Annotated in this window: 51 protein-coding genes and 1 pseudogene (2 of these 52 only partly in view); 28 read left to right on the forward strand and 24 right to left on the reverse strand. The window is 63.8% G+C overall.

All coding sequences use genetic code 11. The annotated features are described in order from the left end of the window. A protein-coding gene (locus PDM28_RS02785; protein WP_311183749.1) for a TonB-dependent hemoglobin/transferrin/lactoferrin family receptor crosses the window boundary here: on the forward strand, positions 1–1543 show its 3' portion. The gene continues 761 nt to the left of window position 1, outside the view; only the last 1543 of its 2304 coding nucleotides appear in the window; its start codon lies off the left edge, out of view; the stop codon is at positions 1541–1543. Positions 1544–1670: 127 nt separating this feature from the next. Here the strand turns inward: PDM28_RS02785 and PDM28_RS02790 are convergent, their stop codons facing one another. Further along, positions 1671–3080 carry a DEAD/DEAH box helicase gene (locus PDM28_RS02790; protein WP_102946517.1) on the reverse strand — a complete coding sequence of 470 codons (1410 nt, stop codon included), beginning with the start codon at positions 3078–3080 and terminating at the stop codon, positions 1671–1673. A 406-nt stretch (positions 3081–3486) separates the two neighbouring features. On the opposite strand from PDM28_RS02790, the gene PDM28_RS02795 reads away from it, so the two are divergent. Both PDM28_RS02795 and maiA read left to right on the forward strand, forming a co-directional pair. After that, positions 3487–4476, forward strand: coding sequence for a fumarylacetoacetate hydrolase family protein (locus tag PDM28_RS02795; protein ID WP_311183750.1), 990 nt, complete (start codon positions 3487–3489; stop codon positions 4474–4476). Then, entirely contained in the window at positions 4473–5141 is a 669-nt protein-coding gene (maiA, locus tag PDM28_RS02800; protein ID WP_311184630.1) for a maleylacetoacetate isomerase, read from the forward strand. The genes PDM28_RS02795 and maiA overlap by 4 nt, the downstream gene beginning before the upstream one ends. A 99-nt stretch (positions 5142–5240) precedes the next feature. Here maiA and PDM28_RS02805 read toward each other — a convergent pair whose 3' ends face one another. Next, positions 5241–6368, reverse strand: coding sequence for a PilT/PilU family type 4a pilus ATPase (locus PDM28_RS02805; protein WP_102946514.1), 1128 nt, complete (start codon positions 6366–6368; stop codon positions 5241–5243). Positions 6369–6466: 98 nt separating this feature from the next. On the opposite strand from PDM28_RS02805, the gene PDM28_RS02810 reads away from it, so the two are divergent. From PDM28_RS02810 to PDM28_RS02860, 11 genes are all read left to right on the forward strand, one after another. Continuing rightward, the gene (locus PDM28_RS02810) at positions 6467–6853 is read left to right on the forward strand and encodes a DUF4398 domain-containing protein (protein WP_311183751.1); all 387 of its coding nucleotides are present in this window, start codon (positions 6467–6469) and stop codon (positions 6851–6853) included. After that, positions 6850–7743: an OmpA family protein gene (locus tag PDM28_RS02815; RefSeq protein WP_311183752.1), complete on the forward strand. Its 894-nt coding sequence runs from the start codon at positions 6850–6852 to the stop codon at positions 7741–7743. Before PDM28_RS02810 ends, PDM28_RS02815 begins: the two co-directional genes overlap by 4 nt. Positions 7744–8085: 342 nt before the next feature. Beyond that, the gene (locus PDM28_RS02820; protein ID WP_070207049.1) at positions 8086–8310 is read left to right on the forward strand and encodes an HP1242/YdcH family protein; all 225 of its coding nucleotides are present in this window, start codon (positions 8086–8088) and stop codon (positions 8308–8310) included. Positions 8311–8528: 218 nt separating this feature from the next. Beyond that, positions 8529–9899: a pyridoxal-phosphate dependent enzyme gene (locus PDM28_RS02825; RefSeq protein WP_311183753.1), complete on the forward strand. Its 1371-nt coding sequence runs from the start codon at positions 8529–8531 to the stop codon at positions 9897–9899. 130 nt (positions 9900–10029) lie between these two features. Further along, on the forward strand, positions 10030–11220 hold the full coding sequence (locus PDM28_RS02830; protein WP_311183754.1) for a cystathionine gamma-synthase: 1191 nt from the start codon (positions 10030–10032) through the stop codon (positions 11218–11220). Continuing rightward, entirely contained in the window at positions 11220–12050 is an 831-nt protein-coding gene (locus tag PDM28_RS02835; RefSeq protein ID WP_311183755.1) for an ABC transporter permease, read from the forward strand. Before PDM28_RS02830 ends, PDM28_RS02835 begins: the two co-directional genes overlap by 1 nt. Next, a complete protein-coding gene (locus PDM28_RS02840; protein WP_311183756.1) occupies positions 12040–13395 on the forward strand; it encodes an ABC transporter ATP-binding protein in 1356 nt (451 codons plus the stop codon). The genes PDM28_RS02835 and PDM28_RS02840 overlap by 11 nt, the downstream gene beginning before the upstream one ends. Beyond that, on the forward strand, positions 13392–13973 hold the full coding sequence (locus PDM28_RS02845; RefSeq protein ID WP_311183757.1) for a CatB-related O-acetyltransferase: 582 nt from the start codon (positions 13392–13394) through the stop codon (positions 13971–13973). Before PDM28_RS02840 ends, PDM28_RS02845 begins: the two co-directional genes overlap by 4 nt. Before the next feature lie 11 nt (positions 13974–13984). Beyond that, on the forward strand, positions 13985–15184 hold the full coding sequence (locus PDM28_RS02850; protein WP_311183758.1) for a class I SAM-dependent methyltransferase: 1200 nt from the start codon (positions 13985–13987) through the stop codon (positions 15182–15184). 25 nt (positions 15185–15209) lie between these two features. Then, positions 15210–17969 carry a glycosyltransferase gene (locus PDM28_RS02855; RefSeq protein WP_311183759.1) on the forward strand — a complete coding sequence of 920 codons (2760 nt, stop codon included), beginning with the start codon at positions 15210–15212 and terminating at the stop codon, positions 17967–17969. Positions 17970–18181: 212 nt separating this feature from the next. Further along, positions 18182–19033 (forward strand): glycosyltransferase family protein, encoded by an 852-nt coding sequence (locus PDM28_RS02860; RefSeq protein ID WP_311183760.1) that lies wholly within the window; start codon positions 18182–18184, stop codon positions 19031–19033. A gap of 88 nt (positions 19034–19121) precedes the next feature. Here PDM28_RS02860 and PDM28_RS02865 read toward each other — a convergent pair whose 3' ends face one another. The 11 genes from PDM28_RS02865 to PDM28_RS02915 form a co-directional block, all read right to left on the reverse strand. Continuing rightward, on the reverse strand, positions 19122–20876 hold the full coding sequence (locus PDM28_RS02865) for a hypothetical protein (RefSeq protein WP_311183761.1): 1755 nt from the start codon (positions 20874–20876) through the stop codon (positions 19122–19124). Between the two features lie 65 nt (positions 20877–20941). After that, a complete protein-coding gene (locus PDM28_RS02870) occupies positions 20942–21337 on the reverse strand; it encodes a GtrA family protein (protein WP_311183762.1) in 396 nt (131 codons plus the stop codon). A 4-nt stretch (positions 21338–21341) separates the two neighbouring features. Then, positions 21342–22649 carry an NAD(P)/FAD-dependent oxidoreductase gene (locus tag PDM28_RS02875; RefSeq protein WP_311183763.1) on the reverse strand — a complete coding sequence of 436 codons (1308 nt, stop codon included), beginning with the start codon at positions 22647–22649 and terminating at the stop codon, positions 21342–21344. Positions 22650–22676: 27 nt separating this feature from the next. Continuing rightward, positions 22677–23621 carry an NAD-dependent epimerase/dehydratase family protein gene (locus PDM28_RS02880; protein WP_311183764.1) on the reverse strand — a complete coding sequence of 315 codons (945 nt, stop codon included), beginning with the start codon at positions 23619–23621 and terminating at the stop codon, positions 22677–22679. 27 nt (positions 23622–23648) lie between these two features. Beyond that, entirely contained in the window at positions 23649–24320 is a 672-nt protein-coding gene (locus PDM28_RS02885; RefSeq protein ID WP_311183765.1) for a class I SAM-dependent methyltransferase, read from the reverse strand. 27 nt (positions 24321–24347) lie between these two features. Further along, positions 24348–25079 (reverse strand): SDR family oxidoreductase, encoded by a 732-nt coding sequence (locus PDM28_RS02890; protein WP_311183766.1) that lies wholly within the window; start codon positions 25077–25079, stop codon positions 24348–24350. A gap of 2 nt (positions 25080–25081) precedes the next feature. Continuing rightward, on the reverse strand, positions 25082–26389 hold the full coding sequence (locus PDM28_RS02895) for an FAD-binding oxidoreductase (protein WP_311183767.1): 1308 nt from the start codon (positions 26387–26389) through the stop codon (positions 25082–25084). Further along, complete coding sequence (locus tag PDM28_RS02900; RefSeq protein WP_311183768.1) at positions 26386–27804, reverse strand: UbiA family prenyltransferase; 1419 nt, start codon at positions 27802–27804, stop codon at positions 26386–26388. Before PDM28_RS02900 ends, PDM28_RS02895 begins: the two co-directional genes overlap by 4 nt. Before the next feature lie 121 nt (positions 27805–27925). After that, positions 27926–28894, reverse strand: a complete 969-nt coding sequence (locus tag PDM28_RS02905; protein ID WP_311183769.1) for a lysylphosphatidylglycerol synthase transmembrane domain-containing protein — start codon at positions 28892–28894, stop codon at positions 27926–27928. 2 nt (positions 28895–28896) lie between these two features. After that, positions 28897–29835, reverse strand: coding sequence for an electron transfer flavoprotein subunit alpha/FixB family protein (locus tag PDM28_RS02910; RefSeq protein ID WP_311183770.1), 939 nt, complete (start codon positions 29833–29835; stop codon positions 28897–28899). Beyond that, entirely contained in the window at positions 29835–30581 is a 747-nt protein-coding gene (locus tag PDM28_RS02915) for an electron transfer flavoprotein subunit beta/FixA family protein (protein ID WP_102946496.1), read from the reverse strand. Before PDM28_RS02915 ends, PDM28_RS02910 begins: the two co-directional genes overlap by 1 nt. A gap of 261 nt (positions 30582–30842) precedes the next feature. On the opposite strand from PDM28_RS02915, the gene rfbB reads away from it, so the two are divergent. The 5 genes from rfbB to glmS all read left to right on the forward strand — a co-directional run bounded on the left by rfbB (position 30843) and on the right by glmS (position 36205). Beyond that, the gene (gene rfbB, locus PDM28_RS02920) at positions 30843–31898 is read left to right on the forward strand and encodes a dTDP-glucose 4,6-dehydratase (protein WP_311183771.1); all 1056 of its coding nucleotides are present in this window, start codon (positions 30843–30845) and stop codon (positions 31896–31898) included. A gap of 14 nt (positions 31899–31912) precedes the next feature. Further along, on the forward strand, positions 31913–32800 hold the full coding sequence (rfbA, locus tag PDM28_RS02925) for a glucose-1-phosphate thymidylyltransferase RfbA (RefSeq protein WP_070207023.1): 888 nt from the start codon (positions 31913–31915) through the stop codon (positions 32798–32800). Further along, positions 32797–33369 (forward strand): dTDP-4-dehydrorhamnose 3,5-epimerase, encoded by a 573-nt coding sequence (gene rfbC / locus PDM28_RS02930; RefSeq protein WP_311183772.1) that lies wholly within the window; start codon positions 32797–32799, stop codon positions 33367–33369. The genes rfbA and rfbC overlap by 4 nt, the downstream gene beginning before the upstream one ends. Continuing rightward, entirely contained in the window at positions 33366–34271 is a 906-nt protein-coding gene (gene rfbD / locus PDM28_RS02935; protein WP_311183773.1) for a dTDP-4-dehydrorhamnose reductase, read from the forward strand. The genes rfbC and rfbD overlap by 4 nt, the downstream gene beginning before the upstream one ends. Positions 34272–34363: 92 nt before the next feature. Next, positions 34364–36205, forward strand: a complete 1842-nt coding sequence (glmS, locus tag PDM28_RS02940; RefSeq protein WP_311183774.1) for a glutamine--fructose-6-phosphate transaminase (isomerizing) — start codon at positions 34364–34366, stop codon at positions 36203–36205. A 34-nt stretch (positions 36206–36239) separates the two neighbouring features. Here the strand turns inward: glmS and PDM28_RS02945 are convergent, their stop codons facing one another. Then, on the reverse strand, positions 36240–37643 hold the full coding sequence (locus PDM28_RS02945) for a mannose-1-phosphate guanylyltransferase/mannose-6-phosphate isomerase (RefSeq protein ID WP_311183775.1): 1404 nt from the start codon (positions 37641–37643) through the stop codon (positions 36240–36242). An 11-nt stretch (positions 37644–37654) separates the two neighbouring features. Then, positions 37655–39004, reverse strand: a complete 1350-nt coding sequence (locus PDM28_RS02950; RefSeq protein WP_311183776.1) for a phosphohexomutase domain-containing protein — start codon at positions 39002–39004, stop codon at positions 37655–37657. Between the two features lie 141 nt (positions 39005–39145). Between PDM28_RS02950 and PDM28_RS02955 the strand changes: the two genes are divergently transcribed. Both PDM28_RS02955 and PDM28_RS02960 read left to right on the forward strand, forming a co-directional pair. Continuing rightward, positions 39146–39877, forward strand: coding sequence for a CoA transferase subunit A (locus PDM28_RS02955; protein ID WP_070207018.1), 732 nt, complete (start codon positions 39146–39148; stop codon positions 39875–39877). A gap of 1 nt (position 39878) precedes the next feature. After that, positions 39879–40505: a CoA transferase subunit B gene (locus PDM28_RS02960; RefSeq protein ID WP_311183777.1), complete on the forward strand. Its 627-nt coding sequence runs from the start codon at positions 39879–39881 to the stop codon at positions 40503–40505. 13 nt (positions 40506–40518) lie between these two features. Here the strand turns inward: PDM28_RS02960 and PDM28_RS02965 are convergent, their stop codons facing one another. The 3 genes from PDM28_RS02965 to PDM28_RS02975 form a co-directional block, all read right to left on the reverse strand. Next, on the reverse strand, positions 40519–42588 hold the full coding sequence (locus PDM28_RS02965) for a glycoside hydrolase family 99-like domain-containing protein (protein WP_311183778.1): 2070 nt from the start codon (positions 42586–42588) through the stop codon (positions 40519–40521). A gap of 204 nt (positions 42589–42792) precedes the next feature. Beyond that, a complete protein-coding gene (locus tag PDM28_RS02970) occupies positions 42793–45624 on the reverse strand; it encodes a rhamnan synthesis F family protein (protein ID WP_311183779.1) in 2832 nt (943 codons plus the stop codon). Between the two features lie 325 nt (positions 45625–45949). Next, positions 45950–46258, reverse strand: coding sequence for a SymE family type I addiction module toxin (locus PDM28_RS02975; RefSeq protein ID WP_311183780.1), 309 nt, complete (start codon positions 46256–46258; stop codon positions 45950–45952). Positions 46259–46828: 570 nt separating this feature from the next. Here PDM28_RS02975 and PDM28_RS02980 point away from each other — a divergent pair. The 5 genes from PDM28_RS02980 to PDM28_RS03000 are packed head-to-tail and all read left to right on the forward strand — an operon-like array spanning position 46829 to position 50361. Further along, positions 46829–47245 (forward strand): hypothetical protein, encoded by a 417-nt coding sequence (locus PDM28_RS02980; RefSeq protein ID WP_311183781.1) that lies wholly within the window; start codon positions 46829–46831, stop codon positions 47243–47245. After that, positions 47223–48437, forward strand: a complete 1215-nt coding sequence (locus PDM28_RS02985; RefSeq protein ID WP_311183782.1) for a hypothetical protein — start codon at positions 47223–47225, stop codon at positions 48435–48437. The genes PDM28_RS02980 and PDM28_RS02985 overlap by 23 nt, the downstream gene beginning before the upstream one ends. Further along, on the forward strand, positions 48430–49392 hold the full coding sequence (locus PDM28_RS02990; RefSeq protein ID WP_311183783.1) for a glycosyltransferase: 963 nt from the start codon (positions 48430–48432) through the stop codon (positions 49390–49392). The genes PDM28_RS02985 and PDM28_RS02990 overlap by 8 nt, the downstream gene beginning before the upstream one ends. Then, on the forward strand, positions 49376–49768 hold the full coding sequence (locus PDM28_RS02995) for a GtrA family protein (RefSeq protein WP_311183784.1): 393 nt from the start codon (positions 49376–49378) through the stop codon (positions 49766–49768). The genes PDM28_RS02990 and PDM28_RS02995 overlap by 17 nt, the downstream gene beginning before the upstream one ends. Continuing rightward, positions 49765–50361, forward strand: a complete 597-nt coding sequence (locus tag PDM28_RS03000; RefSeq protein ID WP_311183785.1) for a hypothetical protein — start codon at positions 49765–49767, stop codon at positions 50359–50361. Before PDM28_RS02995 ends, PDM28_RS03000 begins: the two co-directional genes overlap by 4 nt. Positions 50362–50468: 107 nt before the next feature. Here PDM28_RS03000 and PDM28_RS03005 read toward each other — a convergent pair whose 3' ends face one another. Beyond that, complete coding sequence (locus PDM28_RS03005) at positions 50469–51428, reverse strand: UDP-glucuronic acid decarboxylase family protein (RefSeq protein WP_102946332.1); 960 nt, start codon at positions 51426–51428, stop codon at positions 50469–50471. Positions 51429–51669: 241 nt separating this feature from the next. Here PDM28_RS03005 and PDM28_RS03010 point away from each other — a divergent pair, with 241 nt between their 5' ends. Continuing rightward, complete coding sequence (locus PDM28_RS03010) at positions 51670–52248, forward strand: alpha-ketoglutarate-dependent dioxygenase AlkB family protein (protein WP_311183786.1); 579 nt, start codon at positions 51670–51672, stop codon at positions 52246–52248. Positions 52249–52433: 185 nt separating this feature from the next. Here PDM28_RS03010 and PDM28_RS03015 read toward each other — a convergent pair whose 3' ends face one another. Genes PDM28_RS03015 through PDM28_RS03030 form a run of 4 tightly spaced genes read right to left on the reverse strand, consistent with a single transcriptional unit; the run spans position 52434 to position 55980 of the window. Next, the gene (locus PDM28_RS03015; protein WP_102946334.1) at positions 52434–53111 is read right to left on the reverse strand and encodes an ABC-type transport auxiliary lipoprotein family protein; all 678 of its coding nucleotides are present in this window, start codon (positions 53109–53111) and stop codon (positions 52434–52436) included. Continuing rightward, positions 53108–54034, reverse strand: coding sequence for an MlaD family protein (locus PDM28_RS03020; protein WP_102946335.1), 927 nt, complete (start codon positions 54032–54034; stop codon positions 53108–53110). The genes PDM28_RS03015 and PDM28_RS03020 overlap by 4 nt, the downstream gene beginning before the upstream one ends. Before the next feature lie 3 nt (positions 54035–54037). Continuing rightward, positions 54038–54868 (reverse strand): ABC transporter ATP-binding protein, encoded by an 831-nt coding sequence (locus PDM28_RS03025; protein ID WP_311183787.1) that lies wholly within the window; start codon positions 54866–54868, stop codon positions 54038–54040. Then, entirely contained in the window at positions 54868–55980 is a 1113-nt protein-coding gene (locus tag PDM28_RS03030) for an ABC transporter permease (protein WP_311183788.1), read from the reverse strand. The genes PDM28_RS03025 and PDM28_RS03030 overlap by 1 nt, the downstream gene beginning before the upstream one ends. Before the next feature lie 90 nt (positions 55981–56070). Here PDM28_RS03030 and PDM28_RS03035 point away from each other — a divergent pair, with 90 nt between their 5' ends. Next, a complete protein-coding gene (locus PDM28_RS03035) occupies positions 56071–57330 on the forward strand; it encodes a threonine/serine exporter family protein (RefSeq protein ID WP_311183789.1) in 1260 nt (419 codons plus the stop codon). A 70-nt stretch (positions 57331–57400) separates the two neighbouring features. On the opposite strand, the pseudogene PDM28_RS03040 reads toward PDM28_RS03035, so the two are convergent. Next, positions 57401–57671: pseudogene (locus PDM28_RS03040) on the reverse strand (H-NS histone family protein) (its annotated part continues 101 nt past the right edge of the window); the annotation flags it as partial.

A 57671-nucleotide genomic window follows, 5' to 3' on the forward strand; every position in this document is an offset into this window, starting at 1 on the left:
CGAAGCCCATACCCTCGGTTTCATGTACGAACGCGGCCGTGCCACCAACGACGTGGACAACCTCTCGCGCGTGTACGCCCCCGGCTACCTGACCCGCCAGGGCCACGACACCAATGACCGCGACCGGTACGGCGCGCACTACCAGTGGCTGGCCGAAAACGCCGTGTTCGATACCCTCGAAGCGCAGCTGGACCGCCAGGTCACCGAGAGCCGGGGCATCACCACCATCACCGCCGGCAGTGGCTGCCCGGGCGGCGCGATCCCGTGCCTGCGCAGCGAGAACCGCTCCACCGAGCAGACCCTGGACCGCGCCGCATTGGACTTCACCAAGGCCTTCAGCACCGGCGGCGCGCAGCACGACCTGGTGTACGGCATGGCGTGGCAGCAGCGCGACGTGGACTTCACCGCGGTGGACACGCGCTGGAACGCCGCCGGCGATGTTGCCTCGGTGGACGTGGACCCGCGCCAGGTGCCCAAGACCGACGTGGACAACTGGAACGTGTACCTGCGCGACAGCGTGCGCCTGTTCGACGAGCGCCTGACCCTCAGCGCCGGGGCGCGTTACGACCGCTACGACTACTCGCCGCAGGTGGACAGCACCTTCGTCGACCGCACCGGCACCGTGCGCGATGTCTCGTTCGCGTCGCCCAGCTGGCAGGTCGGCGCCGAGTTCCGCTTCCTGCCCGCGCACTCGCTGTGGGCGCAGGTCGGCCGTGGCTTCCGTGCCCCCTCGGTGGCCGACATGTATTCGCCGACCAGCACCACCACCCTGATCAACGCGCAGACCGGCCAGCCGCTGGTGTTCAACGACACCGTGTCCAACCCGGACCTGTCCTCGGAGAAGAGCCTGAACGTCGAGCTTGGCTACCGCTGGAGCACTGACACTGCGCAGTTCGGCCTCTCGGTATTCCGCGACCGCTACGACAACTTCATCGAGTACAGCACGCTCACCCAGCAGATCCCCGGCGGCTTCCGCACCACCGCGCGCGGTCCGATCCTGTACGAGCGCGCCTACACCATGCCGGCCAACGCAGGGCAGGTGACGGTGAAGGGCGTGGAGATGGAAGGGCGCGTGCAGTTCAACGATGCGTGGTCCGCGCGGTTGGCGGCCTCGTACAGCGAAGGCAAAAAGCAGAACGGCGACCCGCTGGAAAGCATCGTGCCGGCCAGCGCGGTGCTGGGCGTGCGCTATGCGCCGTCGGCGGTGTGGAACGTGACCGCGGCTGTGACCCACGCAGCGGCCAAACATGCCGATGATGCCTACAACACCGCCGCCAACGGCACGGTCAGCACCCCGGCGTGGCTGGACAAGGCCGACGGCTACACCGTGCTGGACCTGTTCGGCAGCTGGAACATCAGCGAGCAGTGGAAGATCAGCGCGGGCATCTACAACCTGACCAACCGCGAGTATTACCTGTGGCAGCGCGTGCGCGGCGTGTACCAGGGCAGCAATACCCTGTACGGATACGTCAACGATGAAGGTATCGGGCGTTACAGCGAGCCGGGTCGGAATGCGCGCATCACCGTAGCGTTTAATTGGTAACGCGTAGTGCCGGCCGCCGGCCGGCTCCTCGTACTGCCGGCATCGTGCGGATCCGGCCAGCGGCCGGCACTACGAAAAAGGGCGACGCAATGCGTCGCCCTTTTTTCATGTTCGCTACCGGCAAGGATCAACCAGCGCGATGACCACCACCGCCCGGACCACGCCCGCCGCCGCCACGGCGCTGGCCCGACGGCGCACCGCCACGCGGCGCACCGTTACCGGCGCCACGGCTTGCACCGCGACCGGCACCGTCACGCTGCCCACCGCCGCTCTTCGCGCCGGCATGCGCATGACGCGGCGCTTCACCGTGCGGACGACGCGCGTGCTTGCGCGGCGAACGATCGCCACCCGGCACTTCGGCCTTGCCCGGCGCGCTGTTGCCCCAGCGGATCGGGGTCTGCGGCTCGAAGCCCGGCACGTCGCGGATGTCCATGTCCTTGTCGAGCAGGCGCACGATCTGGCGCAGCAGCTTGGCTTCGTCCTGCGCCACCAGCGAAATCGCCTGGCCGGTCGAACCATTGCGGCCGGTACGGCCGATACGGTGCACGTAGTCTTCCGGCACCATCGGCAGGTCGTAGTTGATGACCTTCGGCAGCTCGTTGATGTCGATACCGCGCGCGGCGATGTCGGTGGCCACCAGCACGGTCACGCGGCCGGCCTTGAAGTCGCCCAGCGCACGCAGGCGCTGGCCCTGGCTCTTGTTGCCGTGGATCGCGGCGGTCTTGATGCCGGCCTTGTCCAGGAACATCGCCAGCTTGTCGCAGCCGTGCTTGGTACGGCCGAACACCAGGGTCTGCTCGCGGCTGTCCTGCGCCAGCAGGTGCAGCAGCAGCTCGCGCTTGCGCGCGCCATCGACCGGGTGCACGCGGTGGGTGATGGTCTCGGCCACGGTGTTCTTCGGAGTCACCTGGATCTGCGCCGGGTCGCGCATGAATTCCAGTGCCAGCTGCTTGATGCTCTCTTCGAAGGTCGCCGAGAACAGCAGGGTCTGGCGGTTCTGGCGCGGCAGCTTGGCCAGGATCTTCTTGATCGACGGCAGGAAGCCCATGTCCAGCATGCGGTCGGCTTCGTCCAGCACCAGGATCTCGATGCCGGAGAGGTCGACGCTGCGACGCTCCAGGTGGTCGATCAGGCGGCCCGGGCAGGCCACCAGCAGGTCCACGCCACGCCGCAGCACGTCGAACTGGTTGCCCATGCCGACGCCGCCGTAGATGCAGGCGCTCGGAATGCGCAGGTACTTGCTGTAGCTGCGCAGGCTGTCATGCACCTGGGTGGCCAGCTCGCGGGTCGGGGCCAGCACCAGCGCACGCGGCTTGCGCGGGCCGTTCACGGCCTGCGGATTGGTGCCCAGGTGCTGCAGCAGCGGCAGGCCGAAGGCAGCGGTCTTGCCGGTACCGGTCTGTGCGCCGGCCAGCAGGTCGCGCCCTTCCAGGGCCAGCGGGATCGCCTGCTCCTGGATCGGGGTCGGGTTTTCATAGCCCTGCTCGGACAACGCGCGCAGCAGGAACGGGGCAAGGCCCAGGTTTTCAAAAGACATCGGGTGGAAGCTCCAAAGACAAAGTAACGCCAGGCCGAATGGCCAAGCGCAAGGCAGATCGAGTTGATCGGCTTACTCGGAGCGTTCCCGTGAACCGCGCTGCGAGAATTGTGTTCAGCCGGCGCGGTGCGCAGACTGGAATGCATGACGAATGGCGTCGGAGTGGGGGCGGGCGAGGGATCAAGGATCCGGATCGCCGGCGATCCCGAAGGGAAACGGACGGCCGCTGCAGACCCACCAATTGTAAAGGAACTGGGACGGCCATACCAAATGCCCCGTTCAGGTTGGGCGACCACGCCCCGCTTCATCCGGATGGTTTATCGTCATTTGACGCAATGCGTCTTGGCACCACCGCGCATTTGGTTACACTCGAAACCTTATTTCTGCGATTCCCGGATACCCACCCATGAAGCTTGGTTCTTTGAAGGAAGGCGGCCGCGACGGCACCCTGATCGTGGTTTCGCGCGACCTGCGCCAGGGCGTGCGCGCCACCGGGATCGCCGCCACCCTGCAGCAGGCGCTGGAAGACTGGAGCCACCTGGCGCCGCGCCTGAACGCCCTGTACGAGTCGCTCAACGACGGCAGTGCCGACGGCGTGTTCGACATCGACCTGCAGGCGCTGGCCGCGCCGCTGCCGCGTTCCTATGAATTCGTCGACGGCAGCGCCTACCTGCCGCACGTGGAGCGCGTCCGCCGCGCCCGTGGCGCCGAGGTCCCGGAGAGCTTCTACACCGACCCGCTGATGTACCAGGCCACCAGCGCCGGCTTCTACGGCCCGCGCGACGCGGTGAAGGTCGTCAGCGAGGAGTACGGCATCGACCTGGAAGCCGAGCTGGTGGTCATCACCGACGACGTGCCGATGGCGGTCACCCCCGAACAGGCGGCCGGGCACATCCAGCTGGTCGGCCTGGTCAATGACGTCTCGCTGCGCAACCTGATCCCGGGCGAACTGGCCAAGGGCTTCGGCTTCCTGCAGTCCAAGCCGCGTTCGGCGCTGTCGCCGGTGTTCGTCACCCCCGACGAACTGGGCGAGGCCTGGCAGGACAGCAAGGTCCACCTGCCGCTGGTGACCCACGTCAACGGCGCCTGGTTCGGCGCGCCGGAAGCCGGCGTGGACATGCAGTTCAACTTCGCCCAGCTGGTCGCGCATGCGGCCAAGACCCGCCCGCTGGGCGCCGGCGCCATCGTCGGCTCGGGCACCATCGCCAACGAAGACACCAGCAAGGGCGCCTCCTGCTTCGCCGAGCAGCGCACCGTGGAAACCCTGCGCGACGGCAAGCCGAGCACCCCCTTCATGTCGTTCGGCGACGTGGTCCGCATCGAGATGTTCGACGCCGCCGGCGAGAGCATCTTCGGTGCCATCGAGCAGCGCATCGAACAGGCGACACGGCCCTGAACATCCCCGCCGACCGCATCGAGCTGTTCAGCTACTGGCGCTCCAGCGCGGCCTACCGCGTGCGCATCGGCCTGAACCTGAAGGGCTTGGCGCACCAGATCACGCCGGTACACCTGGTTCGCGACGGTGGCCAGCAGCACAGCGAGGGCTATGCCGCGCTCAACCCGCAGGAACTGGTGCCGACCCTGGTACATGGCGACTGCGTGGTGCGGCAGTCGATGGCGATCCTGGAGTATCTCGACGAGGTGTTCCCGGACCCGTCACTGCTGCCGGACGACGCACTGGGCCGGGCCCGGGTGCGCGCGCTGGCCCAGCTGGTGGCGTGCGACATCCACCCGCTCAACAACCTGCGGGTGATGCAGTTCTTCAGCGACACCTGGAACGTGCCGCAGCCCGAGCGCGACGACTGGACCAAACACTGGATGCAGGTGGGGTTCGACGCGATGGAGCGCATGCTGGTCGAGTCGGTGGAAACCGGGCGCTTCTGCCACGGCGACACCCCGACCCTGGCCGACTGCTGCCTGGTGCCGCAGCTGTTCAACGCGCGGCGGTTCAACGTGGACCTGACTTCGTATCCGACGCTGGTGCGGATCGAAGAGGCGTGCCTGGCGCTGGAAGCCTTTGACGCCGCGCGGCCTGAAAACCAAGCCGACGCCGCAACATAACGGTTCGCCTGTCCGCGTAGTGCCGGCCGCCGGCCGGCGCCAGGCGGTCCAAACGTGTGCGAGGAGCCGGCCAGCGGCCGGCACTACGCTTGCTGCAACTTAGAACCCGTGCGTGATCGCCGCCGGCGTGGCCGCCGAATAATCCGCGTACGGATCATGCTCCGCGCCGCCTTCGGACAGGCGGAACTTCAACGCCAGGCCATCGCGTGAATCGGCTGCGCGCAGCGCCTCTTCCTGCTCGATGATGCCGTTCTTGGCCATCCGGAACAGGCACTGGTCGAAGCTTTCCATGCCTTCTTCCAGCGAGGCTTCCATCGCCGCCTTGATCTCGTGCACCTGGCCGCGGCGCAGCAGGTCGCGGATCATCGGCGTGTTGATCAACACTTCCGTCGCCGGCAGGCGGCGCCCGTCCTGGCCCTTGACCAGGCGCTGGGAAATCACCGCGCGCAGGTTCAGCGAGAGGTTCATCAGCACGTTGCGGTGCGCGCTCTCGGGGAAGAAGTTGAGGATGCGCTCGATGGTCTGGTCGGCGTTGTTGGAATGCAGCGTGGCCAGGCACAGGTGACCGGTCTCGGCGAACGCAATGGCCGCCTCCATGGTCTCGGCATCCAGGATTTCGCCGATCAGGATCACGTCCGGTGCTTCACGCATCGCGTTCTTCAGCGCGTTGTGGAAGGCGTGCGTGTCCAGCCCCACCTCGCGCTGGTTGACGATCGACATCTTGTGCTTGTGCAGGTACTCGATCGGGTCCTCGATGGTGAGGATGTGCCCGGTCGTGGTGCTGTTGCGGTGGTCGATCATCGACGCCAGCGAGGTCGACTTGCCCGAACCGGTCGAACCCACCACCAGCACCAGCCCGCGCGGGGTCATGATGACGTCCTTCAGGACCTGCGGCAGGTTGAGCTCTTCAATGCTCGGGATCTTGCTGCGGATGGCACGGATCACCATGCCCACCTCACCGCGCTGCTTGAACACGTTGACGCGGAAGCGCCCCGCGTCGGGCAGGGCGATGGCCATGTTGAGCTCCAGGTCGCGCTCGAACTGCGGCACCTGGCCCTCGTCCATCAGCGAATAGGCGATCTTCTTGACCATGCCCGGCGGCAACCCGGTGTTCCCCAGCGGGTACAGCTTGCCTTCGATCTTGATGTACACCGGCGCTCCGGTGGTCAAGAACATGTCCGAAGCGTTCTTTTCGGTCATCAGCTTCAGGAAATAGCCGATATCCATGCGAAATGTTTCCCCAACAATCAGCCGCGTGCCCTTGCAGGCACGCCGCAGGCTTCCGACAATGGCCGCGCACCTACTTCAGGCGAACGGCACCCCCAATGAATCCTAGCTTCGCACAATTACGACGTACTCTGTATGTGATGGCGTGCGCATTCGCGCTCTCTGGTGCCGCCCAGGCGCAGGAAGGCGCCCTGGAACTGATGCAGGCCCGGCAGGCCGTGGACAAGGCCACCCAGGCCGACGCCGACCAGTACGCCCCGGACCTGATCGCCATGGCCCGCCAGGGCCTGGAGCAGGCCCAGGCCGCCGCCAGCGACCGCCGCGAGCGCAAGAACGCCCCGGCCATGGCCGTGCGTGCCACCGCCGACGCCGACCTGGCCCGCGCCCGCAGCGAAGAAGCCACCGCCACCGCCCAGCTGCAGCTGCGCCGCAACGAGGTCACCCAGCTCGAACGCCAGCTCGCCGACGGGGAGGGCCGCCGATGAAGACTGCCCTGCGCCTTTCGCCCCTGCTGCTCGCCGCCGGCCTGGCCCTGTCGCCGCTGGCCTTCGCCGCCGAAGACCCGGCCGTGGCCCAGCTGACCCAGCGCCTGATGGCGATCCAGGCCAACCCGGACACCAACGAGCTGGCCGCCTTCGAGCGCCTGCAGGCCCAGCAGGCCATCGCCACCCTGGCCAATGCCAAGCGCCGTGACCTCGACCAGGCCCGCTACCTGGCCGATCGCCGGGTCGACATCGCCGAAACCAGCGTGCGTGCCGCCCTGGCCAAGCGCGAACTGGCCCAGCTCGAGCGCACCCGCAGCGACCTGCTGATCGAAGCCAGCCGCCGCGACGCCCAGCGCGCCCGCCAGGAAAGCGAACGCCTGCGCGTGCAGGCCCAGATCCAGGCCGAGGAGTCCGAACGCCTGCGCCTGGCCGCCGAATCCGAAGCGCTGGCCCGCCAGGACGCCGAAACCGCGCTGACCAGCGTGGCCGGCAAGCAGACCGCCCGCCTCAGTGCCGCGCAGCAGAACGCCGCCAAGCTGGCCCGCGAGGAAGCCGAGCTGGTCTCGGGCAACAAGCTGCCGGGCTCCAAGTTCGACAGCCGCGGCGAAGTCTTCACCTTCCCGGGCGACGCCTTCGCAAGCGGCAAGGGCGCACTGTCCGGGGGGGCCAAGGGCCAGGCCCAGGCACTGGCCGAGTACCTGAACATCGGCAAGAAGGGCCGGGTCCGGATCGAGGCCTACGACGCTGCCGCCGGGGTAGGGCAGCAGCGCGCCGAAGCCCTGCGCGACGCACTGGTCGGGGCCGGCGTCAGCGCCAGCCGCTTCCAGGTGGCGGGCAAGAAGGCCGCGGCAACCAAGGCCCGCTCGGCCGAGGTCATCATCGCCCCCTGACGGTTTCAACCCGTTGTTTTCGTTACTTTTTCGTTGATCCGCGTGTTCAGCCTGAACCCCGACTGGGCACCGCCAGCGATTTCAAACGAAACCCTTGAACCTGCCCTTGGGCAGGCGTAGGGTCGATTGTCCGGGTGGCCTTCCGCGACCCGGACGATTGGAGGGCCGGGCCGATGTACCGAGGGCACGAACCAGAGCAGTCTGCAGTCCGGAATGGCCGGGCTGGGCGCATGGGTTCGCCTGCGGTCGCGGTTGACGCCGGTGCTCCTCCCGAAGACACGCCCCGTGCCTCACCGGCCGGGGCGTTCTTGTTTGTGCTGTAGACGCGATAGGAGGTTCATCATGTTTGAAGATCAGCCCCAGAGTGAAATCGACGCCCGCCTCAGTGCGGACCCGCAGTTCAAGAAGCTCTACGACCAGCATCGAAAGTTGAACAAGAAGTGTATGGATGCCTCGTTGGGCGTACTTGGGGTCGACGATGTCACCCTGGGACAGATGAAGCGTGAGAAGCTGCTGGCCAAGCAACAACTGCTTCGAATGTACGAGTCTTCCTCCCCTGTGCATTGATGTTTCCCCGCGCCGACCCCGGGTCGGCGCCAGCAGGTGACCGGCCGGCCCACGGCCGGCACCTGACACCCAACCGCCGCGGGCGGTGTCCGTCTCCTCGTCGACGGGCACCGTCCGCGTCGCTCTTTTGGGGGTGAACAAACACGCATGGCGTGTCCTTACCTTCTATCGGATAATCGGAGGTCCGGCCGCCCTGCGGCGCGAATCGATGTGACCCGATGGCAATCCACTCCTCCGTGCTCGAACTCATTGGCAAGACCCCGATCGTCAAGGCCCAGCGCCTGGATACCGGTGTCTGCGAGCTGTACCTGAAGCTCGAAAGCGCCAATCCCGGAGGCTCCATCAAGGACCGCATCGGCCTGTCCATGATCGAGGCCGCTGAAAAGCGCGGCGATCTCAAGCCGGGCGCGACACTGGTGGAAGGCACCGCCGGCAATACCGGCCTCGGCCTGGCCCTGGTCGCCCAGCAGAAGGGCTATAAGCTCATCCTGGTGGTGCCGGACAAGATGAGCCGCGAGAAGATCTTCAACCTCAAGGCGATGGGCGCCGAAGTGCGCCTGACCCGTTCGGACGTGGCCAAGGGCCACCCCGAGTACTACCAGGACATGGCCCAGCGCGTGGCCGAGGAAACCCCCGGCGCGTACTTCATCAACCAGTTCGGCAACCCGGACAACCCGGACGCGCACGAGTTCGGCACCGGCCCGGAGATCCTGGCGCAGATGGACGGCGACCTGGACGCCATCGTGTTCGGCTGCGGCAGCTCCGGCACCATGACCGGCCTCTCCCGCGCCTTCGCCAAGCTCTCGCCGAAGACCGAGCTGGTCCTGGCCGACCCGGTTGGCTCGATCCTGGCCGAGTACATCAACGAGGGCAATCTGAACGACAAGTCGGGCAGCTGGCTCGTCGAAGGCATTGGCGAGGACTTCCTGCCGTCGATTGCCGACTTCACCCGGGTCACCAAGGCCTACGCCATCACCGACGCCGAAAGCTTCCACACCGCGCGCGAGCTGCTGGGCAAGGAAGGCGTGCTCGGCGGTTCCTCCACCGGCACCCTGCTGGCGGCCGCGCTGAAGTACTGCAAAGAGCAGACCACCCCGAAGAAGGTGCTGGTGCTGGTGCCCGACACCGGTAACAAGTACCTGTCCAAGATGTACAACGACTACTGGATGCTGGACAACGGCTTCCTGGAGCGCCCGCAGACCGGCGACCTGCGCGACCTGATCCTGCGCCCGTACGGCCAGCGCGACACCGTGGTGATCGGCCCGAACGACCTGCTGACCACCGCTTACCAGCGCATGAAGCTGTACGACGTCTCGCAGCTGCCGGTAATGGACGGCGACCAGCTGGTCGGCATCGTGGATGAAAGCGACGTCCTGCTGCATGTGTATGGCGACGAATCGCGCTTCCGCGACAAGGTCGCCACCGCCATGGTCAGCAAGCTGGACCGGCTGGACGTGAAGTCGCCGATCGAGGCCCTGCTGCCGGTGTTCGACAGGGGGCAGGTGGCCATCATCATGGATGGCGCCACCTTCCTGGGCCTGATTACCCGGATCGACCTGCTGAATTATCTGCGTCGTCGGGTGCAATAACGGCCTGATAGCCGATTATCCAAGCACAAAGCGCGTTTATCACAGTCAACGATCGATTAAGCTTGCGCTGATAGACTTTCGCTCCTTTTAGTGGAGGCCCCATAGGGGCTTTCAATCCCTGGGAACCACAATGTCCGACCCTGCATCCTCCGGGCACAGCACCCGCTCGCTTGCTCTGGCCACCCTGGCCATCCACGGTGGGCAGTCGCCCGACCCGAGCACCGGCGCGGTGATGCCGCCGATCTACGCGACCTCCACCTACGCCCAGTCCAGCCCGGGCGAACACCAGGGCTTCGAGTACTCGCGTACGCACAACCCCACCCGCTTCGCCTACGAGCGCTGCGTGGCCTCGCTGGAAGGCGGCACCCGCGGTTACGCGTTCGCCTCCGGCATGGCCGCCACCTCCACCGTGATGGAGCTGCTGGACGCCGGCAGCCACGTGGTGGCGATGGACGACATCTATGGCGGCACCTTCCGCCTGTTCGAACGCGTGCGCAAGCGCACCGCCGGCCTGCAGTTCGGCTTCGTCGACCTGACCGACCTGGCGGCGTTCGAAGCGGCGATCACCCCGCAGACGAAGATGGTCTGGATCGAAACCCCGACCAACCCGATGCTGAAGATCGTGGACATCGCCGCGGTCGCTGCCATCGCCAAGCGCCATGGCCTGATCGTGGTGGTGGACAACACCTTCGCTTCGCCGATGCTGCAGCGTCCGCTGGAGCTGGGTGCGGACCTGGTGCTGCACTCGGCCACCAAGTACCTCAATGGCCACTCGGACATGGTCGGTGGCATGGTTGTGGTCGGCGACAACGCCGAGCTGGCCGAGCAGATGGCCTTCCTGCAGAACTCCATTGGTGGCGTGCAGGGCCCGTTCGACAGCTTCCTGGCCCTGCGTGGCCTGAAGACCCTGCCGCTGCGCATGAAGGCCCACTGCGCCAACGCGCTGGCCCTGGCCCAGTGGCTGGAGAAGCATCCGGCGGTTGAGAAGGTGATCTACCCCGGCCTGCCGAGCCACCCGCAGCATGAGCTGGCCACGCGCCAGATGAATGGCTACGGCGGCATCGTCTCAATCGTGCTGAAGGGCGGGTTCGAAGCGGCGAAGCGGTTCTGTGAGAAGACTGAGTTGTTCACCCTGGCTGAGTCGCTGGGCGGGGTGGAGAGCCTGGTGAACCATCCTGCGGTGATGACGCATGCGTCCATTCCGGTGGAACGCCGCGAGCAGCTGGGCATCAGTGATGCGCTGGTGCGGTTGAGCGTGGGGGTGGAGGAGCTGGGGGATCTGCAGGTGGATCTTGAAAAGGCATTGGGGGACTACGCCTGATGAGCACAATTCAAGCCGAATTTGGAAGCTCACCGACAGCGATGGTCCGCAGCCTGTCTGCAAATCGACTTCTTATATGGGAACTTACCAAACGCGAGGTGATCAGCCGTTACCGGGGGTCGGTACTGGGACTGGCGTGGTCCTTCTTCAACCCTCTTTTGATGCTTGCCGTCTACACATTCGTATTCTCGGTGGTGTTCAAGGCTCGATGGGGCCAGGAAACCAGTAGTCATGGCGACTTTGCCGTGATCCTGTTCGTAGGAATCATCGTGCATGGGGTCTTCGCAGAGTGCGTCAACCGAGCGCCGGGGCTGATCCTGAACAATTCAAGCTACGTCAAGCGGGTAATTTTTCCGCTTGAAACACTGCCTTGGGTAGCCATGGGAGCAACCATCTTCCATTCTGCCGTCTCGCTGGTCGTCCTGCTGATCGCACAGTTGCTTCTGCGCGGCTCCATACCTCTGACTGCGTTGTGGTTGCCGGTGGTCATTCTGCCGCTCGTGCTGGGCACCATGGGCGTATCCTGGCTGCTTGCATCGCTGGGCGTCTATCTGCGGGATATCGGTCAGGTCACTGGAATTCTCACGACCGTAATGCTGTTCATGGCCCCCGTGCTTTATCCGGTACAGGCATTGCCCGAATCGTTGCGCTCGTACATCTATCTCAATCCGCTTACCCTCATCATCGAACAGTCGCGAGCCGTACTCCTCTGGGGCGTTCAGCCAAATTTCGTTGACTTGGGTAAGTACTCCATAGGCGCACTTCTTGTGGCGTGGCTTGGCTTTGCTACATTCCAGAAGATGCGTAGGGGCTTTGCCGATGTCCTCTGAAACCTCACGCGATGTAGCTATCCGGGTAACCGGCGTAACCAAGTGCTTCCAGATCTACGAGCAGCCCCACCTGCGATTGAAGCAGGCCGTCATGCCGCGCGTGCTCCGCGCTGCGGGCTTGGAGCCTCGTAACTACTTTCAGGAATTCTGGGCGCTGAAGGGCGTCGACTTCGAAGTCCGTCGTGGCGATACCGTAGGTATTATCGGGCGCAACGGATCTGGAAAATCCACCTTACTTCAAATCATATGCGGGACCCTGCAAGCTACTTCAGGGTCGGTGGAAGTCAACGGCCGTGTAGCCGCACTGCTTGAGCTCGGTGCGGGATTCAATCCGGAGTTCAGCGGGCGCGAGAACGTTTATTTGAGCGCTTCGATTCTTGGCCTGACTCGGGACCAGATTGACGCGCGATTCGATGACATCGTTGCCTTCGCGGATATCGGCGACTTCGTCGAACGGCCGGTAAAGACCTACTCCAGCGGCATGTATGTGCGACTTGCGTTCGCAGTCATCGCGCATGTCGATGCAGATATCCTCATCATCGATGAGGCGCTCGCGGTGGGTGACGCAATATTCGTGCAGAAGTGCATGCGATTTCTTCGCAAGTTCCGTGAGAACGGAACCCTGCTTTTCGTCAGTCACGATACTGGTTCGGTCCTGAACTTTTGCAAGAGTGCCGTGTGGCTGAATCGCGGCGATATGGTCATGCATGCCTCTGCCGAGGATGCCTGCAACGCTTACATTGAATACTGTTCCCAGGAAGTCTACGGCGACGCTGTGAAGCTCAAGTCGCGTCAGGCAGCGCGCGAAGAGGGCGCGGTCATCAAGCCAAAGGCGCGTGTCGAAGCAGATACACGTCTTGAAATGTTTGACAACGTGGCCAACTCGGCGGGCTGGCACTCGGGTAGCGCTGCAATAGATTCCGTCGAGCTCGGCAACCCAGAAGGTGAGGTGCTTACGTCCTTCGCGGGTGGCGAGGAGGTGCTGCTCCGCGTGCGTGCGACAGCTCACGTGGCGCTATCCAGTCCCTTGATTGGTTTCTTCGTCAAGGATCGGCTTGGCCAGTCGCTCTTTGGTGAGCACACCTACACCTATATCCAGCCGCCGATGGAAGTGGAGGCTGGAACCAGGCTGGAGGCCAGCTTCCGATTCACTCTGCCGATGCTTCCCAATGGCGACTATTCCATGACGGTGTCCATCGCTGAAGGTGACCCCTTTGCTAACACTCAGCATGCCTGGTTGCACGACGCAGTGTTGATCAAGGTGGCGTCGCCAAAGCTGCGCTACGGACTGGTGGGAATACCCTTTGAAGAGGTAAGCATGCGTCGGATAGGGGGTGGGGAGTGAACCACGGCTTTATTCCGCCACTGACGAGCGACGATCCCCGGATCAGCATCGGCCGATTCACGTATGGGGGTGCCGGCTTTCGACTGTGGAGTGAAGGCGAGCGCGTCGAAATTGGCGCGTTTTGCTCATTTGCTGAGGACGTGCTGATTTTTGGCGGTGGCGAGCATCGCGTTGATTGGGTTACGACTCATCCATTGCGAATTGCCTTCAATTCGCCTGGTGCAGGTCAGGACGGCCACCCTCACAGCAAAGGCCCTACGCGGATTGGCAATGACGTCTGGATTGGGCATGGGGCAATGGTGTTGTCCGGCGTGACCGTCGGTGATGGGGCGTGCATCGGTGCCGGCGCGGTGGTAAGCAAAGATGTGCCGCCCTATTCGATAGTTGCCGGAAACCCAGCTCGTGTGCTGCGTCTTCGATTCAGCGAGGAACAGATCGCCCGGTTGCTGGATATCGCATGGTGGAACTGGCCGGTAGATAGCATCAGGCAATTTGAATCGTTGCTCTGTGCCAATGATATCGACGCATTCATCATGGCCGCTCAAGCTGGCCCGAACGCTTTTGCGACAATTCCGTAAGGGAGACTTCGATGATCGATTTTTCGTTTTCGCCTGCCATGTTGATGATGCCCCGTAAGCTGCCGCACAGCGCTTGGCTTGGGCATATTCCGTTCGCAAGTTGGCTGCTTGAGGTCCAGCGCCCCGAGCTGATCGTTGAACTCGGAACACATAATGGCGCGTCTTTCCTCGCGCTCTGCCAAGCCGTCGAAGCGCAGCAGCTGAGTGCTCGGGTTTTCGCCATCGACACTTGGGAAGGTGACGAGCATGCCGGGTTCTATGGAAATGAGATCTACGCTGAGCTGCGCGACTACCAGCAACGGCATTACGCAGGCATCTCCGAGATGATGCGAATGCGCTTCGACCAAGCGCTGGAATACTTTGCGGACGGTTCTGTGGACCTGCTCCATGTCGACGGTCTGCATACCTATGAGGCAGTCCGAGAGGACTTCGAGAGCTGGCGCGCCAAGCTCTCGCCACGCGCGGTGGTGATCTTCCACGACAGTTGCGTGCGAGAGCGCGGGTTTGGTGTTTGGCAGTACTGGAGCGAGATATCCAAGCAGTTCCCATCCTTTGAGTTCACGCACACGCATGGGTTGGGAGTGCTGCTCGTAGGCGAACAGCAGCCGGAGAAGCTTCTCCATTTGGCCGGTGCCGCCGCTCGCGGTGAGTTTGCAGCAATCAACCAGCTGTTCGATTCACTCGGCCGCAACATCAAGAATGTCGAGGAGATCGAGCGAGTGAACGGTGGCCTGGTGGCCGCGCACAATGAAATCGGCAGATTGAACCAGGAAGAAGCAAGGCTCCGCGCGGCGCTGGACAAGAATATCGAGGATTCTCACGAGCAGATCGCGCGTCTCAACGCCGAGGAAGCGCAGCTGCGCGCGCTTCTGGACAAGAGTGGCGAGGAAGCGCGTGAACAGATGGCACGTTCGAGCCTGGAAGAAGCCAGGCTCCGCGGGCTCCTGGAGAGGAACGCCGAGGAAACAAATGAACGTTATGCCGCGGTAGAATCACAGCTCCCGGCTCTCGCGCAGGCGTTGTCGCTACTTGAACGTCGCGTGCTTGACGGTTTGGAGGGGTCGCGAGGGCTTCTGAATGAGGCTATGCACACCGAGCGTGAAGCATCGGTTGCAAGCGTTATCGAATCCGTGATTCCACGTCTGGAAGAGCAGGACCGCAAGTTGAACCACCTGATGCGCCCGTGGTGGCGCCGCCTCTCCGGGCGTTGATCAGTAAGGACACAAAGGTAAGAGTATGTTCAACGGCAATAGTGGCCTTAAGCGTGGTCTCAAAAGGGTCGCGGCGAAAGTCCTTTCCATCAACTGGTTCCGTCCTGTTCCCAGCCGGCTGAAGTTGTACCTGGTGCGCCGCGCCGGAGTGTGCGACTGGCACTGGTATGCGCGACACGCCCTGGGTCGGCGCTCTGCTTTCTCGGAAGGCCCTAGCCACTTCATATCCTTTGGTAACGCTGAGGGGCGCTCTCCCAGCCCGCTGTTCGATCCCGCCTGGTACTGTGGTCGATTCGGGCTGCGTGCAAGCCCACTCGATGCACTTACCCAGTATGTCCTCATCGGTGATTGGATCGGCCTCTCCCCAAGTCCTTGGTTCGACACTCGTTATTCGCGAGCGGGCGCCAAGACTGCGACTGGCATGGCAGCCATCCGGCCGCAGCTTGGGCGTTATCTTGCTGACTATCGGGAGACTGCAGGCCCGCATCCTCTGTTTGACCAGGATTGGTATCTGGACGAGTATCCAGATGTGCGCGCGAGCGGTGCCAATCCCCTGGTGCACTTCCTCTACGACGGGCTCTCGGAGGGGCGACTTCCCAATCCATACTTTGAGCCTGAGTGGTACCGCGAGGCGCACCCGGATATTGGTGATGGGAATGCTTTCTCGCACTTTGTGCTGTACGGTGCGGCCGAGGGTCGGAGTCCAGGCCCAGAGTTCAATTCACGCCAGTACCTAGATGCAAATCCGGACGTGGCTGCCACGGGGATGAATGCCCTCGCGCACTACTTGGCGATCGGTCGCCAGGACGGACGGGAGCTCGGCAAGCGTCCGCTCGCTCTGAACGACCTCGTAGCCAAGCGAAACTCAGAAGTGCTGCCGCTTCCGTCTGGAGTGGTTGACATCGTCCTGCCGGTCTATCGGGACTTGATGGTCACCCGCAACTGCGTCGAGTCGGTGTTGCGTTCGAAGAACCGGGTGGCAACCCGTCTCCACATCTATAACGATCGCTCGCCTGAGCCGGAGGTCACTGCATACCTGCGTGAGGTGGCAGAGGCCAATCCATCGGTCCATCTGGTTGAGAACGTAGAGAACCTCGGATTCGTACGTACTGTCAACGCCGGCATGGCGCATGCCATGGAGCATGGTGACAGCTTGGGCGCGCTCTTGCTCAATAGTGACACCATCGTCAGCGCCGACTGGGTTGATCGTATGGTTGCGCATATGAGCCCAACCGTGGGGTCGATCACGGCGCTATCCAATAATGCGACGATCTGCAGCTACCCCAAGCTGGGTGCCAATCCACTGCCTGATGGTGTCAATGCCGGCACCTTGGATGCGTTGGCGCGTGCCACCAACGCAGGCGTATCCGTGGAAATTCCCACTGGTGTCGGTTTCTGCATGCTGATCTCGCGCTCGGCACTTGAAATTGCTGGGCTCTTTGACGCAGAGGCCTTCGGCAAGGGCTATGGTGAAGAGAACGACTTCTGCATGCGCTCTGCAAAACTCGGCTTCCGTCACCGGCTCGCGATGGATGTCTTCGTGGAGCACGTGGGTGAGGTCAGCTTCGCGGACGACAGCAAGCCGGGCAAGGTCATTGCGCAGCGTGTCATAGATGAGCGCTACCCTGACTACGGCGCTCAGGTGGCGCGCTTCTGTTCAATGGATCCCGGCTTCGCTGCTAGGATGAGGTTGACCCTGGCCGTCTGGAAAGAACGGGCCAGACCAACAGTAGTGTTGTTGACCCACTCGTGGGGCGGTGGGACGGAGCGGGCCGTGCAGGCCATGGCGATGTCAATGGGACAGACCCATGAGGTCGTTGTGATCCGGCCTATCGAAGACCTGGGTGGGTCTGGCGAAGTCCGGGTGAGTCGTCTGTCGGAGTTCGACGGCTTCGACTTCCTCTTCCGCTACCACTCACCTGATGAACTTGCATCGTTGCTGCACGTTTTGGGTGCAACCACTTTGCAGATCCACCACTTGGTTGGCTTCGGTGCATCTGTGCGCCGTGCCATTTCGCTATCAAAAATTCCGTTTAGTTTTCATGTGCATGACAACTATGCAATCTGTCCCCAGATCATGCTGACGGACGCGGAAGGCAACTACTGCGGTGAGCCAGATGCGTCGGGTTGCGATGCTTGTATCGCACAGCGCCCGTCCAATGGCGCTTCGGACATCCGTAACTGGCGGGTGCAGCACGAGTGGGCGCTCCTCGGCGCGCAAGAGGTCATTGCGCCCAGCAAGGACGCCGCAGCGCGGATGCAGCGCTACGCAGGCGTGCCGGTGCGTGCCCAGTATCACGAAGAAGACATTGGCAGTAACCCGGTCACGCTTGGCGCCGGTATCAGGCCGTACCGCGTGCTGCTGTTGGGGGTGATGGCAGCGCACAAGGGCTTGAATCAGCTCAAAGCTATCGCCGAGGAATCGCGGAGACTGGGGAATCCGCTGCAGATCCATCTCATTGGATATCCCCAGGCCGACGGCATGAAAGATCTTGGATTCACTTGGAGCGGTGCCTACGAGGAAGATGAGTTGGACGATCTGATTGCCCGCCACAATCCGGATGCCTTCCTGTTCATCTCGCAGGCGCCTGAAACCTATTCGTACACATTGTCCCACGCGTTGCGAACGGGACGACCGATCGCGGCTAACCGGCTAGGTGCCTTCACTGAACGCCTTGTTGGCGTGCCCAATTCGTTGTTGCTCGCCCATGATGCGCCCGCAAGCGAAGTAGTCCGCTCGCTGTTGACCTGGCTCGACGGCGTGTACTCCCGGGAGCTCGTATGAGCCGGTCGGGCCTACTGCGGGAGCCTGGCCAGAGAGCTGGGTACGCGACTCGAGTGGCTGTGATTCCGGAGCGATACGGCTCCGTCATGTCGCCATGCGCGAGCATTCGGCTGCATACGTTTGCCGAGCAATTCCCTGCAGATGTTCGATACTTGATCCCGGAAGAGTTGGAGGCATTCTCGCCGCATGTCGTAATCTGGAACCGCGGCGCCGTGACCGAAGACCAGCACTTCGAGTTGATCGCGGACGCGGGTCAGCGGGGGGCGCGTCTCATCTACGACCTAGACGATAACCTGCTTGCCATGGAAGATCACCCCGAACGTCAGGCATACGCGACGATCATCGCAGCTGTTCGTCGGTCGATCTCACTCGCTGAGGTTACGTGGTGCTCGACGCCGCTGCTAGCATCCGCAATAGAAGCGGAAGGGGGCGTCGTGCAGTGGATGCCTAACGCACTGGATGATGCGCTCTGGAAGGCCGCTGAACCTGTCGCTGCCGAGACGACTCGCGTGGGCCAGCTTCGTCTCCTGTACATGGGGACACGCACACATGACGAGGATTTCCGCCTCTTGGACCAGGCGCTGGAAGTCGCGTGGTCAGAGCGGGAGGGCAAGTTCTCGTTGACCCTGATAGGAGTCAACGCGAACGTGTCCCGGCCCAGGCCTTGGCTCAGCGTCGAGAGTCCCCCGGCTCACGTTGGAGCATCATATCCTGCATTCGTGCACTGGTACTCACGTTTGCGTGGGTTCCATATTGGGATGGCGCCGCTTCTCGACTCTACGTTCAACCGATGCAAGAGCTCGATCAAAGTCCTGGATTACGCACAGCTAGGGCTTGTCACGGTCGCATCGAACGTAGCCGCGTATCGAGACGATGCAATGGAGGACCGTATCCTCGTGGACAACACGCCGCAGGACTGGGCACGTTGCATAGTTCAGCTTGTCGATCAAACTTTGCCGCTGGAGTTGTTGGCCATGAATGCACGTCAGCGGGTGAGCGCCGCGGCTTTCGAAGCCGCCGTCGCACGTCGTTGGTCAAGCTGCATGGAGCGGACGGCGGAGTAATGTCGTAACTGCTTTCCAAGCGAGGAAGGAGCCGGCATTGGCCGGCTCCGATTCCATGCTGTATCTATAGTATTCCAGCAGCGGCGCCTCAATCCTCAATCTTTACGCTGAACTGGAGGTTGCAAGCCTTGTCTGCCTCATCGATGCCTGTCGCGAGCCAGAGTACGTAGTCACCTGCGGCGACCTTGGAGATGTCCACCACGGTGGTAAACCCCGCGTTGGCCTGCTCTGGTCCGAATGCACTCGCAACGTCCGGCCGCGCTGCGCCACCATTCACCTTCGCGAGATAAGACCCGCCGGTGCCCTGGAGCACGAGCTGGGTGCCGGCCAGAGTAGCTTTGCCCGGTTCGAACGCCCATCCTTCAAACGAGGCACCTTCACCGCGGCGGATAACCACGTTTTCAGTCGCTGGTAAACCTGAGGCAAGGTCAAGGCGGCACTTGAGGGCATCACGATTGGCTGCCTTGAAGTCTCCATCCAGCTTTTGGGCGAAGTTGTCGGAACTCGCCGGCATCGGTGCAACGGATTGCGTTGGCGTCGGCTCAATCGCCTCCGCTCCGGTGACGCCGTTCTCGGAAGCCTTTGAGTCAATGATGACCCCCCAGCCCTGGGGGTTCAGCGGGACGGTGTAAGACCCTGGGGTCTCCAACAGCGCTGCGTGATGTCGCCAGTCGAAATCGACGAACGTTGGGCGGCGCAGGTACTGCTGGTTGGTAACGGCCACCAGGGACAAAAGTGCAGTGGTCGCGATCGTTGCGTTGCGTCGGCTCCGACGAGAGGTATTCGTCAACGACAACCATACCGCCCACCACAGGACAACCTTGATCAGATAGAAGTAACGGTCAGCCAGCATAAACTGGTACAGCGGGGCGAAGTCCCTCAGCCTAACCGGCGCGAACGTCTCCGCCGCTGCGAAGGCAAAGAAGCCCAGCACGATCAGACGTGAACGCCCTTCGATCCTGGTGGAGAAGGTCAAAGTGCCGACGATCACAGCGAACATCAGGATCCACAGCGTAGGGCTAAGGAAGCTGCTGCCGAATGCGTGGATTGGCACCAGCTCGCCGAAGGTGATCTTGAGAAGGGTGAAGAGGTGCTTCTGTCCCTCCACTTCGGCTGAAGGGTGAGCAATAACAACGACAGCCTGCACGATCGCACCTACGCAAAGCGCTGCCAATGCAGTCCAGTCGCGCGTTGCGGCGAAGCCGCCCAGGGCTCCGTTGAATGGATCCCTTTTGATTGCTCGCGACACGTAGGATGCGGAAAGCATCCCCACGATGATCAAGGCCAGTACGACAGAAAACGGCCCAGTAAGTGAGATCGCCAGGACCACCAATGGGCGCAGCCAGATCATCCAGCCGCGTGCCGGCTGATACGGGGTCAGGCAGATGGCAGCAAGCGAAAACTGAAGGAACCACTGCGCATTGGTGATCGTGCCTAGGATCTCACCACTGGTGGGAACCGCAAGAAACGAGAGCGCTACGATCCACACTGGCACGAATGGCTTCATGCGTCTGCAGGTCACTACGATCGCGGCCGTCGTCAGCAGGATCGCAGAAGCGTTGTAGAGGAGTGGCGCTTTCACCACCGGAAGCCATGAAGCAATCCATGCAACCAGCCTGGGAATGAAGTGCAGGTAACCCGCATAGGGGGTGAACAGTTGAGGAATCGACGTGCCGAACTGTTCCTTGAAGAAGACCGTTGCATCTTCAGCCCAGAACTGCGGGTTGCTCAATGCATCGTTGCTCTTGTAGGCGATCGCTAGCAGGATGACAAGGAAGAACGCTACCCTTTCTCCTAGGTTCCAGCTGTTCCTACTGGTTGGCGTAGTGGGTTGGATGTTCATTTATTTGACTTTCCGTAGTTCTTTGCGGAGTCGACTATTGTGGGTGGAGTGGGGCGGCAGAGAGGCTACTTGGTCGAGAACGACAGGTACTTATGCCCGAAGTAGCTCGTGACCACGGGCACGGCGACGCCGATACCATGGGCAATCGTCTCTGCGTACTGTTCAATAACCAAACCGGGCAGGACCCAGCGAGCAAGTACGAGGCTCACCAATACCGTTTGAATCATCGCCAGCCCGTTGATCGCAACGAACCATGCTGCCTGGTGGTGGATGGCATTGCTGGCAGACTTGAACACGAGTGCGCGGTTGAGCACAAATGCAGTCACCATTCCGAGGCAGAACGCGACGACGATTGACGGTACGTAGTTGAGCACCGTTCCTAGCGCAATTCGGGATCCAAAATTGACGGCGGCGGCCAGGCCGCCGACCAGAAGAAACATTGCGAACTGTCGGGTCAACATGTGCTCAAGCTCTCGATCCCTGGGAAGCCGCTACAGCAGCCAGCTTTGCACCCACATCAATGCTCTCGTTGATGGAGCGGTCTTCCGGGTAGTAGTACGCCGTGTCCGCCATGAAGAAGCCTGGCAGCGGCGTCTTCATCGATGGCAACATGTCCTGGAATCCTGGCGGGCAGATGGTTTGGGCGTACTCGTAGCGATGGCAATGCGTGGCGCGGATCCACTCAGGCTTGAATGCCGGGTTGATCATTGGCAGGTAGCTGATCACCTCATCGATCAGCTGTTGATTGCTCCACTGCCATTTGGGGTGCGTCTTGGGCATGTAGTAAGGGGCATACACGATGTGCTCACCCGGACCCTTGCCGGGATTGAGATTGCTGTACTCGATCAGCCCGGGAATGGAAATTCGTTCATCGCTGATGTTCATCCAGAAGTTCTCGCTGACAGGCTGCGAAAGCTTGAGGATGACGCAGGCAACGGGAATATTTTCGATGGCCGCGACCTGGCGGGAAAAGGCCTCCGGCAGCGCCGGGACCATGGCCGGCACGTACTGGATCGGTGCGGTGGAGACCACCCCATCGTAGGGCTGGTCGCCAGCAGATGTGCGCACGCCGGTGGCGCGTGTGCCATCAGAGGTCACCTGATCGATCGGCTGCGCGAGCAGGATCCGGCCGCCACGGCGACGAACCTCGGCAGCCATCTTCTCAAGCAGCACAGCCGAGCCCCCTTCCAGGTAGCCCATGCTCTCATTGAACAGGTTACGTCGCGACAGTGCCACGCGCTTGATGCGCGTCCCGATCCATGATGCAGAGAGATCGTTCTGGAACTCGAAGAACTTCAGCGCGAACGCTTTTTCCCACATCACCTTATAGGCCTTCGGGCCGATCCAGCGCGTGATCCAGTCGCGCGCATTTTCCTTGTCCAGCGCGGTCCAGTCCTTGATCCCCTTGGTGTGCATTACGTGCAGGGCGTATCGGACCTTGTCGATCAGACCCAAGTGTGGGAAGCCCAGCAAGGCGAAAGGGGTGCCCCATTTGTGCAGCTTGCCCTGGTAGTAATACCCCATCTTGGTATCAGTCCAGTGCAGGCGGTCGGAGAGCTTGAGTTCATCGAGCAGCTTGAACAGCGGGTAGTCGGTTTTGCAGATGAAGTGGTAGTAGCGTTCGATCCGCAAACCATCGAAGTCGAAGTCGGCGGACATGCCGCCGATGCGATCATCGCGCTCGTACACGTCTACCTGATGGCCCTGCTTGAGCAGTTCCAGGGCTGTCATGAGGCCCATGGGGCCGCTGCCGATAATGGCGAAGGTGCTCATACGCTTGTTTTCCGTCAATTCTGTGGGTCAGCGCTTCAGCACGATGTGGCTGTAGCGTGGGTCGGTATAGCTTTCGCGGATGGCGTCTTCGAATGGGGTCTGCCGCACGCCAAACACGGCCTCGGTATCCACGCCCTTGAAGTCGTCCCCCGCACTGAGTGCTTTGAGTTGGTCGGCCGTGAAAGGCGGCTTGCTGCTGAACAGTGCGAAGGTGCGCAGCAGGAAACCAAAGAAGCCAATGGGGATGTGCACGATCAACGTGTGAAGTCTCTTCACTCGCTTGATGGTGCGGATGATGTCAACGTAATCGACGCGGGTATGACCGACGATGTCGAAAACGTCTCCAACTGGCTCGGTTTCCACGCACTTTGCGATACAGCGGCAGAAATCGCGCTCGTACAGAGGTTGGCGCATGAACTTGCCATCGCCGGGAATCGGGAACACAGGTGTGCGTGCCATGAAACGCGACAACCAGCCCAGGTGCTTGGGGTCGAACCAGCCAAACATCAGCGTAGGACGAAGCACGCAGTGGCGCTGGCCACTGGCGACGACCATGGCCTCCTGCTCCCGCTTGGTTTCGGTGTAGTCATCCTTGGCCACCGAGTTAACAACCGAAGAGCTGATGTGGACCATGTAGGGCACTCGTGCGGCCTTGCATGCAGCCAAGACATGTTCGGTCGCGGTGAGATTGTTGCGAACGAAGAGCGACGTGGTCTTTCCGGTGATCTGGGCGTGCAACTGCACAACCAGCTTGGCTCCTTCGAAAGCCTCGTTCCATTTGCCGGGTTCGGCCAAATCGGCAAGAACGGTTGTCACGTCCGGATGGAGTTTGCGAAGAATTTCGAGGTTGTGCTCATGTTTGTCGATGGCTACAAGTTGCGTGTAGCCCTGCTGCTTCATCTCGACGATGAGGTTTTGACCTACCAGGCCTGCCGCGCCGGTGAGGACGATTTTGTCATTCTTCTGTGCCATGGACGAACTCGGGTACCAAAATTGGGGTCAGCTGGGCTTGTAAGCCACGACCAGGGCCTGCTTGCCAAGGAAGTGCCATGCCAGCGGAATGCGCAGGTACAACGAAACCAACCAAGGGGCCTGTGGAAGTCGGCTCTTGGTGGTATACGGAAGGAACTTGGGGATCACCACTCGTGGTTCCAAACCCGCCATCAACACGCCTTCGACCAGACTTCGGTCGCTCAAAGCGGTATGGTGATCGAAATAGTCCCAGTACTCGTCATACAAGAATCGGATGTTCGGCTGAAGGATGATGGCCCGGCCACCAGGTTTCAGCATTCGCGCGCTTTCCCTCAACGTCTGCAGGACCAGGTCCTTGGTTGGCAGGTGTTCAAGGAAATTGCTCATGAATACGGCATCAACGCTGCCGCTGGGAATGGAACTGACCGATGTGCATGATTCGTTGATGATTTCAGTACCTTCGCCAGCGAATCTACGAACGTCGGGGTTCAGATCAACGGCAATTTTTCGGCTGGCGGGAATGTTGTTGATGAATTCACAGTAGCCGGCGCCGATGTCCACAACTGTGTCGTTGCTGTTGACGAAGCGGTTGAAATATTGGGAGCACAACACTTTCCAGATGCGGTTTTTGTTCGCCAGTTCCTCTTTCGGGAACCGGTGTTGATACAGAACGTCCAGGTCGTGATCAATATCCGGCATCGCAAAATGTCCTTCTCTATCAGAGATTTAGAGGGAAATACGGCGGAAGACGAACTCGGGGATATTCTTGATGACCATCATGATCGCCCACCAGAAGCCTGGCAGGTAGGCAACCGCACGTCGACGGTCGGACGCGTGCACGATGCCCCGTGCAACTTTATCAGCGGACGCCCACAAGGCGCCCTTCTTGAATGCCTGTGTCATGGGGGTATCCACGAAACCGGGCTTTATGGTCAGTACGTTGATGCCCTGCTTGTGTAAACGCTGGCCCAGCCCACTCAGATAGGCACTTACGGCCGCTTTTGCGCTGCCATACAGGTAGTTGCTTGCGCGGCCGCGATCGCCGGCCACCGATGAAATGACCGCCAGAGTGGATCCGGCCTGCAGGCGCTGCGCAAGTGCGGCGGCCAGCGCGATGGTCGAAGTGCCGTTCGTGGCGAACTCACGCAGCGACACTTCTACAGAAGCATCACAGGCAGCCTGGTCGGGCAGGGTGCCGTGGGCGATCAGCACCGTGTCGACACCACCTAGAGTGGTCCAGGCCGTATCCAGGACGGCAGCGTGCGCAGATACGTCGTTAACATCGAGGACCGCTGCGTCAACCTGCCTGGCGCCTCGTACGCGCAGGTCTGCCGCGATGGTGTCGAGCCTGGGGGCGTTGCGAGCAACAAGGAAGACTGCTGCGGCGCGTGTGGCGTACACGCGTGCAACGGCTTCGGCGATGGCCGATGTCGCACCAATGATCAGGATCTTCTGCATGCTCACTCCATGACCCGGCGCCAGAAGCCGGATGAGAATCGGGGGTCGATGAATCGGGAAAAATGCTGCCATTGCGGATAGGACTGGCGGAACAGCGCGCCACTCATGCGCGCGTCCTTGGCCGCGTACACCGCGCCGCCGACCTCGCCAACGATGGCGTCCAGCCGCTCCAGCATCCGGAATACCTCTGGCCCGTCGTTGGGGAAATCCAGCGCAAGGGTGGTGCCGGGGCGGGGGAAGGACAGCAGTCCCGGCGAGGGACGGTTGCCGAACTCCTTCAGTACCGCGAGGAACGAGCCGCGGCCGCTGCGCGAAATCTCCGACAACAACGCGGCGGTGGCTTCGCGCGCATGCTGCGGCGGCAGGACGCACTGGTGCTGCAGGAAACCCTGGGGGCCATACATGCGATTCCAGTGGTTGATGCCGTCCAGCGGGTAGAAGTAACTCTGGTAATGACTGACGTGGCGCCGCCGCCGCGCCGGCTGCCGCCAGTAGTACAGGGTGTTGAACGGACGCAGGGTCAGCCGGTTGACCAGCGACACCGGCGGCACCAGCGGCATGCTGCGCCGTGGAGAAGCCGACGGTGTCGCGGCTTGGGCATTGCCGGGTGCATGGTCGCCGCGCAGGAAATGTCCGCGGCCCAAGTGCTTGCCGGTGGCCAGGCAGTCGATCCAGGCCACCGTGTACTCGAAGCCATCCGCCGACTCGCGCGATAGTGCGAAAAAGTCGTCCAGGCTGTCGAACCGGATCGACTCGGTTTCGATCCATGGCCCGGGCACGCGTCGCAGCTGCAGTTCGGCCCAGGTGACCACCCCGGTCAAGCCGAGGCCGCCGATGGTGGCGGCAAACAGGCCGCTCTGGTCCTGTGCATCCAGAAGCTGGCGTGAGCCATCGCTTCGGAGCAGCTCCAGGCAGCGCACATGGTGGCCGAAGCTGCCGGCGCGGTGGTGGTTCTTGCCATGTACGTCGTTGCCGACAGCACCCCCTACAGTGGCATACCGGGTGCCCGGCGTGACCGGCAGGAACCATCCGGCGGGCAGTGCAAGCTCTATGATCTCCGCCAGGGTGACGCCGGCCTCGCAGCGCAGGACGCCGCTGGCCGGGTCGAACGCGATGAAACGGTCCAATGCCCGTGTCATCAACAGCGAGCCGCCGGGATTCAGGCAGCTGTCGCCGTAGCTTCGGCCGTTGCCGTGGGGAAGCACCGTTCCGCAAGCGACCGGCAGGTCCGCTGCACGGTCGCTCAACGCAAGCAGCGTCTGCTGCGCGTGCGGGTAGCGTCCCCATGACTGGCCGCGCGTTGACCTCATATCGCGGCGAGTACGATGACCACGCACAGGGCGATCACCACCTGGCTGACCCGGTCCATGGCCGCGAAGACAATAGGGTCATCTTCCATCTCGCCGCGGTGCGAAACGATCCACATGCGGCTGATCCAATACAGCAGCATCGGGCACAACAGCCACAGGACTTTCGGATTGCTGTACAGCTCAAGACTTTCCGGGCTGTTGATGTACAGCGCGAACACCAGCACGCCGATATAGCCGGCAGCAGCCCCCAGCGATTGCACCAGCGGCAGGTCGGCTACGGCGTAACCGCGGCCGATCGCCATTTCCTTGCCGCTGGCGAGCGCGGCGGCCAGTTCGGTGTAGCGCTTGAGCATGGCCAGGCTGAGGAAGACGAACATCGAGAACGCCAGCAGCCAGAACGACAGCTCCGAGCCGATCGCTACGGTCCCGCCGATGATGCGCACGGTGTACAGCGCGGCTAGCAGCACCACGTCGATCATCACGATGCGCTTGAGCTTGAGCGAATAGCCCAGGGTCATGACGTAGTAGCACAGCAGGACGCCGGCGAAGGCGGGGCTGCACAGCCACGCCAGCGCGAACCCGAACACGGTCAGCAGCGGCGCCATCAGCAGGCCGTGCAGCAGCGGCAGCGTCCCCGCGGCGAAGGGCCGTTTACGCTTGCGCGGGTGCATGCGGTCGGGGGTCAGGTCGAGCAGGTCGTTGAGCAGGTAGACGCCCGACGCGCACAGGCCGAACGCGAGGAACGCGATGCCTGCGTCGATCACTGCGGCGGGTTCCAGGAAGCGGTGCGCGGTGAGTAGTGGCACCAGCACCAGCAGGTTCTTGAGCCACTGGTAGATGCGCAGTGCCTTGATCCAGGTGAGCAGGCCGCCATTCTGTGCGGGCAGGTGGCCCAGCACCTCGGTCTGGCCGGCCGCATCGCGGGCCAGGCGTTCGCCGTTGTTGACCACGATGGCTCCGCCGGCGTGCGCCCAGACCTCCAGGTCGACCCGGCCATTGCCCATATAGTCGAAGCCGCGTTCGCCGAAGCGGGCCGCGAGCGCCTTGCCCTTGTTGTGGCCGGAGAGGTTGGTCTGTCCGTCGCTGGCGATCACTTCCTCGAACAGCCCGAGATGGTCGGCGATTGGCTGCACCAGCAGCTGGTCGGAGGCCGTGCACAGGACCCGCGGTCGCTGCGTGGTGGTGCGCAGGATGTCCAACACCCGCTCGTCGTACGGCAGCGTCTCGGCGGGGAGCTGCACCCGCGAGGCCAGCTGGCGCTTCACCGCAGCCTTGCCTCCGAGCAGCCAGAACGGGAGCAGGAACAGGTACAGCGGATTGCGCGCGAGCAGGGCCAGCAACGATTCATAGAGGATGTCGGAACGCAGCAGGGTTCCGTCAAGGTCGACACAGAGCGCGCGGTTCTGGGCATTCAAAACGGGGTAACTCCTGCGAACGTGCCGGGGCAATGCATGGCGATGATCTCTCATCCGTGAAAATTGACCGGGCAGTATACCGTTGCCCGTTGCAGGAGTAAGCGAAAAAACGCCTGCGTGTTCAGTGCGATGGACGTGCCTCGAGGACGGCCATCGCGAGCATTCCAACCAGCACCGCCAGCCACAGGCTGGCGAGTCGGATCCCGATGGCGGCGGTCAGGGCTACGTCCACGCCGGCGCCCACGCTGGCCAGCATCACCACGATGGCGGCCTCGGTGGTGCCCACGCCCCCGGGGACGAAGGATAGCGCGCCCACCAGCATCGCCAGCGGGTAGATGGCCACTGCATGCTGCCAGGCCAGATCGATTCCCAGCGAGTGGCAGAGCCACGCGAATGCGGCGGAGGTCAGCAGCCACGCGGCGGCGCCATGGATGGCGCTGGTCAAGGCCAGGCGCGGGCGCAGCAGGGGTTGCAGGGCGCACACTCCGTCAAGCAGGAAACCGCATAGCTGGCGCAGTCGTTGGACCGGAAGTCGAGCGATGACGACCCGCGCAAGCTGCTGCAGGGCTGGCCAGCACGCCAGCAGGCAGATCCCGGCCACCACGGCGAGTACCAGGCCGGTCAACACACCAAACAGGGGAACCAAGCGTGCGGCGCCGGTCGCCATCAGGGTGATGACCAGCAGATCCAGTGCGCGTTCGTAGACGAACGTCGTCAGCGTGGTCCTGGGTGGTACGCCCAGGCGTGAAAAGTAGCGTATGCGCAGCAGCTCGCCGGCCTTGCCCGGCGATGCGGTAAAAGCGAAGCCGGCCAGATAGGCCCCCAGCCCCGACCACCAGGAAGCCAGCGGATGGCCCTGTGCGCGCACCAGCATGTGCCAGCGCTGGTAGCGGAAACCATAGCTGGCCAGTACCGCACCTGCACACAGCAGCAGCGGGCCGCCCAGCTCGCCCAGTCGCGACAGCACGTTCTTGTCGCGATCCAGATACCACAGCGCCACCAGATACACGACGGCGACGCCTGCCAACCATCCCAGTGCCCGGCCCCGGCGCTGCGGGGCGGGCGGAGTGAAAGAGGCGTCTTCGGCCACGCTTACAGGGCCGCTTCCAGCTCAGGCAACAAGGTGAACAGGTCCCCGACCAGCCCGATATCGGCAATCTCGAAGATCGGCGAGTCCGGGTCCTTGTTGATCGCCACGATGGTCCCGGCGTCCTTGATCCCGGTCAGGTGCTGGATGGCACCGCTGATGCCGACCGCCACGTACAGTTCCGGGGCGATGATCTTGCCGGTCTGGCCGACCTGCAGGTCGCTGGGGACGTAGCCGGCATCCACCGCCGCGCGCGAGGCGCCCACGGCCGCACCGAGCTTGTCGGCCAGCTGGAAGATCACCTTGAAGTTCTCCTCCGAACCGACGCCACGACCACCGGAGACCACGCGCTTGGCGCTCTGCAGGTCCGGGCGGTCGGTGGCACCGGCGGCCAGGCCGATGAAGCGGGTGTGGGTCGGCAGGGCCGCGTCCACGCTGGCCGCTTCCACCGGGGCGCTGCCGCCCTGGGCCGCTTCCGGCCAGGAGGCGGCGCGCACGGTGGCGACCACGATCTGGTCGGCCGGCACGTCCACGGTGATGATCGCGTTGCCCGCGTAGATCGGGCGCTTGAAGCTGTGGCTGCCTTCCACGCTCATCAGGTCGGAGACCTGGTTCACGCCGAGCAGGGCAGCCACGCACGGCATCAGGTCCTTGCCGAAGGTGGTCGACGGGCCGAACACGTGGGTGTAGCCCCTGGCCAGCTGTGCGATCTGCGGGGCCAGCACCTGGGCCAGGGCCTGGGCATTGGCGGCATTGGCCACGGTCAGCACCTTGGCCACGCCAGCCAGCTGGGCGGCCTGGGCGGCCACGGCGGCCGGGTCGGCGGCCAGCACCAGCACGTCGATGCTGGCGCCGCTGATGGCAGCGGCCGCGCTCACGGTCTTGGCGGTGGCGGCATTGAGCTTGCCGTCATGGTGTTCGGCAACTACGAGGATCTTGGTCATTACAGCAACCCCTTCTGCTTGAGTGCGGCAACCAGTTCGGCTGCGTCCTTGACCATCACACCCTTGCTGCGCTTGGACGGCGCGGCGTAGTGGGTGGTGTTGAAGGTGTCGGCGGCTTCAACGCCCAGGTCCGCCAGCTGCAGGCTCTCCAGCGGCTTGGCCTTGGCCTTCATGATGTCCGGCAGCTTGATGAAGCGCGGCTCGTTCAGGCGCAGGTCGGTGGTGACCACGGCCGGCAGGTCCACTTCCAGCGTTTCCAGGCCGGCGTCGACCTCGCGGGTCACGGTGGCCTTGCCGTCGGCAATCTCCAGCTTGCTGGCGAAGGTGGCCTGCGGGCGGCCCCACAGCGTGGCCAGCATCTGGCCGGTCTGGTTGGCGTCGTCGTCGATCGCCTGCTTGCCCAGGATCACCAGGTCCGGCTGTTCCTTCTCCACCAGCTTGAGCAGGGTGCGGGCGGCGGTCAGCGGCTGGATGGCCTGGTCGGTGACGACGTGGATGGCGCGGTTGGCACCCATGGCCAGGCCGTTGCGCAGGTGCGCCTGGGCGTCGGCCGGGGCGATGGTGGCGACCACGACCTCGGTAGCGATGCCCTTGTCGCGCAGGCGCAGGGCTTCTTCCAGAGCGATTTCGTCAAAGGGGTTGGGGGACAGCTTGACGCCGTCGGTGACCACGCCGGAACCGTCCGGCTTGACCTGAATGCGGACGTTGTAGTCCACCACGCGCTTGTACGCGACGAGGATTTTCATCTGGTGCGGGATCCTTCAATAACGGGGAACGTCCGGCTGCAGCACGCGGCAACCGGTTCGGGGGTGGGATCGCGATTCTAACTGGCTTGGGGCGACCATGCGAATGCGTATGGTAATGCTGCATTGCGGCATAAAGTGCCGCCTTTTTGCCTTGTTCACATGACGTGAGAGGCCGCGAACGGCACTGCGATGTATGCTGTGTGGCTGTACGAGCGCCCGTGGAGGGCAGCTCACGATCGATACCGAACAGGAGAACGGGTAGTGCCCACATGGCTTGTCACCGGCGGAGCCGGATTCATTGGCGGAAACTTTGTGTTGGAAGCCGTCGCCAAAGGCGTGCGGGTGATCAATCTGGATGCCCTGACCTATGCGGGCAACCTGAAAACGCTGACCTCGCTGGAGGGCAATCCGGACCACGTCTTCGTTCAAGGCGATATCGGCGATCAATCGCTGGTGACCCGGCTGCTCAATGAGTACCAGCCGGACGCTGTCCTGAACTTCGCAGCCGAAAGCCATGTGGACCGGTCCATCGACGGTCCCGGCGCCTTCATCCAGACCAATGTTGTCGGCACGTTGGGCCTCCTTGAAGCCGTCCGTGACTTTTGGAAGGCGCTGCCGGCCGACAAAAGCCAGGCGTTCCGCTTCCTGCACGTGTCCACCGACGAGGTGTACGGCACGCTGGGTGAAACCGGCAAGTTCAGCGAAACTACTCCCTATGCGCCGAACTCGCCGTATTCGGCGTCCAAGGCGGCTTCGGACCACTTGGTGCGTGCGTTCCACCATACCTACGGGCTGCCGGTGCTGACCACCAACTGCTCGAACAACTACGGCCCGTACCACTTCCCGGAGAAGCTCATTCCGCTGGTGATCGCCAAGGCGCTGGCCGGCGAACCGCTGCCGGTCTATGGCGACGGCAAGCAGGTGCGCGACTGGCTGTTCGTGTCCGATCACTGCGAAGCGATCCGTACCGTGCTGGCCAAGGGCCAGGTCGGCGAGACCTACAACGTGGGTGGCAACTCCGAGAAAGAGAACATTGAAGTGGTGCACGCCATCTGTGCGCTGCTCGATGCACGCCAGCCGCGCGAAGATGGCCAGCCGCGTAGCAGCCAGATCACTTACGTGGCCGACCGTCCGGGCCATGACCGTCGTTATGCCATTGACGCATCGAAGCTGAAGGACCAGCTGGGCTGGGAGCCCAAGTACACCTTCGAGCAGGGCATCGGGTTCACGGTTGACTGGTACCTGAACAACCAGGAATGGGTCAACGGCGTGCTCGACGGCAGTTATCGACTGCAGCGCATCGGCACGAGCGCCTAAAAGGACTTCCTACCATGACGCAACGTAAAGGCATCATCCTGGCGGGCGGCTCCGGCACCCGCCTGTACCCGATCACCAAGGGCGTCAGCAAGCAGCTGCTGCCGGTGTACGACAAGCCGATGATCTATTACCCGCTCAGCGTGCTGATGCTGGCCGGGATCCGCGACGTGCTGATCATCAACACCCCGCACGAGCAGGCGCTCTTCCAGACGCTGCTGGGAGATGGTTCGCAGTGGGGCATGAACATCGAGTACGCCGTGCAGCCAAGCCCGGATGGGCTGGCGCAGGCTTACCTGATTGGCAAGGACTTTGTGGGCGGCAAGCCGAGCTGCCTGGTGCTGGGGGACAACATCTTCCACGGCCACGGCTTGAGCGAAATGCTGCGCAACGCCGATCAGCGCGAAACCGGCGCGACCGTTTTCGGGTACTGGGTGAATGACCCGGAACGTTACGGCGTGGCTGAGTTCGACAAGGCAGGCAAGGTCATTGATCTGGTCGAGAAGCCGGCCAACCCGCGTTCGAACTATGCGGTTACCGGGCTGTACTTCTACGACGGCAATGCCAGCCACCACGCAGCCGAACTGAAGCCGTCGCCGCGCGGCGAGCTGGAGATCACCGATCTCAATCAGCGTTACCTGCGCGAAGGTAATCTGCATCTGGAAGCATTGGGTCGTGGCTACGCGTGGCTCGACACCGGCACGCACCAGTCACTGTTGGAGGCTTCCAACTTCATCGAGACAATCCAGACCCGCCAAGGCCTGCAGGTCTGCTGCCCGGAAGAAATTGCCTTCGGGCAGGGTTGGATCAACGCCGAACAGCTGGAAGCGCTTGCCGCACCGCTGATCAAGAATGGTTATGGCCAGTACCTGCATGCACTGGCCGTGCGTGGAGTCGTACCGTGAAAGTAATTGAAACCAAGCTGCCGGGCTGCGTGGTGATCGAGCCGGCTGTGTTCGGCGATGAACGCGGCTTCTTCTTTGAGACTTGGAACGCCGAGCGTTTCGGCCAGCATGGCCTGCCCACGAAGTTTGTCCAGAGCAACGTGTCCACCTCGGCCAAGGGCGTACTGCGTGGCCTTCATTACCAGTGGCCGCGTCCGCAGGGCAAACTGGTCAGCGTGCTCGAAGGCGAGGTGTACGACGTAGCCGTGGATATCCGTCGCGGCTCGCCGACCTTCGGCCAATGGGAAGCGGTGGTGCTGAGCGCGGAAAACAAGAAGCAGTTCTGGATTCCGGAAGGCTTCGCGCACGGCTTCGCCGTGCTGTCCGAGCGTGCCGTCTTCAGCTATCTGTGCACCGAGGTGTACCTGAAGGACTTTGACGCAGGCGTACGCTGGAATGATGCCGACATCGGCGTGGACTGGCCGATCAGCGGCCCGACGCTGTCGGCCAAGGATGAAGCCGCACCGTTCCTGAAGGACATCGCCGAAGACCGTCTTCCGGACTTCGCGGTGCTGCAGGGCGCGCCGTGACGGTGCTGCTGTTTGCCGGCAACGGTCAGCTGGGCCAGGAATTGTTGCGCGCCCTGGCCCCGCTCGGCACGCTCGTGGCAACCACCCGCAGCGGCACCTTGGCCGACGGTACGCCTTGCGAGACGGCTGATTTCAACCAGCCCGAATCCCTCATCGCACTGCTCGACCGGTTGAAGCCCAGCGTTGTGGTGAATGCCGCGGCCTACACGGCGGTGGATCGCGCCGAAGAAGAGCGTGACGCTGCTTTCCGCGCCAATGCGGAAGCGCCGGGCGTCATCGCTCGCTGGTGCGCTGCAGTTGGCGTGCCGCTGGTGCATTACTCCACCGACTACGTGTTCGACGGGCAGGGCGTCCGACCCTATCGCGAAGACGATGCCACCGCGCCGTTGGGCGTGTACGGCGCCAGCAAGCTGGCCGGGGAAGAAGCTATCCGGGCTGCCGGTGGGCGCCATTTGATCTTCCGCACTGCCTGGGTGTATGCGTCGCACAGCGCCAACTTCCTCCGCACCATGCTGCGTGTCGGCGCTGAGCGTGATGAGCTGCGCGTGGTCGCCGACCAAGTGGGTACCCCGACCCCGGCGGCGTTGATTGCCGACGTAACCGCGCAGGTGCTGCAGCATCCTGGCGCGCTTTCAGGAACCTGGCACCTTACGGCTCAGGGCGAGACCAGTTGGCATGGTTTTGCGGAGGCCATTTTTGCCGAGGCGGTGGCCGCGGGAAAGCTGGCTCGCGCTCCCAAGGTTTTGGCGATCTCTACTGCCGAGTATCCAACTCCCGCAAAGCGCCCCGCATATTCCCACTTGGACGTGGCCAAGCTGGAGTCAGATTTTGGCATCACACTTCCGAGCTGGGAGGATGGTCTGCGCCGCGTCTTGAATGAGCGGACCAACGACCGGACCTGAGCCGGACGGGAGGCGCATCAGGGCCTTCCAAATGCTTCATGTTGCCGATAGCGGCAGCTGCCTAATGGGTTTGACTGGACGGATATTCTGCAATGTGTGGAATTGTTGGCGCGATCGCAGATCGCGATGTGGTGCCGGTACTGATCGAGGGTCTCAAGCGCCTGGAATACCGCGGTTACGATTCGTCCGGCATCGCCGTGCTGGACCGGACCCAGGCCCAGCCGGACGTGCGCCGGGTGCGCCGCACCGGCCGCGTGGCCGAGATGGAGAAGGCCGCGGCCGCCGAAGGCTTCGACGCCACCCTCGGCATCGGCCACACCCGCTGGGCCACCCATGGCGGGGTCACCGAAGCCAATGCCCACCCGCACACCAGCCACGGCGTGGCACTGGTGCACAACGGCATCATCGAGAACCACGAAGAGCAGCGTGAGCGCCTGCGCGGCCTGGGCTACGTGTTCGAGTCGCAGACCGACACCGAAGTCATCGCCCACCTGATGCATTACAACCTGAAGAACGGCGACAGCCTGCTCTCGGCACTGCAGCGCACGGTGAAGGAACTGACCGGCGCCTACGCGCTGGCGGTGATGAGCCGCGCCGAACCGGACCACTTCGTCTGCGCGCGCATGGGCTGCCCGTTGCTGGTCGGCTTGGGCGAGGGCGAGAACTTCGTTGCATCCGACGTGTCGGCGGTGATCTCGGCTACCCGCAACGTGATCTTCCTGGAAGAGGGCGACACCGCCGACATCCGCCGCGACGGCGTGCAGGTGTATGACGAGCACAACCTGCCGGTGGACCGTGGCGTGCACCAGTCCGACGTGTCGCTGGCCTCGCTGGAGCTGGGCCCGTACCGCCACTTCATGCAGAAGGAAATCCACGAGCAGCCGCGCGCGCTGGGCGACACCATCGAAGCGGCGATCGACGCCGGTGGTTTCCCGGCCGAGCTGTTCGGCAAGAATGCGGAGGACGTGCTGGCCGGCATCGAAGGCGTGCAGATCATCGCCTGCGGCACCAGCTACTACGCCGGCCTCACCGCGCGCTACTGGATCGAGGCCATCGCCGGGCTGCCGTGCAGCGTGGAGATCGCCAGCGAATACCGCTACCGCGCCGCCTACGCCAATCCCAAGCACCTGATCGTCACCATCTCCCAGTCCGGCGAAACCCTGGACACGATGGAGGCGCTGAAATACGCCAAGTCGCTGGGCCACCTGCACACGCTGTCGATCTGCAACGTGCCCGAGAGCGCGATCCCGCGCGCCAGCGAGCTGGTCTGCTACACCCGCGCCGGTGCCGAGATCGGCGTGGCCTCGACCAAGGCCTTCACCACCCAGCTCGCGGCACTGTTCCAGTTGACCGTGGTGCTGGGCAAGCTGCACGGTCGCATCGACGCCGCGCAGGAGGCGGAGTACCTGGAACAGCTGCGCTTCCTGCCGGGCAGCGTGCAGCATGCGCTGAACATGGAGCCGCAGATCGCGGCCTGGGCTGAGCGCTTCGCGCGCAAGAACAGCGCGCTGTTCCTCGGCCGTGGCCTGCATTACCCGATCGCACTGGAAGGCGCGCTCAAGCTCAAGGAAATCACCTACATCCATGCAGAGGCCTATCCGGCTGGCGAGCTCAAGCACGGTCCGCTGGCGCTGGTGGACGAAGACATGCCGGTGGTGGTGATCGCGCCCAACGACAGCCTGCTGGAGAAGGTGAAGTCCAACATGCAGGAAGTGCGCGCACGTGGCGGCGAATTGTTCGTGTTCGCCGACCAGGACAGCAACTTTGTCGAGTCCGAAGGCGTGCACGTGATCCGCACCCCGCGCCACGCCGGCGTGCTCAGCCCGGTGGTGCACACCATCCCGGTGCAGCTGCTGGCGTACCACACCGCGCTGGCGCGCGGCACGGACGTGGACAAGCCGCGCAACCTCGCGAAGAGCGTTACGGTGGAATGAAAGAAGGGCCGGTCAATGACCGGCCCTTCTTCTTTCAGCTTCGCCCGTACGTATCCTCAAACCGCACGATGTCATCCTCGCCCAGGTAACTGCCGGACTGCACCTCGATGAGCTCCAGCGGCAGCTTGCCCGGGTTGCGCAGCCGGTGGGTCACGCCCAGCGGAATGTAGGTGCTCTGGTTTTCACCCAGCAGGATTACCTCATCACCGCGCGTAACTTCGGCGGTTCCGCTCACCACCACCCAGTGCTCGGCACGGTGGTGGTGCATTTGCAGGCTGAGCGTGCCGCCCGGCTTCACCGTGATCCGCTTCACCTGGAAGCGCTCGCCATTGTCGATGGAGTCGTAGGCGCCCCACGGGCGATAAACCTTGCGGTGCCAGGTGGCTTCGGGTCGCGCATCGGCCTTGAGCTTGGCCACCACCTGCTTGATCTCCTGCATGCGGTCGCTGCGGCCGACCATCACGGCGTCGTCCGTCTCGACCACGATCACATCGTCCAGCCCGACCAGCGCGATCAGGCGCTCGCCGTAGGCATAGGTATTGCGGCAGTCGATGGCGATCACGTCGCCGTGGTGTGCGTTGCCATCGGCATCCTGTGCCGACACGTCGCGCAGCGCGGTCCAGGAGCCCACGTCGTTCCAGCCGGCATCCAGCGGCACCACCACGGCGTCGTTGGTCTTCTCCATCACCGCGTAGTCGATGGAGTCGGCCGGCACCGCCGCAAACGCGTCCTTGTCCAGGCGGGTGAAGTCGGTATCGCGGCGCGCCAGCTGCCAGGCATTGCGACTGGCAGCCAGCATCTCCGGATGCAGGCGCTCCAGCTCGGCCAGGTAGCGTGAGGCCTTGAACAGGAACATGCCGCTGTTCCAGAAGTACTCGCCGGACTGCACGTACTGAAGGGCGGTCTCCGCATCCGGCTTTTCGACAAAGCGGTCGACCGCACGGACGGCACCGCCTGATGACGCCTTGATGTAGCCATAGCCGGTCTCCGGCCCGGTCGGCACGATACCGAAAGTGACCAGCTTGCCCTCGCGCGCGGCCGGCAGTGCACTGAGAACCGCCGCCCGGAAGGCTTCCTCATCGGCAATCACATGGTCCGACGGCAGCACCAGCAGCACCGGGTCGCCTTCCTCCAGCGTGGCTTCCAGCGCGGCCACGGCAATGGCCGGGGCGGTGTTGCGCCCGACCGGCTCCAGCAGGATGGCCTGCGGCTGCACACCGAGCTGCTGCAGCTGTTCGGCGGCCACGAAGCGATGTTCCTCGTTGGCAACGACCAGCGGCGGTCGCCCGGCGATGGGCGCCACGCGCTCCCAGGTGGCCTGCAGCATGGTCTGCTCGCCGGCCAGTGCGAGGAACTGCTTCGGATAGGCCTCGCGCGACAGCGGCCAAAGGCGCGTGCCGGAGCCGCCAGACAGGATCACCGGAAGAATGTCGTTCATCGGGCTGCGCCTCAGGATGCCTTGAGCAACTGGGAGATTTCGTCGGTGCGCTGCTGCAGCAGGGCGGCATCGCCGCGCGCTTCCACGTTCAAGCGAAGCAGCGGCTCCGTATTGGAGCTGCGCAGGTTGAAGCGCCACTCGCCGAAGTCGGCACTGATGCCGTCGGTGTGGTCCAGCGTGGGCCCGTGCGAAGCGAAGTGTTCCATCACCCGCGCTACGGCCAGCTTGGCGTCGCTGACCTTGAAGTTGATCTCGCCGCTGCACGGGAACTTCTGCATGCGCTCTTCCACCAGCTCGGCCAGCGAAAGGCCGGACTCGGAGACCAGCGCGGCGATCAGCAGCCACGGAATCATGCCCGAGTCGGCGTAGGCGAACTCGCGGAAGTAATGGTGCGCGCTCATTTCACCGCCATACACGGCATCTTCGTCGCGCATCTTTTCCTTGATGAAGGCATGCCCGCTCTTGCACAGCACCGCCTGGCCACCGGCCTCTTCGACCATTTCCACGGTGTTCCAGAGCAGGCGCGGATCGTGCACGATCTTGCCGCCCGGCTGCCGCGCCAGGATCGCCTTGGCCAGCAGACCGACCAGGTAGTAGCCCTCGATGAAGCGGCCGGTATGGTCGAAGAAGAAGCAGCGGTCGAAGTCGCCGTCCCAGGCGATCCCGAAGTCCGCACCGTGCTCAAGCACCGCCTTCGCGGTGAGCTCGCGGTTCTCGACCAGCAGCGGGTTCGGAATGCCGTTCGGGAAGCTGCCGTCCGGCTCGTGCGCGATGCGGACGAACTCGAACGGGAGGTGCGGCGCCAGCAGGTCCACGATGGCACCCGCGCCGCCGTTGCCGGCGTTGACCACCAGCTTCAGCGGCTTCAGCGAGCTGCGATCAACGTAGCTCAGCAGGTGCTCGATGTACGCCGACTTGTCCGGGTGCGACTGGATGCCGGCCTTGGGTTCAGCCGGGGACGCGGTGTCTGCCTCAACAGCATCGGAGATGGCGAACAGGCCGGTATCCGAGCTGATCGGCCGGGCCTGCTCCTTGACCAGCTTCATGCCGTTGTAGTCCATCGGATTGTGGCTGGCGGTGACCATCACCCCGCCGGCGGCCTTCAGGTGGTCCACCTGGAAGTAGACCTCCTCTGTGCCGCACAGCCCGATGTCCAGCACCTCGCGCCCCGCACCGCGCAGGCCGGCAGCCAGTGCGTCCTGCAGGCCGGGGCTGGTCAGGCGCACGTCATGGCCGACAACGACGGTGCCCGGCGCCAGTTGGGCGGCCAGGGCCACGCCGATCCGGCGCGCCATGTCTTCGTTCAGCTCGTCCGGCACGCGGCCGCGGATGTCGTATGCCTTGAATGCGGGGAGGGTCATCGGGTGTCCTTTCGAAGTCAGTAGGCGAGTTTAGCTGGTGCCGTGTATGGGAAGCGTTTTCAGCCCGAATCGGCCGTTTAGCCGGGGCTACCCCTGCCAATGGATACAATGGCGGCTTACATCAACGAGGTGAGGGCGTAGATGAGCAAGTCCCCAGACAACGGCCGGCGCGGCAAGCGCTACGCCAGTGCCGCCGAGGCGCTGCAGGGCGCGGTGGCCGACGGCCAGACCCTGGCGGTCGGCGGTTTCGGCCTGTGCGGCATTCCCGAAGCGCTGATCGCCGCGCTGCGCGACACCGGGGTAAAGGACCTGACGGTGATTTCCAACAACGCCGGCGTGGACGGCTTCGGCCTGGGCCAGCTGCTGGAAACCCGCCAGATCAGCAAGATGATTTCGTCCTACGTGGGCGAGAACAAGGAGTTCGAGCGCCAATACCTGGCCGGTGAACTGCAGCTGGAGTTCAACCCGCAGGGCACCCTGGCCGAGCGCCTGCGCGCCGGCGGTGCGGGAATTCCGGCGTTCTTTACCGCCACCGGCTACGGCACCGTGGTGGCCGAGGGCAAGGAAACCCGCGAGTTCGACGGCAAGCACTATGTGATGGAAACCGCGTTGCGCGCGGACGTGGCGCTGGTCAAGGCGTGGAAGGCCGACGAGGCCGGCAACTTGGTGTTCCGCAAGACCGCCCGAAACTTCAACCCGGCCTGCGCCATGGCCGGCAAGCTATGCGTGGTGGAAGTGGAAGAAGTGGTGCCGGTGGGCAGCATCGACCCGGACCAGGTGCACCTGCCGGGCATCTACGTGCACCGCATCGTGCACAACCCGACTCCCGAAAAACGCATCGAACAGCGCACCGTGCGTGCGGAGGGCAACTGAGATGGCATGGACCCGCGATGAAATGGCGCAGCGCGCCGCCCGCGAACTCACCGACGGCGCCTATGTGAACCTGGGTATTGGCCTGCCAACCCTGGTGGCGAACCATATTCCCGAAGGCGTGGACGTGTGGCTGCAGTCGGAGAATGGCCTGCTCGGCATTGGCCCGTTCCCGACGGAAGCGGAAGTGGACGCCGACCTGATCAACGCCGGCAAGCAGACCGTCACCGCGCGTGCCGGTGCCAGCTACTTCGGCAGCCACGACAGCTTCGCGATGATCCGCGGCGGCCACGTCAACCTGGCGATCCTCGGCGCCATGCAGGTGACCGACAAGGGCGACCTGGCCAATTGGATGGTCCCCGGCAAGATGGTCAAGGGCATGGGCGGCGCCATGGACCTGGTGGCCGGCGTGCAGCGCGTGGTGGTGCTGATGGAGCACACCGCAAAAAACGGCGAGCACAAGATCCTGGCCGAATGCACCCTGCCGCTGACCGGCGTGGGTGTGGTGGATCGGATCATCACCGATCTGGCCGTGTTCGATGTGACCGACGCGGGCTTGAAGCTGGTAGAAGCGGCGCCGGGCGTGAGCGATGAAGAACTGAAGGAAAAGACCGGCGTCAGCTTCAACTGATCCGGTTCGTGGCTCACCCCTTGCGGGCGTACTGATAGGGCTGTCCGTCGTCGAACGGCAGCCCAAGCACGGTTGCTGCGGTTTGCTCGTTCGCGCCCGCATGGCGGACTACCAGTGAGACGACGCGCTCCACGGCGTGTGCCTGGGTACCATCCACCTGACCGTCTTCGGGCTCGAACAGCGATGGTTGAAGGTGCGCGTCCAATAGCGGGCGCAGTGAGGATAGCCGGACCCAGAACATGCTGCCGGCCACGAACGTATCGCGGCTGACGTCTGCCGGGGGCAACCCCATCCGCGCCAGCAGCGCACCGACGTTGCGCTCGTTCGCGCCCCAGTAATAGTCCAGTCGCTGCACGTGGCCCTCGGGTGCCACCAACCCAAGGTCCGGGTCATGCACGAACGCACTGAATATCAGCCCGGCCCGGTCCGGATCGAGCAGGCGTCCGGTCAGCTCCCTGCGCCAGTCTTCGCCATCGCTGCGGTGGGTAGAGCGTTTGGTGTGCAGTTTGAGCACCACCTGTTCGCCTTCTTCGTACAAACGCTCGGCGATCTGGAGGAATGGCAGGATGTCGCGACCGTGGTTGGGATGCACCTCGATCTCCGCCTCCATCCCTGCCGCCCTCACCGCCTGTCCAACTGCGTCGTACTTGTCGGCAGTCGTGGAAATGACGATGCGCCACGGCAGCTCCGCAGCGCGCAGATCGGCGAGGAGCTCGGTGAGTATGTCCAGGTACCACGCATGGATCACCACACATGGCCGAGTTGGCATAGGCGGGGGCACCGGCGCGCGTAGTGCCTTCCGGGTGGCTTCCAGCCAGGCATGGCCCAATCGGGAATCCGGTTCCAGCACTGCACCTTCCGCCCATTCGTTCCAGGCGTTGATGAAGACCAATCGCCTCGCTGGATCTACCGTTGCCAAGCGCTGGTGGATCGTCTTCGAAAGCCAGTCGCAGTAGCCGCGTGGCGACGCATGCAGGTACACGCGGCCACGACCGGAGCGGCGTGCCTCGTTGTCCCAGCCTGGGTTCACGCCCGGATAGAGCGGGTAGTCCGGCAACGCCCGGCCGCCGATTTCGCTGGCCAGCTCGCGCCAATCGCGCACGTCGCCCTGAAACTCAGGATTGATCAGGTACTGGTTTGCGGTGAGCGAACGCGGGTTGCTCATGTTCGGCGGGAACTCTACCGCTGCGTCGAAATCAATCTCGCGCGGGTCCGGACGCTCGAAGCCCTGGACGTACGCCAGATGGATTTCTCCGATATCGTTCTCCCGGCACCACTGGCGCCAGCGCTGCGCGGTTGCGCGTGCATCCGGTAGCAGATGCGGGCGATAAACCAGCAGCATCGGCTTGCCGTCCACCTTCAGGGCACGGCGGTCACGCAGGTAATCCGCTACATGTGCGATGAAGGCAAGATCATCTTCGGCGCTGTGCTGCTGACCGATCAGGATGTCTTCGCTGCGCCCGTCCCATCGCCGTGCCCAGTTCTCATTGGCCCAGCACAGGCAGAACGGCATTTCGATGCTGTCGTCGGCCAGCCACTGGCGCAGCGGCGACTCCAGCAACGTGTTGCCGCTGAACCAGTAGTAGTAGAAGCAGAATGCGCCGATGCCGTATTCCTGCGCCAACGCTGCCTGCTCGCGCATGATCTGCGGGTTGCGCAGGTCATAGAATCCTAGATCGGCCGGCAGCCGCGGCTGCACGTGGCCTTCGAACTGGGGCAGGGCGCGGGTGACGTTGCGCCATTCGGTGAAGCCCTTGCCCCACCACGCATCGTTCTGTTCGATGGGGTGGAACTGGGGGAGGTAGAACGCCACCAGGGTTGCTGGCAACGCGGCTGGCAAGTCCTCGGCCCGGAACGGCACATGGCCGATGGCCGGTTCATCTGCACGGAACAGCGGGCGTCCGGCGCTCTTGCCGGAGCCATCCACCTGGCCACGTGGCGGTGGAGGCACCCAATCGCCGTGCCGGTCAAGGAACCGCGCCCTCAACCGGTCGCGCTGTCCGTCAGACAAGGGCAGCGCTCGGAAGCCGGCTCGCAGCGCCAGGTAAACTGCTGAACGCAGGCGCACGCTGAAGGTGGTCATGAACGGCAGACCCCGGGCAGAGCGGGCACAGCAGCAGGCATGGAGGTTCCGGCGTGTCGTTAATGACCCCATTCTCGGGGTTTGAACGTACGGCGGCAACCGGGCGGGGCATGTCAGTCGCGCGGGCGAGCTTACTCCTCCAGCAAAGGCATCATCGAAAGCAGGGTAGTAGTGATGTTCCAGCCGCCCATGCGGCGTTGGGATCTAGAGCGGCTGGCCCGCAGAAACCGTACCACGCCCCGTAAAGTAGTCTTTGGTGGCGAGCATGGCGAGTGGCCCGCGTGCGTCCCACCGTCCGCTGCCAATACTCCGCAATGGAATTTGTACACCTGCGGGATCGAACGTCAGCTCGGAAATGTCCTCGCCCAGTGCAGCGCAGATATGGTCAATGAACTCCAAAGCACCGGCGTGAACGTCGGCCAGAACCTCAATGCCTTGGGCGGGCAGCTCGACGGGACCGAAGCGCGGCTGGGGCGGGGACGAGTTGTCGCAGGCGAAGCCGCTGAATTGCCCCTCAGGGGCGGTCAGGAGCGCCTCCAGCAGCAGGTCATTTGTCAGGATACTTGATGCAGGCTCGTCCCCCACGCCCCGCCCATCAGCATATCGCGCAAGGGCCCAGCCGCTGTCAGGCACTGCCAAAGGACCGTTGCGCAGAGCCATGTAATAACCTCCCATATCCGCTTCCAGCGCCCGCGCGAGGTTGCGCTGAATACTGCCCGCATAGCCGATATCCACAAGCATCGAAGTGGAGTCGCCGACGTTCGCGTGGTGGTACACCTTGTAAGCCTCGCGCTGTTCTTTTGCCAGGCTCAGCAGTTCTGGCAGCGCAGGTGCCAGCCAACGCGCTACCTCGTCGGACATCTCGGGGAGATATACATCCTGTGCAGCGCGAGCGGGTGCATGTACCTGAACCAGCCTCCCAGCCTCATCGCCCAGCCGCGCGGTCAATAATGCGTCGAATGATCCATTGAAGCTTCCCTCAACAACCCGCACCATATCCTGCTCATCGAATAACGAAGGGAGCAGGGTGCCACGCCGGGAGGCTAGGAAATAGCGTCCGGTGAGCTCCCTTGCCCTAACGTGGAAATCCTGTAGACGGGCGAAGGCCCGCTGCAGCAGGTAGCCCTCACGGCTCAGAAACAGCAGCGTGGCAACCCCTTTGTCCCGGGCGAGGTCGATCGCGGCCAGCAGGAAGTCGAGCACCAGGGGGCCAAGCACCACGTAGCCCAGCGTTGCGGCATCAAGTGTCGGTGCGCCCGTCAGATGACGAGGTGTTGTATCAGCAATGGCTGCGAATCGGTTGGCGAGTAGGCCACGCCAGAGTTGCTCCTGCCAAGGCGCGTGCATACCCTGCGGATGACGAAGAACCCGCAGGCCTGGAATGATGTCGAATAAGGCAGAAGGTCGCAGTACGTGCGTCGGTGCGGGCAACCCCGCCTGCTGCGGCAGCTGAACGTCGGAATGCTCATTGTCGCCCACGTGGAGCCATCGACTTCCCGCGCCCTTTTGTTCGGACGCGAGCTGTTTCCAGGTCGAGATGCAGTCTCTTCGGCTTCCAGTCTCGCAGGATACAAGCCAATGACCGATGTCGCGGACCACGGCTGCAGGCAGTACCTCCTGCATGTCACTACTTGAAAGGTACATATCCGAAAAAGCAGTCAGAGGCTGAACTCCAAGGCGTTTCAGCGCCGTCAGAACCCCCGTGCGGGGTTGTAGTAAAGCCCGCTCATGCTCACGCTCAAGATCTGCAAGCGAAGACGCATCCAGATCGGGGTGCCTGAGCCGCTGCGCCAGCAGAACATGAATCTCCGAGAGTTCTGGATCGCGAGCCAGTCGTGCACGCAGCGTTGCTTCGGCATCCTCGCGATGTTCAGTGAAGCGCTCGATTCCGAAGTGCCGATTCAGCCGCCACCCCAGATGCTCGCGTGCGGCCGCCGGTGTCAGAAAAGCGCGGGTGGTCAACGTGTCGAACACGTCCACAGTGACGCGATCTGCCTCCAGTGATGCCATCTGCAGTCGCTCGAAAACACTTGTTTCCAGTGCGGACGCAGCATTTCGTTCCCCTTCTACCGTCAGCGCAAGGCGCCCATCTGTCGGAAGAATGCCCAGTCGGTATCCCTGTTGGCGGGTCACGATCCCCAGTATGCGTTCAACTGCATGCTGCAGTGTGCCGTCGATCTGGCCCTGTTCGACTGGGAACTCCTCCAAGCGCAGGCGCAGGTCGTAAAGCGGGCGCAGCGCTGAGACGCGTGCCCAGAACATCGAGCCTGCGGGGAAGTCGAGATACCGTTGCCGATCCATGGCGATGCCCATGCGGTGGGCAAGCGTTTCGCATTGATCGGCGTTGCTCAGCAGGGTATGGGCCCACAACGGGATGCCAGCGTAGCTCTCCGGATAGACCATTCCCAGCTTCGCGTCGGCCTGGAACATGCCGAGAATCCACGCCAGGCGTTCAGGTGAGCCGAACAGGCTTCGCATCAGGTAGCGTCGCCATTCCTCTTGTTCGCTGCCGGTATAGAGCGACTTCTTCGTGTGGACGTGTCCAATCAGGTCCAGAGCCAGGATCTCATCATGGAACGTGACCAACATGGGTGCGATGTCGCGGCCACGGTTCTCGACGCGCTTCACAAGCAGCGTAGTAACGTTCGGCAGGGTGGAAAAATTCCGACGGACCCGTTCTTCTGCCTCCGCGTCCACCACCGACACAAGGAGGGCATACGGCACCGGCAGCAGGCACAGTGCTGCCGCGAATTCCTCAACCAGGTCGGGGTAGTAAACGTGCGCCATGACGCCGACCCGAAGGTTGAAATCGCGCAGGGCCACGGGATCCGGTAGCGTCGGCGCGTCGAACGTGTCGACTACCGGCGTTTGTATCCTGCTGGCAGAGCGCAAGCGGCCAATGAGGCCGACCAGGCCCATGGCCCGAACGACCCTGAATGCACGTCGGACAACTGACCAGACGCCGGCAGCGCCGCCGCCATGCCGGGCAATCGAACGATGGGCCGCGACCACGTAACGGCGAAGGCTCAACGTCATGCCCTCCAACACCACACCAAGAGAAGCGCGAGACGGTACCAACACCGGCTGGTTTCCGGTCGCGCTCTTTCATGCCTGGAGGCGAACTGTGGATGCCAGGCGGGAGGCCCGGACGGAGTGGGAAAGCCTTGTGAGCAAAGGGTGTCGCCATCAGCGGCTGTGCTGGGGGAACAGGAATTTCTAAGGAAAACCGCGCCGGCTTCGGCGGAGATGCAGGTGACGGTAATGGCACCAACTTCGTACTTCCGCGCGGGAAGGGTGCGGAAGTACGCCACGCAGACGGCGTCGCCCCGGGTAGAGCGACGCCCTGCGTCGCTGGAACGCCTCAACGCCCGGAATGCACCCGCCCGATCCGCCGCCTGATCGGCCGAAGCTGCACCGACACCGCCGGTTCCGCCGCACGCAGCAGGATGGCGCCGTCAAATATCTCCACGGTCAATCGCGTCCCTGGCGAGATGCCCGCCTCAGCCATCCACATGCCGCGCAGTTTGATGCAGGGGACGATCGGCTCACCGGGCTGGGGCCTGTGATGTTGATAAATGAGCGATCCGACGATCACGCGCTTGGGTTTGTGCCAGCCAAGGCTGGGGCGGGTGGGGTGACTGGTGGGCGCATCGTTGTCACTAGAATACATGGTGGCTCTCCAAGGTATTTCCCCCGCCGGGGCGGCGGGGGAGTCGGGAGGTTGAAAGCCGTGCTACAGCAGACGGTGCGACGTATTCCCCTGAAGGGTTTTTTATTTCGTCGCCCTCCCGACATAGAGAGGACCGATATGCTGTAGCGGAGCTTTCAAACTCTTGGGCACACCATGAGAACGAAGCAACGATACCTCCAGTAGATTGTTTCTGTTGAGTCCCGCGCCTCAGTTGACGCTATCAATGGAAGTGACGTTCTGGGCCCGGACAGCCCTGAAAGCGTTGCGGGGCGTGGGGGTAACGAAGTGGAATGGAGTTGGCAGTTAGGGTTTTTGCCGGGATTTCGAGTGGACCGCAGGGAGATCCGAGCTGGCAGTTTTGGCACCAAAATCTCTTCATCGCGCGATGTGGGCGATGTTTCGATCAGGGGTCATGCGTTACCGGACGTTGGAGGATTACGTGCGGTCGTCTGGGGACCGACCCTACCCGGCCCCCGCCCCAAGGATGGCGAAGAGGCGCCATCGGGCCAATGCTAGAATTTCCGGCTTGGCTGAACCTGGAACGCTGCCGTGATCAAACCCGGGAAGGGAACCTCCTCCGTACTGCAACGCTGGCTGGTCGGCCTGTTGACAGGCGCGCTTCTGCTGGTGGGGCTGCGCGGCATCGCCAAGGACATCCATTTCGACAGCTCGCTGTTGCGCCAGGCCTTTGATGCCGGTGCAGGGTGGAAGGAGTCGGTGCCGCCCGAGGTGGTCGAAGCCCGCGAGTTGCTCGCCCGCCACGGCGACCCCAGCGTGCCGGTTGCGCTGGCATCTGGCCTCTGGGAAGACCCGCTGGTGCGCGAGCGCCTGTGGGACGGGCTGTACCCCCGCCGCGTTCATTGGGGCGATAAGGGCCTGATGCTCTGGCGCACCCCCGGCCCGCAGCAGCCGAACTGCACTGAAATCTCAAGGAGTGAGCGCATTGTTCTCGTTGACTGCCACTGACGGTGGCGCGCGCGCCGCTCTGGGCATGCTGGCCGGCGTGCTGCTCTGCTATGCCTTCGCTGCGTTTGGCTGGGTAGGGCTGCCGGCCCAGATCGCCTTCATCGCCGTGCTGGCCTGTGCGGTGTGGTCGCTGCTGGCCCTTCGCGACGGGCGGGCGGCCTGGATGGTGGGCATTGTCGCCGTACTGCTGGTCCTCGCGCTGGGCAGCCCCACCGACGAATGGGACCCGCGCTCGATCTGGATGCTGCACGCCAAGCGCATCTACCTGGAGAACTCGCTGTACGCCCAGCTGGATAACTACGCGATCTTCAGCCACAACGACTACCCCTCGCTGATGCCGCTGTGGTCGGCCACCGCGGCCAAGGTGGTAGGGCACTGGAACGAGATCTTCCCCAAGGCGGCCGCCACGCTCCTGCTGCTGCCGCCGCTGCTGCTGATCGCGCGCAGCCTGCGTACGTGGTGGGTGGCGGGCCTGTTCGCGGTGGCGGTGCTGGAAGTAGGCGGGCGCTATCTGGTTGACGGCTATATGGACGCCTTCCTGGCGGTCTACGCCGTGGCAGCGCTGGCCGTGGCGATCCAGCCGCGCCGGGTCGGGGCCGAGGGTCAGTGGTTCAACCTTGCTGCCTATGCGGCACTGTCGGCGGTGCTGACCCTGATCAAGAACGAAGGCGCGGTGCTGGCGATCCTGGTGGGGCTGGTCGCCGTCGCCACCGTGCTGCTGCGCGACCGACGCATCCCTTGGGCCCTCCTGGCCGCCTTCGCCCTGTCGATGGTCCCGCTGGTGGCTTGGAAGCTGGCTGTGGCCGGTGCGGATCTGGGCAACGACCTGGCCCAGAGCGATCTGAAGGGGCAGCTGCTGGCGCGCCTGCCCGACCTGACCCAGAGCGTGCTGATCCTGAAGGCCCTGCTGCGCAGTGCCGCGTGGGTCCCGCTGGTGCTGCTGCTGGCACTGTGGGCGCGCATGTGGCGCGTGCCGGCCGCCCGGGCCGCGCTGGCGGTCGCTCTGGCCTACTTCGGCGTCCTGTTTGCGGTGTACCTGAGCACCCCGCACGACCTGGTCTGGCACCTGGCCACCAGTGCCAAGCGCGTGGCGCTGCCGGTACAGTTGCTGTTGATGTACGGCGTCCTGGTGCTGCTGGACCAGTGGAAACAGGCGGCCCCGCGCCAGCGTGCAGGAGAACGGAATGCTTGAGCCCAACGAATCGTTCGTGGTGGTCACCCCGGTCTACGAAGACCATGTGGCCTCGACCCGCTTGTTCACCGAGCTGGCGCGCCTGTACGGCGACCGTGTCTACGTGGTGGCGGTGGACGACGGCTCGATCCGCGAACCGGTGCAGCCGTTCCAGCTGTCCAGCTCCGGGGTGAGCGGGGTGGTGCTGAAGCTGCGCCGCAATGTCGGCCACCAGAAGGCCATCGCGGTCGGGCTGGGCTATGTAGAGGAAAACCTGCCGGACGCGCAGCGGGTGATCGTAATGGACTCGGACGGCGAGGATCTGCCCGAGACCATCGCCACGCTGCTGGAAGCGACCCGCGACGAGAATGTCGACGTGGCCGTGGCGCGGCGCAAGAGCCGGGTGGAAACGCTGCGCTTCCGCGCGTTCTACGTGGTCTACAAGTTCATCTTCCAGCTGCTCACCGGGCGCACCATCAGCTTCGGCAACTTCATGGCGATCAAGGTCAGTGCGCTGCACCGCCTCAACGCGATGCACGAGGTCTGGACCCATGTGGCCGCCGGCCTCATTGCCAGCAAGCTACGCCTGGCGGTGTGCCCGATCGACCGGGGCCCGCGCTACGCCGGGCAGAGCAAGATGAACTTCGTGGGGCTCACGCTGCATGGGTTCCGCGCGCTGATGGTGTTCGCCGAAGATGTGCTGGTCCGGGTAGGCCTGATGTGCGTGCTGGTGTCCTCGGCCTCCATCGTACTGGCCGTGGTGGCCACCCTGCTCAAGCTGGCCGGTTATGCCACACCGGGCTGGTTCTCGATGGCGCTGGGCGTGTTGTTCCTGGTGTTCCTGCAGACCGGCACGCTGACCCTGATGACGCTGATGCTGAGCGGGATCGTGCGCGGCACCATCCAGAAGCCGGGTGCCTACCGCGAGTACCTGGCGGGCGTCACCGAAGTCACCGCCGATGTCGCGCCGCGCTGATTTCCGCCAGCTGCTGCGGTACGTCATCAACGGGCTGGTAGCCACCGGCGTGCACTTCGCGGTGCTGACGCTGCTGGTGGAGGTGGTGCACGTGCCTTCCAAGGGCGTTGCCAACCTGCTGGCAGCGGCAGTGGCCATCGTGTCGTCCTTCCTCGGCAATCGCTACTTCGTATTCGCCGCCACCCAGGCCCGTGCCGGCGGCCAGCTGTGGCGGTTCGTGCTGCTCTATGCCGCCATCGCGCTGATCAATGGCGGCCTGATGGCGCTATGGTCGGACCTGTTCAAGTTCGATTACCGGATCGGCTTCGTGCTGATCAGCATCATCCAGTTCATCCTCTCGTTCCTCGGCAATCGCCTGCTGGTGTTCAAACCATGAAAACCCTGCGCAACGCACTGCTGCTCACCGCCGTCTACGTGGTGCTGCTGCTGGGCATCCACTTCCTGCATGTGCGCTTCTTCAGCGTCGACGTGGTGTTCTACGCGGCCATCGGCGATGCGTTGCTCGCGGCGGTGCTCACCGGCCTGTTGCTGCTGGTACCCGCGCTGCGCCGCTTCACCCTGACCGAGAAGGTTTTGCTGGTGGCGGTATGGCTGCTGGGCGGCTATGCCTTCGCCATTTCAGTGCCGACCGTGATCGACCGCTCGCTGTCGTTCTACATCCTGGAGAAGCTGGACCAGCGCGGTGGCGGCATCCGCCAGGATGCCTTCCAGGATGTGTTCACCAAGGAATACATGGTGGAACACCGGCTGGTAGACGTTCGCCTGACCGAACAGGAAAGCTCGGGCACCATCCAGATCAGCAACGGCTGCGTGCTACTCACCGACAAGGGGCGTCGCGTAGCCGCGATGAGCCGTTTCTACCGCCAACACTTCCTGCCCAAACAGCGCCTGCTGCTGGGCAAGTACTCAGACGACCTGACCGACCCGTTCCGACACAGCCGCCAGGACGTCACCTACCAGTGCAAGTGAAGTGCAGGCTATTTGAACGCAACGAGGTGCGGTAGGGTCGGTTCCCAAACGACCGCACGTACCGATGCATCGCCCGGGAACGCATGACGCCCGAACGGAGCGATCTGTCAGGCGCTCAACAACCCATCAAAATACGCAATCGTCCGTCGAAGCCCATCCTCCAGCTTCACCTGCGGCTCCCAACCACCCAGCTTGCTCTTCGCCAAGGTGATATCCGGCTGGCGCTGCATCGGGTCATCCTGCGGCAACGGTTTGAACACCAGCTTCGAGCCCGAATTGGTCAACGCAATCACCGCCTCGGCCAGCTCGCGAATGGTCATCTCGGCCGGGTTGCCCAGGTTGACCGGGCCGGTGAAGTCCTTATCGGTGGCCATCAACCGGATGAACCCTTCAATCAGGTCATCCACATAGCAGAACGAACGCGTCTGCTGCCCCTCGCCGTAGATGGTGATGTTCTCGCCGCGCAACGCCTGCACGATGAAGTTCGACACCACGCGCCCATCATTCGGGTGCATGCGCGGACCATACGTGTTGAAGATGCGCGCCACCTTGATGTCCAGCCCATGCTGGCGGTGGTAATCGAAGAACAACGTCTCCGCACAGCGTTTGCCTTCGTCATAGCAGGAGCGCGGGCCGATCGGGTTCACGTTGCCCCAGTATTCCTCGCGCTGCGGGTGCACGCTCGGGTCGCCATAGACCTCGCTGGTGGACGCCTGGAAGATCCGGCAGTCCAGCCGCTTGGCCAGTCCCAGCAGGTTGATCGCGCCATGGACCGAGGTCTTGGTGGTCTGCACCGGGTCATGGCTGTAATGCACCGGCGAGGCGGGGCAGGCCAGGTTCCAGATCTCGTCCACTTCGATATACAGCGGGAAGGTGACGTCGTGGCGCAGGAATTCGAAGTGCGGGTTGCCCAGCAGGTGCGCGATGTTGCGCTTGGTGCCGGTGAACAGGTTGTCCGCGCAGACCACTTCGTGGCCCTGGCCGAGCAGGCGCTCGATCAGGTGCGAGCCGAGGAAACCCGCACCGCCGGTGACCAGGATGCGCTTGGTGCTGTCATGACTTCTCATTCGGGGTCTCTGGCTGTGGGCGGCGGGGTGGGGGCCGCTGGTCGCGAGTAGGGGAAAGGGGGCCATTGTAGGCGGGTGGGGTGTGCGGGGCGTAGCGGTGGTCGCGCGGGGTGGGGTTGTTTCGATTGAGGTCCATGCGTTACCGGGCGTTGCGGGTCTCCGTGCGGTCGTTTGGGAACCGACCCTACCAGTGGGATTTCCGGCTGAGCTGAGTGAGTCCCCGCCGTGCTAGCGTTTGACCATGGATCTCCACCTTCCCGACGCCCAGGTGCACTGGCACCGCCATTGGCTGGCTACGCCTGCCGCCGACGCGCTGCAGCGCCAGCTGCGCGGGGAGGTGCCGTGGGAGGTGCACAAGATCAGGATGTTTGGCCGGCAGGTGGATTCGCCGCGGCTGAGTTGCTGGATGGGGGATCCGGCGGCGCGCTACCGGTATTCGGGTACGGACTTCGTGCCGCATGCGTGGCATCCGGCGCTGGTGCCGTTGCGAGACGCGTTGGGCGAGTTCTGCGGGCAGGCATTCAACAGCGTGCTGCTGAACTGTTACCGGGATAACGATGACGGGATGGGGTGGCATAGCGACAATGAGCCGGAGCTTGGGCCTACGCCGGTGATTGCGTCATTGAGCCTGGGTGCTGCGCGCCGGTTCCTGCTGCGGCGGCGGGATGATCACACGCGCAAAGCCGAGGTGACGTTGGGTCATGGCGATCTGTTGATCATGGGAGGGCGGACGCAGTCGTTCTATCAGCATGCGTTGCCGAAGAGCGCGCGGCCTTTGGCCGAGCGCATCAACCTCACGTTCCGGTGGATCAACCGGTAGAGCCACGCCGCGCCGCTTGACCAGTGTGCGCCATTGAGATGAACGCGTCGCCACGCGCCCGGAAAGGGACGCATCACCCGTAGCATGCATTTGTAGCGTGGCTGCGCGGTGTACGGGCCGTTCCAGCCACGCAGGGCGTGGCTCTACCGATGATCGGCCTTACACCCTCGATGTGCGTGACGCAGTCAGCGCAGGCGTGAGGGAATCACCGTCGCCGTCTTGCTGTCATTCTGCCCGGTCACCAACGTCCAACCCACCAGCTCACGGGTCACTTCCTCCAACCCCTTCTCCAGCGCATGCGCCACGTCACCGGTCGCCGTGCTCCCCACCGGCTGTTCCTGCCGGAACGTCCGATCGGCAACAACCCGCTGGTCAATCACATGGATCAGCTTGGCGTTGATCTCGATCAGCGCGGTCGGCGTCGCCTGGCCCCGGTAGTCCGACTCGAACCGTCGTACATCCAGCGCCAGCTTGTAGTCGGCGCGGATACCAGTAGTGGCGCGCGCCACCCCGGTAATGCGGCCGGAATCCTCGAAGGCGCGCACCAGTGCGTCGTCCACCATGTCGGTGGCGGGCTGCGCCCAGCTCACACCCTTGTAGACCTCCAGCTCGCCGGGGTTCGGGCGCACGTTGATGCGCGGGCTGTCGACCACGCGTGCAGCGGTCGGCTTGACCAGCACCAGCGCCCAGTCGACCTTCGGCCACGACGGGTCGGGCTGCACGCGCACCACCGGCGAATAGATGGTGACCTGGCTGCGCTCGCCGCCGCCCAGCAACGAGGAGCAGGCGCCCAGCGCGATCATCAGTGCCGCCGGCAGCAGCAGGCGGGGTAGGGAGGCGGGAAGAAGCGGCATGCGGCTCATTTGGGTTCGAACTCCTTCGGCGCGTCACGGCCGAGCAGGTAGCGGGCCGGGTTGTTGTCCAGTTTGTCGCTGACCCGGCGCAGGTCGCGGATCAGTCCGCGCAGTTCGGTCAGGGTCGGGCCGAGCTGGGCCAGGCCGTCGTTGGCGAAGCTGTTGATCGCCGCCCGGTTCTCGCCAAGGATGGAATCGGCACTGCCGGCCGCCGAGTCGAGCTTGGTCAGGGTGGTTTCCAGCTTGTCCAGGATCGGCGGCAGCTGCTGCACCAGGTTGGTGTCCAGGCGCTTGATGGTGCCGTTGGTGGTCTTGAGCGTGTCGTCCAGGCTGCGCGCGGCGTCACGCGCGCTCATCAGCAGTGCCTGGGTGCCCTGGTCGCGGTCGGCCAGGCCGCCGCTGATGGTCTCCAGATTGGCCAGGGTGGCGTTGATGCTGGCCACGTTGCGGTCGCTCAGCACCTGGTCCATGCGCTCGACGATGCGGTTGGCCACGTCGGTGATGTTCTGCAGCGCCGAAGGCGTGGTCGGAATGATCGGGGCCGGGTCGCGGTTCACCGCGGTCAGCGCCTGCGCCTGCGGGGTGCCGCCGCTGAGCTGGATGATCGAGGGACCGGTCAGGCTGGTGATGGCCAGCTTGGCGCGGGTGTCGGTCTTGACCGGCGTGTTGGAGTTCAGGCGGATGCGGGCCACCACCTGGCGCGGGTCGTCCGGCACCAGGTTGAGTTCGGTGATCGAGCCGACCGCGATGCCGTTGTACTGCACCGGGCTGCCCACGGAGAGGCCGGTGACGGCCTCGCGGAACACCACGCGATATTCGGTCCAGGTGCGGTCGGAGGAGTACTTGGCCGCCCACAACCCGAACGCCAGCAGTGCCAGCCCGACGATGATGGTGAAGGCGCCGATCAGTACGTAATTGGCTTTGGTTTCCATGGCTTACTCGCTCTTCTGCTTTGCGTCGCGTGCAGCACGCGCGCGCGGTCCGTGGAAATATTCCTGGATCCACGGATGGTCCAGTTGTTCGATCTCGTGCAACGGGGCGTTGGCGATCACCTTGCGGTCGGCCAGTACCGCCACGCGGTCGCAGATCGCATACAGCGTGTCCAGGTCGTGGGTGATCAGCATCACGGTCAGGCCCAGCGCTTCCTGCAGGGTCTTGATCAGGCGGTCGAAGGCGGCCGCGCCGATCGGGTCGAGCCCGGCAGTGGGTTCATCCAGGAACAGCAGGGGCGGGTCCAGCGCCAGCGCACGGGCCAGGCCGGCGCGCTTGCGCATGCCGCCGGACAGCTGCGAGGGCAGCTTGTTGATCGCATCGGCGGGCAGGCCGGCCAGTTTCACCTTGAGCAGGGCCAGCTCGTAATGCCAGCGCTCGGGCAGCTCGCCGTGGTGTTCCTTCAGCGGCACCTGCACGTTCTCGCCGACGGTCATCGAGGAGAACAGCGCGCCGTCCTGGAACAGTACGCCGGTGTTGCGTTCGATGTGCAGGCGGTCGGCGCGGTTGTCCGAACGTGCGTCCACGCCGAGCACTTCGATCTGGCCTTCGTCGGGATGGCGCAGGCCGAGGATGCTGCGCATCAGCACCGACTTGCCGGTACCCGAGCCGCCGACCACGCCGAGGATCTCGCCGCGGCGCACGTCCAGGTCCAGCCCGTCGTGCACGACCTGGCTGCCGAAGCGGTTGGTGAGCCCGCGCACGCGGATCGCCAGCCCTTGCTCGTCGGCCAGTTCGGTGCGGGTGTCTTGTTCAGGGGCGGCCGTGGTCGTCATCACCAGTCCATGTGCATGAACCACAACGCGGCGAACGCGTCGATGATGATCACCAGCGAGATGGTCTGCACCACGCTGGACGTGGTGCGCTCGCCGACCGACTGCGCGGTGCCTTCCACCTTGAGGCCTTCCAGGCAGCCGATCAGGCCGATCACCGCGGCGAACACCGGCGCTTTGGCCAGGCCCACCAGCATGTGCCGCACTTCGATGGTGTCGTGCAGGCGCGCCAGGTACATCTGCGGCGGGATGTCCAGGTCGAACGCGCCGACGGTGACGCCGCCGGCCAGGCCGGCGATCATCGCGATGAAGGTCAGCAGCGGCAGGGTGATGAGCAGCGCGATCAGGCGCGGCAGCACCAGCAGGTCGACCGGGTCCAGGCCGAGGGTCTGGATCGCGTCGATCTCCTCGCGCGCCTTCATCGAGCCGATCTGCGCGGTGAACGCGCTGGCGGTGCGGCCGGCCAGCACGATGGCGGTGAGCAGCACGGCGAATTCGCGCAGGAAGGCGATGCTGACCAGTTCCACCACGTAAATTTCGGCGCCGAAGTCGCGCAGGATGGTCGAGCCAAGGAACGCGATCACCGCGCCGACCAGGTAGGACAGCAGCGCCACCAGCGGCACCGCGTCCAGGCCGACCTGCTCCATGTGGTGCACGGTCGAGGTGAGCCGGAAACGACGCGGTTCGCGGATCAGGCGCCCGGCCTTGACCAGGTTCTCGCCGAGGAAGCTGGCCAGCGCCACGATGTTGTGTCCGGTGGCATGCACGCTGACGCCGAGGCGCTCGAGTGCGGCCAGCACGCCGAAGTCGCGCTTGGCCTTGGGGCGGTCGTCGGCGACCTCTTCAATGGTGCAGACCAGCGCGCGGTGTTCTTCGCGGAAGGTGAGTGCGTCTTCGCCGAGGTCGGCGCGATGGGCCACGCGCAGCACCTGCAGCACGCCGGCCGAGTCCAGCTGGGTGATGCCGCTGGCGTCGATCCCGGTGACCTTTTCCGGCCCGGCGCGCAGGACTTCGGCCGCATCCAGCGCGGTGCGCAACGTCCACTGGCCAGACAAGAGGATCTTGCCGGGGTCCTGTGGATCCTGTTCGAGGTGGGGGGCGTTGTCGGGCGTCATGGCGTCTCCACGCAGCATAACCTGTCTACGTGTAGACCCCGTAGTGCCGGCCGCTGGCCGGCTCCTCGGATGCGGGTAATACTACGCCGCATGTCTGCCGACGCACCCGCCATTGCAACCCCTCCGGCCACCTACGCACAGCGGGTGGCTTTCGTGTCCGAAATCGCCGGGCGGCTGCACAGCTACGGCACCACCGCCCAGCGGCTGGAGGCCGCGGTAGTGGCGCTGGCGCAGCGGCTGGACCTGGACTGCGAGCCCTGGTCGAATCCGACCGGGTTGATCCTGAGCTTCAGCGACCCGACCAAAGCGATCGGTTCGTCGGACATCACGCGCGTGATCCGGCTGGCACCGGGCGAAAACGACCTGCACAAACTCAGCATTGCCGACCAGATCACCGACGCGGTGGCCAACGGCACCATGAGCATCGCCCAGGGCCACACCGCACTGCGGCAACTGGACAAGGACCCCGGCCGGCGCGGCAAGATCCGCATGATCCTGTCCTACAGCCTGGGCGCGGCCGGCGTGGCGGGGCTGTGGAAGCTGCCCTGGCTGGATATCGCCACGGCCGGCGTGATCGGGCTGCTGATCGGCCTGATGACGCTGATCACCGACCGTCGCCCGGCCAGCCGCGAGGCGAGCGAGGCATTGGCCGCATTGCTGGCCGGTACCGTTGCGGCGCTGGTGGCTTCGTTCGTGGGCGCGCTGAACCTCAATACGGTGATCATCGCCTCGCTGGTGGTGATGCTGCCCGGCATGTCGCTGACCAACGCGGTGAATGAACTGGCCAGCCAGCACTGGGTATCGGGCACGGCGCGTTTCGCCGGTGCGATCACCACCATTCTGAAACTGACCGTGGGTGCGGTGATCGCGGTGACGCTGTCGGGCATTTTCGGCCTGGACCCGCTGGTGCGCGCGTCGCGACCGCAGGATGCGTGGGTGGAATGGAGCGCGCTGCTGCTGGCGGCATTCGCGTTCGCGATGCTGTTCAAGGCCAGCCGTCGCGATTATCCGTGGGTGATTGCCGCGTCGGTGGCCGGGTATGCGATTTCAAAATTCGCCGGGCAGGCATGGGGTATGCCGGCAGGGATTTTCATGTCGGCGATGGTGATGACCGCGGCGGGTAATCTGTTCGGGCGGCTGGTGCAGCGCCCGGGGGCGATCATCCGGCTGCCGGGCATCATCATGCTGGTGCCGGGCAGTACCAGCCTGCGCGGGGTGCTGACCCTGGTGCAGCAGCAGGACATGGGCGCGGGGCAGGTGGTGCTGATGACCGTGTTGAATGTGGTGATGGCGCTGGTGGCGGGGTTGCTGTTTGGCAACCTGCTGTTCCCGGCGCGAAAGAATCTGTGAGTTTCTGAAACAAAAAAACGCCGGCATGTTGCCGGCGTTTTCAATGCGTGCGCCATCGGCGCGCCGCTTACTTCTTGATCAGGAAATCTTCCAGCTTCTTGCCCTTGGTGGTGTGCGCGGCCAGCCAGCGCGGCTGCTTGCCACGACCGGTCCAGGTTTCCTTGGGATTGGCCGGGTTGCGGTACTTCGGGGCAACCTTGCCAAGCACGCGAACCGGCTTGGCCGGCGCGGCCTTGGTCGCCTTGCCGGCGCGGCCGCGGGTGGGGGCCGCAACGCCCGCCACTTCTTCAAGGGTGTAGCCGTTGGCCTTGGCCAGCTTGCTCAACTGGGCCCGGACCTTG

Origin of the sequence: Stenotrophomonas aracearum, assembly GCF_031834615.1 — a bacterium.
Classification (GTDB): Bacteria; Pseudomonadota; Gammaproteobacteria; order Xanthomonadales; family Xanthomonadaceae; genus Stenotrophomonas; species Stenotrophomonas aracearum.

Excerpts from the sequence above, each read along its gene's own strand:
- PDM28_RS02790 (WP_102946517.1), bottom strand. The coding sequence starts at position 3,080 with ATGTCTTTTGAAAACCTGGGCCTTGCCCCGTTCCTGCTGCGCGCGTTG.
- PDM28_RS02795 (WP_311183750.1), top strand. The coding sequence starts at position 3,487 with ATGAAGCTTGGTTCTTTGAAGGAAGGCGGCCGCGACGGCACCCTGATC.
- PDM28_RS02805 (WP_102946514.1), bottom strand. The coding sequence starts at position 6,368 with ATGGATATCGGCTATTTCCTGAAGCTGATGACCGAAAAGAACGCTTCG.
- PDM28_RS02810 (WP_311183751.1), top strand. The coding sequence starts at position 6,467 with ATGAATCCTAGCTTCGCACAATTACGACGTACTCTGTATGTGATGGCG.
- PDM28_RS02815 (WP_311183752.1), top strand. The coding sequence starts at position 6,850 with ATGAAGACTGCCCTGCGCCTTTCGCCCCTGCTGCTCGCCGCCGGCCTG.
- PDM28_RS02820 (WP_070207049.1), top strand. The coding sequence starts at position 8,086 with ATGTTTGAAGATCAGCCCCAGAGTGAAATCGACGCCCGCCTCAGTGCG.
- PDM28_RS02825 (WP_311183753.1), top strand. The coding sequence starts at position 8,529 with ATGGCAATCCACTCCTCCGTGCTCGAACTCATTGGCAAGACCCCGATC.
- PDM28_RS02830 (WP_311183754.1), top strand. The coding sequence starts at position 10,030 with ATGTCCGACCCTGCATCCTCCGGGCACAGCACCCGCTCGCTTGCTCTG.
- PDM28_RS02835 (WP_311183755.1), top strand. The coding sequence starts at position 11,220 with ATGAGCACAATTCAAGCCGAATTTGGAAGCTCACCGACAGCGATGGTC.
- PDM28_RS02840 (WP_311183756.1), top strand. The coding sequence starts at position 12,040 with ATGTCCTCTGAAACCTCACGCGATGTAGCTATCCGGGTAACCGGCGTA.
- PDM28_RS02850 (WP_311183758.1), top strand. The coding sequence starts at position 13,985 with ATGATCGATTTTTCGTTTTCGCCTGCCATGTTGATGATGCCCCGTAAG.
- PDM28_RS02855 (WP_311183759.1), top strand. The coding sequence starts at position 15,210 with ATGTTCAACGGCAATAGTGGCCTTAAGCGTGGTCTCAAAAGGGTCGCG.
- PDM28_RS02865 (WP_311183761.1), bottom strand. The coding sequence starts at position 20,876 with ATGAACATCCAACCCACTACGCCAACCAGTAGGAACAGCTGGAACCTA.
- PDM28_RS02870 (WP_311183762.1), bottom strand. The coding sequence starts at position 21,337 with ATGTTGACCCGACAGTTCGCAATGTTTCTTCTGGTCGGCGGCCTGGCC.
- PDM28_RS02875 (WP_311183763.1), bottom strand. The coding sequence starts at position 22,649 with ATGAGCACCTTCGCCATTATCGGCAGCGGCCCCATGGGCCTCATGACA.
- PDM28_RS02880 (WP_311183764.1), bottom strand. The coding sequence starts at position 23,621 with ATGGCACAGAAGAATGACAAAATCGTCCTCACCGGCGCGGCAGGCCTG.
- PDM28_RS02885 (WP_311183765.1), bottom strand. The coding sequence starts at position 24,320 with ATGCCGGATATTGATCACGACCTGGACGTTCTGTATCAACACCGGTTC.
- PDM28_RS02890 (WP_311183766.1), bottom strand. The coding sequence starts at position 25,079 with ATGCAGAAGATCCTGATCATTGGTGCGACATCGGCCATCGCCGAAGCC.
- PDM28_RS02895 (WP_311183767.1), bottom strand. The coding sequence starts at position 26,389 with ATGAGGTCAACGCGCGGCCAGTCATGGGGACGCTACCCGCACGCGCAG.
- PDM28_RS02910 (WP_311183770.1), bottom strand. The coding sequence starts at position 29,835 with ATGACCAAGATCCTCGTAGTTGCCGAACACCATGACGGCAAGCTCAAT.
- PDM28_RS02915 (WP_102946496.1), bottom strand. The coding sequence starts at position 30,581 with ATGAAAATCCTCGTCGCGTACAAGCGCGTGGTGGACTACAACGTCCGC.
- rfbA (WP_070207023.1), top strand. The coding sequence starts at position 31,913 with ATGACGCAACGTAAAGGCATCATCCTGGCGGGCGGCTCCGGCACCCGC.
- glmS (WP_311183774.1), top strand. The coding sequence starts at position 34,364 with ATGTGTGGAATTGTTGGCGCGATCGCAGATCGCGATGTGGTGCCGGTA.
- PDM28_RS02945 (WP_311183775.1), bottom strand. The coding sequence starts at position 37,643 with ATGAACGACATTCTTCCGGTGATCCTGTCTGGCGGCTCCGGCACGCGC.
- PDM28_RS02950 (WP_311183776.1), bottom strand. The coding sequence starts at position 39,004 with ATGACCCTCCCCGCATTCAAGGCATACGACATCCGCGGCCGCGTGCCG.
- PDM28_RS02955 (WP_070207018.1), top strand. The coding sequence starts at position 39,146 with ATGAGCAAGTCCCCAGACAACGGCCGGCGCGGCAAGCGCTACGCCAGT.
- PDM28_RS02960 (WP_311183777.1), top strand. The coding sequence starts at position 39,879 with ATGGCATGGACCCGCGATGAAATGGCGCAGCGCGCCGCCCGCGAACTC.
- PDM28_RS02965 (WP_311183778.1), bottom strand. The coding sequence starts at position 42,588 with ATGACCACCTTCAGCGTGCGCCTGCGTTCAGCAGTTTACCTGGCGCTG.
- PDM28_RS02970 (WP_311183779.1), bottom strand. The coding sequence starts at position 45,624 with ATGACGTTGAGCCTTCGCCGTTACGTGGTCGCGGCCCATCGTTCGATT.
- PDM28_RS02975 (WP_311183780.1), bottom strand. The coding sequence starts at position 46,258 with ATGTATTCTAGTGACAACGATGCGCCCACCAGTCACCCCACCCGCCCC.
- PDM28_RS02990 (WP_311183783.1), top strand. The coding sequence starts at position 48,430 with ATGCTTGAGCCCAACGAATCGTTCGTGGTGGTCACCCCGGTCTACGAA.
- PDM28_RS02995 (WP_311183784.1), top strand. The coding sequence starts at position 49,376 with ATGTCGCGCCGCGCTGATTTCCGCCAGCTGCTGCGGTACGTCATCAAC.
- PDM28_RS03000 (WP_311183785.1), top strand. The coding sequence starts at position 49,765 with ATGAAAACCCTGCGCAACGCACTGCTGCTCACCGCCGTCTACGTGGTG.
- PDM28_RS03005 (WP_102946332.1), bottom strand. The coding sequence starts at position 51,428 with ATGAGAAGTCATGACAGCACCAAGCGCATCCTGGTCACCGGCGGTGCG.
- PDM28_RS03010 (WP_311183786.1), top strand. The coding sequence starts at position 51,670 with ATGGATCTCCACCTTCCCGACGCCCAGGTGCACTGGCACCGCCATTGG.
- PDM28_RS03015 (WP_102946334.1), bottom strand. The coding sequence starts at position 53,111 with ATGAGCCGCATGCCGCTTCTTCCCGCCTCCCTACCCCGCCTGCTGCTG.
- PDM28_RS03020 (WP_102946335.1), bottom strand. The coding sequence starts at position 54,034 with ATGGAAACCAAAGCCAATTACGTACTGATCGGCGCCTTCACCATCATC.
- PDM28_RS03025 (WP_311183787.1), bottom strand. The coding sequence starts at position 54,868 with ATGACGACCACGGCCGCCCCTGAACAAGACACCCGCACCGAACTGGCC.
- PDM28_RS03030 (WP_311183788.1), bottom strand. The coding sequence starts at position 55,980 with ATGACGCCCGACAACGCCCCCCACCTCGAACAGGATCCACAGGACCCC.
- PDM28_RS03035 (WP_311183789.1), top strand. The coding sequence starts at position 56,071 with ATGTCTGCCGACGCACCCGCCATTGCAACCCCTCCGGCCACCTACGCA.